Genomic DNA, 53,441 nt, shown 5'->3' on the forward strand with positions numbered 1-53,441 from the left:
ACGCTGCGGCGAGTTTTCCATGGCCGGGCTCTTGGATTTGGTCTTTTCGACCTCCCGGCCGTGGCGCACGAGTTGACTGATGGTTGGCATGAAAGAAACGTCCCTAAACGTTTGATGAGCGAAAAAGCAAAACCCTTCGGAAAATTCCGAAAAGCCCTCTACTGTATCACGGGCCCGGAGAAAGACCAAATCACGGGCTCATGCACAGCTACGCCACGCTGATCACTGGATCCAGAGGCGCAATGCGTCCCACGCGCGCCCAAAAACGCCGCTCTCTTCCACAGGTTCCAGAACCGTCAACGGAACTTCGGCGACCGTTTCGCCAGCCGCCGTGCGCACACGCAGCATCCCCACCTGCTGCCCTTTCAATAGCGGTGCCACCAGAGGGTCCGGACGGGCGACCTCGGTCTTGAGGCCGGCACCGGTACCTGCAGGAACGGAAACCACCACTCCTTCGGGACGCCCGAGTCTGGCCTGTTCCACGCGTCCCTTCCAAACACGCGGCGTGACCACCGCCCCGCCGGCAGAACTCAGCCGGACCGCCTCGTAGGCCGTGAACCCCCAGTTCAGCAGCTTCTGGCTCTCAGCGGCGCGCGAGTTCTCGCTTGCCGCCCCGAGCACAACGCTCAGCAGCCTGCGCTGTCCTTCGGCTCCGCTACCCAACAACGCACTGGGGCGGCGCGCCGTCGCGACCAGGCAATAACCGGCGGCGTCGGTGTGGCCCGTTTTCAGACCGTCCACGGTGGGGTCGCGGAACAGCAGAAGGTTCCGGTTGGTGTCGTTGGCGGCTGGAGTGCCTGGATAGCGGTACCGCTGAATGGCGTAGTACGGCACGTATTCGGGGAAATCGCGCATCAACCGGGTTGCCAGCGTGGCCAGGTCCCGCGCCGTGGTGGTGTGCCCGGGCACGGTGAGGCCTTCCGGATTGCGAAAGCTGCTGGCATTCATGCCAAGGACCTTCGCTTGGCGGTTCATCATCTCGACAAACTGCTCGGCGCTTCCACCCACCCCTTCGGCCAGGGCCATGGTGGCGTCGTTGCCCGACTGCACGATCATCCCTTTGATGAGATCTTCTACCGGCACCTTCATCTTGGGATCGATGAACATGCGGGAGCCCGGCATTTTCCAGGCTCGCTCACTCACCGACAGCGTTTGCTTCAGATCCAGCTTGCCGGACTTGAGCGCGTCGAACACGAGATAGGCGGTCATCAGCTTGGTCAGCGACGCAGGCTCGACCGGCTTGTCCGCATCCTTGGCAGCGAGAACCTGCCCTGACGACACATCCATAAGGAGATATGCCCGCGCAGCCACCTCCGGCGGTTGCGGGACGATCGCAGAGGCGGTCAGGTGCCAGCACAGAAAGAAGGCAGCCGCCAGGCTGCCATTACGCAGAATTCGTTCAAAAAGCATGAAATAAAAAAGAAAAAGTGAGGCCCGCAATGAGCGGCCCGAACTCACGCGGGAAGATGCCGCAGCACGAGGTCCCGCAACAAAGGCAACTGGCCATGGAAAAAATGACCGCCACCGGGCACCACCAGCACCGGCAAAGCCTGGGGGCGGGCCCACTCCATCACGGACTGCAACGGCACGGTGTCGTCGTGTTCGCCATGAATGACCAAGGTGCGCAGGCGAAGTTCATCCTGAATTTCGGCCACATCAAAACGGCTGGCCGCCGGACCGACCATCACCACCCGCTGGATATCCCTCCGCCCCTGCAAGGCAGCCACGGCGTGGCTGGCGACAAAGCCACCAAACGAGAATCCCGCGAGACACAGCGGACCATCGGGCGCCTGCGCCTGTACGACGGCCAGCATGTCCTGCAACTCGCCGCGCCCCTCATCGTAGACACCCGCACTCGCACCCACGCCCCGGAAATTGAAGCGCACAGCCGTCCAGCCACCGAGCACAAAGGCGCGCGCCAGCGTCTGCACCACCTTGTTGGTCAGTGTGCCACCGTGCAGGGGATGCGGATGGGCAATGACCGCCATCCCGCGCGGGGAACCCGCAGGACGGTCGATGGCCAGCTCCAGTTGCCCGGAGGGACCCGCCTGAAACAGATGCTCGGTGTGTGCGTTCACAGTTGTCGTGCGGCCAGCCCAGGAATCCGCGCGTGTCAGCGTCCCACCTCGGGGGGTGTCCGCAGCCGCTCGACCACCACACCGTCCCGAAGATGCGACTGCACGATCTCGTCGATGTCGTGCTCGTCCACATAGCTGTACCAGACGGCCTCCGGGTACACCACCGCAATGGGACCGCCGGCGCAGCGGTCCAGGCAACCGGCCTTGTTCACTCGCACCTTGCCAGGCCCCAGCAGCCCGAGCGCCTTCGACTGGCTCTTGCACCGATCAAAAGCGGCCTGCGCCTTGTGCTGGGCACAGCAGTTTTCGCCGTTGTCGCGCTGATTCAGGCAAAAAAAGATGTGGCGCTCGTAGTAGGAGGATCGGTTCTCGGACATGGCTGGATTCTAGTGGTCGACCTGGCGCCCCAAGGGGAGGCGGGTCACTGCCCGCACCGCGTACACCAGAGCGGCAAACGGCCACAACCAGCCCAGCCACTGCGACAGGCCATGGAAGCGAATGAAGCGCCCCTGCTCCCAGACATCCAGCGACTGATCGAAGTAGGCGCTCACCGGCGCTCGATTGAGCAAGCTCAGGGACACCGCCAGCGCCAGCAGCAACCCCACATGGCACACGCGGGATGGCAAGCTCACCGTGACGAGGGCCACCACCGCGGCACCGCCCATTCCCAGCAGCGCCGGCATGTCCACCCAGGCCCAGGCATGGTCCGGCCCGTACGTCATCGCAGCAGAGAGTCCGGCCGCACCGAGCGCCGACACGAGCAGCGCGATCATCAGCACCACTCTGCGCCCGGGCACCGGCACATCCGCATAGCCGAGCATCAGCGGCGCCAGCAAACCCAGCGCCACGCACAAGGCCTGAGCCAGCGGGCTCAGCGGCACGGCCGCTTCTGCTTGCATGGGCAGCCACACCAGGAAGGGCGTGTCCGCCAGCAGGCCGGACAACACCTGCTCAAGCTGCACCCAGACCTGCCCAAGACCGAACGGCACCGACACCGGATACAGCAAGGCAAACGGCCAGAGAGCCAGCAATACCAGTGATCCATGGGCATGGGGCGCGAACCAGTGCCGGCGGAAATGGGTCCACTGGCGCATCACACCCAGCCGCTCCAACAGCCAGGCGATGCACACGCCCAGCCCCCCGCCTGCGATGTTCAGCCCGAGGTCGAGGTTCGATGGCACCCGCATGGGCAGCAGGTTCTGCAAGGTCTCCAGCAGCAGCGACAGCAGAGCCGGCAACAGCAGCGCCAGGACCCAGGCCCAGCGTCCCCAGCCGGAGCGCAACAGCCCCAGTGCAACCAGAAACCCCAGCGGCATGTAGCCCACCAGGTTGGCCATGACATCGAACTTCGTCCAATACCGGGGGAGGGGCGCGTCCAGAAACGCCCACGCAGAGCCGGCCGGCCACCGCCACCCATCGAAGGGGTAGAGGCTGGCGTACACGACCAGCGCAGCAAACAGCAGCGACAGCGGGATGGCGGAGGATCGGCTCGCCACGGCGCCCGGGGTCATCAGAACGGCTTGACGACCACCAACACGACCACCAGCACCAGCATGATCACCGGCGCCTCGTTGAACCACCGGAACCACACATGATGGCGGCGGTTGGCATTGGTCCTGAAAGTCTTCAGAAGCCGCCCGCACGCGTGGTGATAGCCCAGGATCAGGACCACCAGGAGCAGCTTGGCGTGCATCCACCCGTTGCCGGCGCCAAGCCCGATCCCGTATCCCAGCCAGAGCCAAAGCCCCAGGACCAAGGCAGGAACGGCCAGCATGGTGGTGAAACGGAAGAGCTTTTCAGCCATCAGCATCAACCGTTCACGCTCGGCCACGCTTTCAGGCGGCACCATGGCCAGGTTCACGAAGATGCGGGGCAGATAGAACAGGCCCGCAAACCAGCTGGCGATGAAGACGATGTGGAAGGATTTGACCCAGAGCATGCGGGCAGTTTATCTGCGCTTCGCAACCAAGGATCCCCTGCCGAAGGGCAGAAAAAAAACCCGGCCCACAGGGCCGGGTTAGGAAGCCTTTTTGCTGTCACACACTAAGGCACCCGCTCAGGGAGGAAAAGCGGGGAGCGGCCCGAGAGCACGCTCATTGCTGATGTTACAACAAAACACATCGGCTGTGAAGCGCAACACTGTCAGATCTGACAGGGATTGCAGGCTAAGCCCGGACATGAACCCAAAAGGGTTACATCATCTTGGCCAATTCGAACATCACGGCCGTTCCCAGCGCTTCGCGGATGTTCCCGCGGCCCACCTTGGCCATCGAAAACTCGCCGAACCCAGACATGTCGAACGAACTGTCGTCGGGCGAAATCTCCACGAACGGAAACTCGAACACCTCGCGCAGCAACTCGTCGCGGAACCGGTCGAATTCGTCGTCCTTGAGCTCCGAGTCCACCACGATCAGGTTGGGCATTCGGGCCTTGACTGCGTCCCGGGCCTGCTGGAAGTCCACCACGCTGTCGGAGGTGATGCCGATTTCGCGCAGGGCGTCCCGCACATCGGCCCGGATCTGAAGGCTGGGAGAGATCGTGAGCACATAGGTGCCCGAGAGCGACTTAAACATCGACGAATGCTCGTCCGACAGGTCGACGGTCGAAATGCCGTCCACCGCCTGCACAACGGTGCGGCTGAACATGGCCGTGAAACTGACGCCTTCGGCGGTGACGTTGCGCTCGAGGTCGATGCCGCCCGACGCAGTGGCAATCTGGCGAATCAGCATCCAGCTCAGACTGTCGGACGATGTGCTGCTCGAAGGCGGCACCCCATCGTTGGCTACGCGAATCTGAAGGCGCGCATGCTGCGGCCAGGCGTTGAGGTCCACACGCACGTCCACCCGGTTGCCGAAGGGAAGCCCCCAGTCAAGCACCGCATTGACGAAGGAATGCGCCAAGGTCGGGTCAATCAGCACCTCGACCGGTTTGAGCTTGCGGCGCAGGGCAATGCCCAGGATGCCCAGTTCCTGTTTCCGCTCCTGCAGCACACCCTCCACCAGATCGGCCATGTTCACCTTCTCGTGCGACTGGCGGATGCGCCCCCCATACAGGCGATGGATCTGCTGGGCACTGAGCCCGGCCAGCTTGATGCGCTCGGCCGGGATGTTCAGCGCCCGGTGCTCCATCTTCGTGATGCGGCCTTTGGCCAGCAGCTGGTCGATCTGGTTCTGGAGGTTGCTCACCCCTTCGGTGAACTGGTCGGCCAGCGCCGAAACCAGCTCCTGCCAGTGATCCTCCAGCTTCCATGCATCGGCCTCGGCCGGGGCGCCCGGCTTGGGCTGGGAGGTCTGGGTCGGTGGGCTGGATCTGGTGGGCTGCATGACGGTGCTCTTGAGTGAAAGATTCCTGCGGCGCTCCGGATGGCGCAGGAAGATCGGTATTTTCGTATTACCAGGAGGTGAACATTTCTCCAAGGTGTTCTCAATCATCGGGCTTTTTTTACGGTTTGCAACAACCGTCCGGTCAGGATGCGCCGGTGCCATCGCAAATTACTGCACGGTTGATCGGTTTGCCACAATAGATCCATGCACACCCCCGCCCCCTACCCCCTGTCCCGCCCGCGCCGCCTGCGCCGCGATGCATTCACCCGCGACCTGGTGCAAGAGCACCGTCTGAGCCCGGCCGACTTCATTTATCCCGTGTTCGTGCTGGACGGCACCGACCGGCGCGAGGCGGTCAAGTCGATGCCAGGCGTGGAGCGCCTGAGCCTGGACCTGCTGCTGCCGGTGGCCGAGGACTGCGTGAAGCTGGGCATTCCCTACGTGGCGCTGTTTCCGGTGATCGACCAGTCGCTCAAGACGCCGGACGGCCAGGAGGCCATGAATCCCGACGGCCTGGTGCCGCGCGTGGTGCGGGCGCTCAAGAAGGAATTCCCCGGACTGGGAGTGATGACCGATGTCGCGCTGGACCCCTACACCAGCCACGGCCAGGACGGCGTGCTCGACGAGCACAACTACATCCTGAACGACCCGACGGTGAAGATCCTGGTGCAGCAGGCGCTGACCCAGGCGGCCGCAGGGGTGGACATGGTGGCCCCCAGCGACATGATGGACGGCCGCATCGGTGCCATCCGCCAGGGACTGGAAGCCGCCGGCCATGTGCATACACGCATCATGGCCTACAGCGCCAAGTACGCCAGCGCCTTCTACGGCCCGTTCCGCGACGCAGTGGGTTCGGCCGCCAACCTGGGCAAGGCCGACAAGAAGGTCTACCAGATGGACCCGGGCAACAGCGACGAGGCGCTGCGCGAGGTGGCCCTGGACATCGCCGAAGGCGCGGACCTGGTCATGGTCAAGCCGGGCATGCCCTACCTGGACATCGTGCGCCGCGTGAAGGACGAGTTCCACATGCCGACGTTTGCCTACCAGGTCAGCGGCGAATACGCGATGCTCAAGGCCGCCGCGCAGAACGGCTGGCTGGACCATGACGCCGTCATGATGGAAAGCCTGATGGCCTTCAAGCGCGCAGGCTGCGACGGCATCCTGACCTATTTCGCGCGCGACGCCGCGCGGCTGCTGCGCGGCTGAGGCGGGTCCGGGGCATGCGCGTCTTTCACATCCAGACGACCTCGGTCACCGAGTCCGACGCGCTGCCCGCGCATCCGCCGGCCAGCGGGTTCATCTGGATCGCCTGCGGCCGGCGGGAGTTCGAACTTGAACAAGGCCACGTGCAGTCCACGCTGCAGGCGCTGGGCAGCGTGCCGATGGTGGACCTGCACGTCTCCGATCTGCTGAACAACCAGCTGCCCTCGCACTTCGACTACACCTCGCAGTACGACCTGCTGGTGTTCAGGCGCCTGGCGGCCGGCCACAGCGAAACCGACCTTTCCCATCCCGGCCAGGTGCTCACGCAGCCCACCCGGCGCGGCGGCCCGCCGGTGCTGCGCCGCATCGACACCAGCCCGGTGGGCTTCGCCGTCTTCGACCACGTCCTGCTCACCGTGCACCCGGCCGGCTGCACGGTGCTCGATCACTACGCCACGCGCCTGCTGGCCGCAGGCACAAGCGCCGCGCGTGCGGCCGGCGTGAACCTGCCCGCCGGCCCCGCCGACCTGATGCTGCGCATCGTCAACCAGATGGTCGACGGCTATCTGGAGTTGCGGCGCGAGCTCACACGCCAGCTGGACCACTGGCAGGCCGAGCTGCTGCACCCGTCCACCCGATTCACCAACTGGGGCTCTCTGCTGGACGCCCGCATCTCGCTGCACCAGCTCGACGAGATCTGCGAAGACCAGCGCGCCGCCATCCAGGACTGGATCGAGGCGCTCGCGGGCTGGGAGGTGGTCGAGGGGAAAAGCGACCACTTCGGCGGCCACAAGGGCCTGGAGCTGCTCAAGGTGCGCAGCCGCGATGTGCTGGAGCACATCGAACGGGTGATTCACCATGTGCGGCGGCTGGAGCAGAACGCCGAAACCGCGGTGCAGATGCACTTCTCGGCGCAGAGCAACCGCACCAACGACATCATGCGCACGCTCACTGCGCTGACCGCCATCTTCCTGCCGCTGAACCTGATCGCGGGCATCTTCGGCATGAACTTCGAGTTCATCCCGCTGCTGCACGACAACGCCGGCTTCTGGTGGGCCATGGGGTCGATGGTCCTGATCGCCGCCGGCCTGAGCGTGGTGTTCTGGCGCAAGCGCTACCTGGCGCGCAGCGGGCGCTGACAGCGCCGGGAACCGGGTCAGGGCCGGCCGTTGCCGTGCGGCACGCCGAACAGCGTCGCCGCGTTGTCCCAGGCGATGCGGCGAGCCACGCCAGCGGGCAGACCGCCCAGCCAGAGCCGGTAGGACTGCATCAGCTCGTCGTAATAGAGCCAGCGCTGGTTGACCCAGGTGTCCGACCCGATCACGAAGCGTTCAGGGTACTTCAGCAGCAGGCTGCGCCACTCCGGGCACAGCTGCCCGTCGCCGCAGGTGAGCCCGGGGCGGTAGGACAGCTCGCCCATCAGCTGGGGGTAGCGCGCCATCAGGGCGTCGACGCGTTCGACGGGAGCGCCGCCAATGCCCGTGTGGGCCCAGATCAGCCGCATCTTCTGCCCCTGGCTCGGCGTTGCGGCCATCAGCAGGTCGATCGCCACATCGTCCACATGGGCCAGCACCGCCAGCTGCTTCTCCTCGGCCAGCGCCATCAGGCGCCGCGCCACCGGCCCGTGGGCATTGGCGCTGTCATAGAGATGGAATTCGCCCAGACCGCGGTAGGGACCGGCCGGTGTGCCGCGCGCCAGTTCGGAGTTCACGAGTTCCACGATGCTCTCGTCCCGGAACCAGCCGCTGTAGTCGGCCCGGTCGCGGTACAGGCGCACAAAGGGCACCACGGTCACGCCCGCCGCACGCGTGGCGTCGCGGGCGCTGGCCAGGGCGCGGGTGCCGGCGTTGGGGCGCGAATTGGCCAGCACGGCGCGCACGCCGTTGCGCTGCATGCGGGCCAGCACATCGGCCAGCGGGTGCGGGCAGGCCGGGTCGGGCACGTCGTGCACGCAGGCCTCGTCGTTGTAGTGCAGGTGCGCATCGAACAGCGGCCCCGCATACGGTGTCTGCGCCATGGCAGGGGCCGTGCCACAGGCCACCCACAGCAGGCCTCGTCGCAGCAGGCTGCGCATGCCGGCCTCAGCCCAGGTGCTGTGCAAAGAAGGCGAGCGTGCGCTCCCGTGCGAGCGCGGCCGATGGTGCGTCCCAGGCACCGCGCTGGTCACAGTTGAAACCGTGGTGCGCCGGGTAGAGGTGTACTGCCACACCGGGGTGCGCCCGGCGGAACGCCTCCACGCCCTCCAGCGGAATCCAGCGGTCCTGCTCGGCAAAGTGCGCCAGCGTCGGCACCTGCGCCTGGCGTGCCACCTCGTCCGGGGTGGTCATGCCGCCGCCGTAGTAGGGCACGGCCGCCGAGAGTCCGTGCAGCGTGCAGGCGGCCCGCCAGGTCAACAGGCCGCCCCAGCAGTAGCCCACGATGCCGACCTTGCCGCCCAGCGCCGCATGGTCGATGGCGGCCTGGATGTCGGCCATCACACCGGGCGCCGGCAGGGCCTCGACCGCGGTCTTCAGCGCCATGCCCTGGCCCATGTCGGCTTCGGTGTAGCCCAGCTCGACACCGGCCTGGACCCGGTGGAAGGTGGAGGGCGCAACCACGAGGTAGCCCTCGGCGGCGTAGCCGTCGGCCACCGCGCGGATGTGGCTGTTGACGCCGAAGATCTCCTGCAGAACGACCACACCGCCCCGGGGCTGGCCGGCAGGGTGTGCGACGTAGGCGGGACAATGGCCTCCGTCGGCCGAAGCGAGTTGAACAAAGCTGCCCATGAAGTCTCCGAACGATGAAGTGGGCAGGTCCGGTGCGCGACGGGTGCGCAACCCGGCCTGCGTTAAGTTTCGACAGGTGCGTGTTGTAACCGCAAAAGTGACAGAGCGTCAGGAGGGTGCAGGATGAACACAGGGTCCGATGGGGTGCTGCTGGTGACCGGTGGTGGCCGGGGCATCGGCGCGGCGACGGCGCGGCTGGCGGCCCGCCGGGGCTGGGCCGTGGCGGTGAACTACAGCGCCAATTCGCTCGCCGCCGACGAGGTGGTGCGCGCCATCCGCGCCGACGGCGGCAGCGCCATCACCGTGCAGGCCGACGTGGCCGACGAGGCACAGGTGCTGCGCATGTTCCAGAAGGTCGACGCCAAACTGGGCCGGCTCACCGGGCTGGTGAACAACGCCGGCGTGGTGGACGTCACCGCCCGCGTCGACGAGATGAGCGCGGCGCGCTGGAAGCGCATGTTCGACATCAACGTGTTCGGCAGCTTTGTGTGCGCGCGCGAGGCGGTGCGCCGCATGAGCACGCGCCACGGCGGCTCGGGCGGTGCCATCGTCAACCTCTCCAGTGCGGCCTCGCGCATCGGCTCGCCGGGACAGTATGTGGACTACGCGGCGGCCAAGGGCGCGATCGACACCTTCACCATCGGCCTGGCCAAGGAGGTGGCGGCCGAGGGCATCCGCGTCAATGCGGTGCGACCGGGGCTGATCGAGACCGAGATCCATGCCTCTGGCGGCATTCCCGACCGTGTGAACCAGCTCAAGCACCAGGTGCCCATGCAGCGCGGCGGCACGGCCGACGAGGTGGCGCAGGCCATCGTCTGGCTGCTGTCGCCTGAGGCGAGCTACACGACGATGACCCTGATGGACGTTTCCGGAGGACGATGAACATGACCGCGACCACACCCGAGAACAGCCCCCACATCAGGATCTGGTGGGAAGACCTGGAGGTCGGCCAGACGCGCGACCTGGGCAGCCTCTCGCCGACCCAGGAAGAAATCATCGCGTTTGCCAGACAGTTCGACCCGCAGCCCTTCCACCTCAGCGAGGAAGGCGGCCGCGCCTCGGTGTTCGGCGCGCTGAGCGCCAGCGGCTGGCACACCTGCGCCATGGCCATGCGGCTGATGGTGACCAACTTCCTGCACGAGACCTCCAGCCTCGGCTCGCCCGGGCTGGAGAGCCTGAAATGGACCAAGCCGGTCTACCCCGGCGACGTGCTGCGGCTGCAGCACACCATCACCGAGAAGCGGCCGATGAGCAAACGGCCCGACGTGGGACTGGTGCGCACGGTGTGGGAGATGTTCAACCAGCGCAATGAGAAAGTCCTCCACATGGAGGGCTACGGCATGTTTCGCCGGAAAGAACCCGCCCCACCCGCACAATAGCGGGATGGATTTCAAGCCCCTCATCACCCTGCTGGCCATCGTCAACCCGCTGGCCATCGTGCCTTTCTTCATCCACTACACGCAGGGCTTCAGTGCCGCGCAGCGCAAGCGCACCATCCTGATCTCGTCGTTCAGCGCCTTCGCGGTGATCGCCACCTGTGCGGTGATCGGCCTGCAGATCCTCGAGTTCTTCAGCATCTCGCTGGCGAGTTTCCAGGTGGGTGGCGGCATGCTGCTGCTGACCTCGGCGCTGTCCATGCTGAACGCCCAGCCGGCCGAGGCCAAGGCCACCAAGAGCGAGGTGGACGATGCCGGCACGAAGGCCTCCATCGCCGTGGTGCCGCTGACCATCCCGCTGCTCACCGGCCCGGCCACCATGTCCACCGTGGTGATCTACGCCGACCAGGCCAAGACCTTCTTCCAGCACGCCGCGCTGGTGGGCTATGGCGTGGTGATCGCCCTGGCCACGGCGGTGTGCTTCGCCGCGGCCAAGCCGATTGCGCGCTTCCTCGGCCAGACCGGCATCAACGTGATGACCCGGCTGATGGGCCTGATCCTGGCCGCGCTGGCGGTGGAGGTGATGGCCGCCGGTCTGAGCAAGCTGTTCCCGGCGCTGGGCGCCTGAGCCCGCTCAGGCCGCCCGCAGCGGCCGCCCCGCCTCGGTGGCATGCCGCGTCAGGATGTCGCAGGTCAGCCGGATGTGGGCCTCCAGGGCCAGCGCCGCGCGCGCCTCCTGCCGCGCCATCGCCGCGAGGAAGATGCCCTCGTGCTCGGCGTGCACGTCGCGGTCGAAGCCCGGGGTTGCGCCGATGCGGATCGCGATGTGGCGGTAGCGCTCGCCGTGGCGGTAGAGGATGTCCAGCAGGTGCCTCGTCCAGGGCGAGCTGTGGCCCGCGATCAGGGTCTCGTGGAAGTGGCGGTTGGCGCGCTCCCATTGGTCCGGGTCACGGCCGGCGCCGCCCTCCTCGGCCGCGCTGAGCTGCGCAAAGGCCCCGCGCACCGACGCCTCCCAGGCCGCGTCACCCAGGCGGATCGACTGGCGCAGCGCCTCGGTCTCCAGCCGCACGCGGGTGTCGGTCAGGTCGCGCAGGTCGTCCAGCGAGACCGCGCTGACGCGGTAGCCGCGCTGGCCCTCGACCGTGACCAGCGCGTCGGACACCAGCAGCGCCAGCGCCTCGCGCAGCGTGCCCGCGCCGACGCCGTAGTGGTCCTTGAGGTGCTCGACGCGCAGACGCTGGCCCGGCTGCAGATCGCCGCAGACGATGTGGTGGCGCAGCGCGCGGTAGGCGCGCTCGGTCAGGGTGCGCGGTTCGGGTTCGTCGCTGCGCGGCGCGGGGCCTGCGGCGTGCGGAGGTTGAAGCAGGTCTTGCAGCATGGTGATGACCTCAATCGGCTTCCTGTTGGTGCTGGCGTTTGAGACGGTAGGCCAGCTGCGCACGGCTGAGGCCCAGCAGGCGCGCGGCGCCGGCCAGGTTGCCGCGGCTGCGCTCGACCGCCAGCGCCAGCACCTGCGCCTCCAGGGTCTCGATCGGCACGCCGGCGTCGAGCACCTGCGCGCACAGGCGCAGTTCGTCCTCGGGCGCGCGGCGCGCCAGCCGGCCCTGGGGATCCAGCCCGTCCTGCGCCGGCTCGGACTGGTTGGGGAACAGGTGCTCGGCCTCGATGGTGCCGCCCTGCGCCGCCAGGATCACGCCGCGCTCGACCAGGTTCTCGAGCTCGCGCACGTTGCCCGGCCAGCCGTGGCGCGAGAGCGCCTGCAGCGCGCGGTCGCTGAAGCCGCCCAGCCGCTTCTGGTGCAGCGCGGTAAAGCGGGCCAGCAGGTGGCGCGCCAGCGGCTCGATGTCGCTCGCGCGTTCGCGCAGCGGCGGGATGCAGACCGGGTAGACGTTGAGGCGGTAGAACAGGTCGCGCCGGAACTGTCCCCGCTCCACCGCCGCTTCGAGATTGACATTGGTCGCAGCCACGAGACGCACATTGACCTTGCGCGCGCTCTCGCTGCCCAGGCGCTCGATCTCCCCTTCCTGCAGCACGCGCAGCAGCTTGGCCTGTGCCGGCAGGGGCAGGTCACCCACCTCGTCCAGGAACAGCGTGCCGCCCTCGGCGCGCTCGAAGCGCCCGGCGCGCGCCGCGTGCGCGCCGGTGAAGGCGCCCTTCTCGACGCCGAACAGCTCGGCCTCGATCAGCTCGGCCGGCAGGGCCGCGCAGTTGACCGCCACAAAGGGCCCGGCCGCGCGCTCGGAATGCTCGTGCAGCGCACGCGCGAAGCGTTCCTTGCCGACCCCGGTCTCCCCCGTCAGCAACACCGTCACCTGCGTCGCGGCGGCGCGGCGCATCAGGTCGTGCGCGCGCTGGAAACCCGGCGAGGTGCCCACCAGCATGCCGCCCGACTCGGCCGGCTCCAGCGTGTTCTTCAGCGCCTCCACCTGCTGGCTCAGCGCGGCCATCTTCTCCAGCAGCGAGTCGTCCTCGAAGTACTGGCGGTGCGCGTCGCCGTCGGGCCAGTCGTCGATCGGCCGGCCTTCGATCAGGCAGTGGTCGTCGCCGCAGGCCGAGCACTTGATCTCCTTGAACAGGATCAGCCGCCCCATGAAGGCGCTGGTGTAGCCGCTGGCGTAACCCAGCAGGGTCCAGCAGGCCGGCTCGTCGACCACACCGTATTGCAGGCGGTGTGCGTGCGCCTCCCAGGAATCGTCCCAGCGGAACACGCCCTCGAAGCGGCCGGCGGCGGCGTCCATCTCCAGCCGCACCGGCGTCACGCGCGCCGCGCCTTCGAGCATGTGCAGCTGCGGCCCGACCAGGAACATGTCCTCCAGCGTCTTCTTGCCGCGCGTCTTGGCCGCGAAACCGGCGTCGTGCAGGCCGCAGGCGTAGCCCATGCGCGTGAGCAGGCGCCGCGCGTGGTCCTTGCCGACCGAGGTGATGAGGTCGTGGCGCAGGGCCGTCAGCGCCGCGGTGTGCAGCAGCACCATGCGCCGCTCGCCCAGCCAGATGGCGCCGCTGTGCGGCTCGAAGCGCAGCAGGCGGCGCAGGTCGTTGTCGGGCGGGTAGGTCAGGTGGGGGTCCAAAGCTGTCTCCGGTGGGTCGCTCTGCGGCGACTGGAATCTCGATATTTTTGGCGATGAGGCCTCAGGACGGCAAGCCGCCCGGGCAGCGCTGGCAGTTGATCATTTGAGCAATTTCACCAGAAAGAGTCTCATCAAATCGTGAGATTTTGCGCTTGTTGCGCCGCAGCAGGCCAAGGACGAGGCTATCGAACAGGTCCCGTCGATCCGGATGCTGCGCTGCACACCGGTCTTTTTCTCAGGGATTTCCCTGAAATATCGAGATTTTCGGTCAGCACAGGGCCACCTGGCACGCGGCCTGCGAAAGGGGACGCGTCCGACCACACCCTGACCGCCATGAACCCGACCCCCGACACCGCCCTGCCCGTCTGCGACACCTCGCTGCGTTTCGTGCGGCTGATCGAGCGCCGTGCCGATGGCCTGGTCAGCTTCGAGTTCTCCATCGGCTGGCCCGAGCTGGCGGTGGAGCTGATGCTGCCCGAAGCGGCGTTCGAGGCCTTCTGCGCCAACAACCGGGTGCAGCGTCTGGACACCTGAGTGCCCGAGAGCTGTTCGAACCACACCACCACGGAGACAAGCACCGATGAACATCGACCTGCAGGCGCGGGAGATCACGCCGCTGCGCCAGACCTACGCCCACGTGGCGAAATACATCGGCGGCGACAAGGCCGCCAGCCGCTACCAGGAGGCCACCTTCGGCGCCCAGCCGATGACCAACTTCCATTACCGGCCGACCTGGGACCCGGGCCACGAACTGTTCGACGCGGCGCGCAGCCAGATCGTGCTGGCCGACTGGTACGTGCTCAAGGACCCGCGCCAGTTCTATTACGCGACCTGGACCATGACCCGCGCGCGCCAGCAGGACGCGATGGAGGCCAACTTCCAGTTCGTCGAGCAGCGCGCCATGGTCGGCAAGATGCCCGACGCCATCCGCGAGAAGGCGCTGGCCGTGCTGATGCCGCTGCGTCACGCGGCCTGGGGCGCGAACATGAACAACGCCTCCATCTGCGCCTACGGCTACGGCACGGCCTTCACCGCCCCGGCCATGTTCCACGCGATGGACAACCTGGGCGTGGCGCAGTACCTCACCCGCCTGGGCCTGGTGCTGGGCGAGCCGCAGTCGCTGGAGGACGGCAAACAGCGCTGGATCGACGCGCCCGAGTGGCAAGGCCTGCGCCGCCTGGTGGAAGACAGCTTCGTGGTCAGCGACCCGTTCGAACTGTTCGTGGCACAGAACTTCGCGCTCGACGGTCTGCTGTACCCGCTGATCTACGGCGGCTTCGTGGACGACCACGTTGCGCTGCAGGGTGGCACCGCCGTGGCCATGCTGACCAGCTTCATGCCCGAGTGGCACGACGAAACCGCGCGCTGGATCGACGCCGTCATCAAGGCCGCGGGCGCCGAGTCGGACGCCAACCGCGCCCTGCTGCGCGGCTGGGCCGGCCACTGGATGGACCGCGCCCAGGCCGCACTGTCTCCCATCGCCCGCCTGGCGCTGGGCGAGACCGGCGAAACCGTGCTGAGCGACGCCCGCGTGCAGCTGCAGGCCCGCCTCACCAAGACCGGCGTGAACGCCTGACCAGGCCCGAACAGGAGACCACAACATGTCCGACGTATTCATTGCTTTCCAGCACAACGAAGAGTCCCGCCCGGTGATCGACGCCATCGTGGCCGACAACCCGAACGCGGTGCTGACCCACCCCACCGGCCTGGTCAAGATCAACGCGCCCGGCAGCCTGACCATCCGCCGCGAAACCATCGAGGGCCTTACCGGCCGGCCCTACGACCTGCAGGCCATCCACGTCAACCTCGTCACCCTCTCGGGCCACATCGACGAGGACGACGACCAGCTGACCCTCAGCTGGAAGCACTGAACCCAACAGAGGAGACAAGACATGGACACCCGCGTTGCCAGCAAGAAGCTCGGCCTGAAGGAACGTTACGCCGCTATGACCCGCGGCCTGGGCTGGGAGACCAGCTACCAGCCCATGGACAAGGTATTCCCGTACGACAGGTACGAGGGCATCAAGATCCACGACTGGGACAAGTGGCAGGACCCGTTCCGCCTGACCATGGACGCCTACTGGAAGTACCAGGGCGAGAAGGAGAAGAAGCTCTACGCCGTCATCGAGGCCTTTGCGCAGAACAACGGCCAGCTCGGCGTGACCGACGCGCGCTACATCAACGCGCTCAAGCTCTTCATCCAGGGCGTGACCCCGCTGGAGTACTACGCGCACCGTGGCTTCGCCCACGTGGGCCGGCAGTTCACCGGTGAAGGCGCCCGCGTGGCCGCGCAGATGCAGTCCATCGACGAGCTGCGCCACTACCAGACCGAGACGCACGCGATCAGCCACTACAACAAGTACTTCAACGGCATGCACCACTCGAACCACTGGTTCGACCGCGTGTGGTACCTGTCGGTGCCCAAGAGCTTCTTCGAGGACGCCTGCACCGGTGGCCCGTTCGAGTTCCTCACGGCCGTCAGCTTCAGCTTCGAGTACGTGCTGACCAACCTGCTGTTCGTGCCCTTCATGAGCGGCGCGGCGCACAACGGCGACATGTCCACCGTGACCTTCGGCTTCTCGGCGCAGAGCGACGAGAGCCGCCACATGACGCTGGGCATCGAGTGCATCAAGTTCCTGCTGGAACAGGACCCGGACAACGTGCCCATCGTGCAGCGCTGGATCGACAAATGGTTCTGGCGCGGCTACCGCCTGCTGACCCTGGTGGCCATGATGCAGGACTACATGCTGCCCAAGCGCGTGATGAGCTGGAAGGAAGCCTGGGAGATGTACGCCGAAGAAAACGGCGGCGCCCTGTTCAAGGACCTGGCGCGCTACGGCATCCGCGAGCCCGCGGGCTGGAAGCAGGCCTGCGAAGGCAAGGACCACATCAGCCACCAGGCCTGGAACACCTTCTACAACTACAACGCCGCCGCGCCCTTCCACACCTGGATTCCCAGCGACGAAGAAATGGCCTGGCTGTCGGAGAAGTACCCCACGACCTTCGACCAGTACTACCGCCCGCGCTTCGAGTTCTTCCGCGAGCAGCAGCAGGCCGGCAACCGCTTCTACAACAAGACGCTGCCGATGCTGTGCACGACCTGCCAGATCCCGATGCTGTTCACCGAAGAGGGCGACGCCAGCAAGATCTGCTACCGCGAGAGCGACTACAAGGCCTACAAGTACCACTTCTGCAGCGACCACTGCAAGAGCATCTTCGACCACGAGCCCGAGAAGTACGTGCAGAGCTGGCTGCCGGTGCACCAGATCTACCAGGGCCACTGCTTCAAACCCGGCACCGACCCGACCGCCGAGGGCTTCGATCCGCTGATCGCCGTGCTCCAGTACTACGAGATGGAGATCGGCCGTGACAACTTCGACTTCGAAGGCTCGGAAGACCAGAAGAACTTTGCGATGTGGAAAGGAGACACGAAATGAGCGTCGTCGCCATCGCCCCGTACGAGTTCACGCCGCAGGACGTGCGCGAGAACTTCCCCGCGCCCCTGCTCTACATCGGCTGGGAAGACCACCTGATGTTCTGTGCGCCGTTCTGCCTGCCGCTGCCGCCGGACACCCCGTTCGGCGCGCTCTCGGCCGCGGTGCTGCCCGGCATCTACGGTTACCACCCGGACTTCGCCAGGATCGATTGGGCCCGGGCCGAGTGGAAGAAGAACGGCCAGCCCTGGACGCCCGACCCGGCCAAGTCGCTGGCCGAGAACGGCCTGGTGCACAAGGACGCGATCCGCTTCCGCACGCCTGGCCTGAACGGCATCAAGGGTTCGTTCAGCTGATCCGGCCATGAGCTACCAACTGACGATCGAGCCGCTGGGCGCGACCATCGAGGTCGAAGCAGGCCAGACGGTGCTGGACGCGGCGCTGCGGCAGGGCATCTACCTGCCGCATGCCTGCGGCCACGGCCTGTGCGGCACCTGCAAGGTGCAGGTCTGCGGCGGCGAGGTGGACCACGGCGCGGCCAACCCGTTCGCGCTGATGGACTTCGAGCGCGACGACGGCAAGACCCTGGCTTGCTGCGCCACGCTGCAGGCCGACACCACCATCGAGGCCGAGATCGACGAGGAGCCCGATGCGCGCGTGATCGCGGTGCGCGACTTCGCCGCCACGGTCAGCCGCATCGAGGACCTCACGCCCACCATCAAGGCGATCCATCTGCAGCTCGACAAGGCCATCGACTTCCAGGCGGGCCAGTATGTGCAGGTGGAGATCCCGGGCGTGGGCCCCCGCGCCTTCTCGATCGCCAACGATCCGGCCGACGTGGCCGCTACGAAGAGCATCGAGCTGAACGTGCGACGCCTGCCCGGCGGTGCCGGCACCACCTGGCTGCACGAACAGTTGAAGACCGGTGACCGCCTGCGCGTGTCCGGGCCCTACGGCCGCTTCTTCGTGCGCGAATCGGCCCGGCAACCGATGCTGTTCATGGCCGGCGGCTCGGGGCTCTCCAGCCCGCGCTCAATGATCGTGGACCTGCTCGCGCGCGGCTGCACGCTGCCCATCACCCTGGTCTACGGCCAACGTTCGCGCGAGGAGCTGTACTACGACGCACAGTTCCGCGCGCTCGCCGAGCAGCACCCGAACTTCAGCTACGTGCCGGCGCTGTCGCACGAGCCCGAGGGCTCGGATTGGGATGGCTTGCGCGGCTTCGTGCACGAGGCGGCCAAGGCGCATTTCGGCGGCAACTTCGCCGGCCGCAAGGCCTACCTCTGCGGACCGCCGCCCATGATCGAGGCCTGCATCACCACGCTGATGCAGGGCCGCCTGTTCGAGCGCGACATCTACACCGAGAAATTCCTCTCGGCGGCCGACGCCCAGGCCACGCGCAGCCCATTGTTCCAGAGGGTCTGACAGCCATGTCGATCTTCGATACCCGCCCCAAGTTCGCGGTGCACGTCGCGCAGACGGACGAGACCTTCCCCTGCGCCGCCAACGAAAGCCTGCTCACGGGCATGGTGCGGCTGGGCCGCAAGGGCATCCCGGTCGGCTGCGTCAACGGCGGCTGCGGCGTCTGCAAGGTCCGCATCCTGGCGGGCGACATCCAGGCCCTGGGTCCGATCAGCCGCGCCCACGTGAGCGTCGACGAAGAGTGCCAGGGCTACACGCTGGCCTGCCGCGTGGCGCCGCAGACCGCGGTTCAGCTCGAAGTGGCCGGCAAGCTGAACAAACCGTTTTCAAAAGGGCGCGCAGAGTCTGCGACTGCCAGCCCCATTCCTCAACAGCAGTAATCAACCACCAGGAGACACAACATGGGTGTGATGCGCATCGGGCACGCGAGCCTGAAAGTGATGGACATGGACGCCGCCGTCCGGCACTACGAGAACGTGCTGGGCATGAAGACGACCATGAAGGACAAGGCCGGCAACGTCTACCTCAAGTGCTGGGACGAGTGGGACAAATACTCGCTGGTGCTGACGCCGTCCGACCAGGCCGGACTGAACCACGTGGCCTACAAGGTCGAGAAGGACAGCGACCTCGACGAACTGCAGCAGAAGATCGAAGCCTGGGGCGTGAAGACCACCGTGCTGCCCGAGGGCACCCTGCCCTCCACCGGCCGCATGCTGCAGTTCAATCTGCCCAGCGGCCACGAGATGCGCCTGTACGCCATGAAGGAGTACGTGGGCACCGAGGTCGGCACCACCAACCCCGACCCGTGGCCGGACGGCCTCAAGGGCGCGGGGGTGCACTGGCTGGACCACACCCTGCTGATGTGCGAGATGAACCCGGCCGAGGGCATCAACACCGTGGCCGACAACACCCGCTTCATGACCGAGGCGCTGGACTTCTTCCTGACCGAGCAGGTCGTGGTTGGCCCGGGTGGTGCGATCCAGGCGGCCACCTGGATGGCCCGCACCACCACGCCGCACGACATCGCCTTCGTGGGCGGCGCCAAGAGCGGACTGCACCACATCGCCTTCTTCCTCGACTCGTGGAACGACGTGCTGAAGTCGGCCGACGTGATGGCCAAGAACAAGACCAAGATCGACGTCGCCCCGACGCGCCACGGCATCACGCGCGGCGAGACCATCTACTTCTTCGACCCCAGCGGCAACCGCAACGAGACCTTCGCCGGCCTGGGCTACCTGGCCCAGCGCGACCGCCCCGTGACCACCTGGACCGAGGACCAGCTGTGGAGCGGCATCTTCTATCACACCGGTGAAGCGGTGCCGTCCTTCACGGACGTGTACACCTGATCCGCCGGCCATGTCCCTGTCTGTCGACACCTCGCAGATCGGCACCACGGCGGCCCACGCCGCCGTGGCGGCCTCGGTCGGGCACGCGCGCACGCTGGGCATCGCCATCAACGTGGCGGTGGTCGACGGCAGCGGCACGCTGATGGCTTTCCTGCGCATGAACGGCGCCTTCCTGCATTCGATCGACATCGCCATCGACAAGGCCTACACCGCGGCCAGCTTCGGTTTCCCCACCTCGAAGTGGGGCGGTGTGATCGGCGACGACGAGCTGCTGCGCATCGGCCTGAACCAGCGCCAGCGGCTCGTGCTGTTCGGCGGCGGATTGCCGCTGGTCGAGAACGGCCGCGGCATCGGCGGCATCGGTGTCTCCGGCGGTTCGGCCGAGCAGGACGAAGCCTGCGCCGCCGCCGGTCTGACCGCCCTGGGTCTGGCCCACCCCTGATTTCCAACTCCCGCCCTGTGCTCCCATGAAACAGTTCCACAACTTCATCAACGGCGAATTCGTCGCCACCGACAAGACCTTCGAGAAGCGTGCGCCCGCCACCAACGCCGTGATCGGCCAGGTGCACGAGGCCGGCCAGCGCGAGGTCGACGCCGCCGTGGCCGCGGGCCGCGCCGCGCTCCAGGGCGAGTGGGGCCGGATGAGCGTGGTCCGGCGCGCCGAGCTGCTGCACGCGGTGGCCGACGAGATCAACCGCCGCTTCGACGACTTCCTCGCCGCCGAGCTCGCCGACACCGGCAAGCCGCGCTCGCTGGCCTCGCACATCGACATCCCGCGCGGCGCGGCCAACTTCAAGATCTTCGCGGACATCGTCAAGAACGTGCCAACCGAGAGCTTCCAGATGACCACGCCCGACGGTGGCACGGCCATCAGCTACGGCGTGCGCACCCCCCTGGGTGTCGTCGGCGTGATCTGCCCCTGGAACCTGCCGCTGCTGCTGATGACCTGGAAGGTCGGCCCGGCGCTGGCCTGTGGCAACACCGTGATCGTCAAGCCCTCCGAAGAAACGCCCGCCACCGCCACCCTGCTGGGCGAGGTGATGAACGCGGTTGGCGTTCCCAAGGGCGTGTACCAGGTGCTGCACGGCTTCGGCCCCGGCTCGGCCGGCGAGTTCATCACGAAGCATCCGGGCGTCAACGGCATCACCTTCACCGGCGAGACCCGCACCGGCGAGGCCATCATGGCCGCGGCCGCCAAGGGCGTGCGCCCGGTGTCCTTCGAACTCGGCGGCAAGAACGCCGGCATCGTGTTCGCCGACGCCGACTTCGACAAGGCGGTGGCCGGCATCACGCGCAGCGCGTTCGAGAACTGCGGCCAGGTGTGCCTGGGCACCGAACGCGTCTACGTGCAGCGCCCGATCTTCGACAGGTTCGTCGCGGCGCTCAAGGAAAAGGCCGAGGGCCTGAAGATCGGCGGCCCCGACACCCCCGGCGTGGGTCTGGGTCCGCTGATCTCGGCCGAGCACAAGGCCAAGGTGCTGTCGTACTACGCCAAGGCCAAGGCCGAGGGCGCGACCGTGGTCACCGGCGGCGGCACGCCCGTCATGGACGGCGAGTACGCCCACGGCCACTTCGTGCAGCCCACCATCTGGACCGGCCTGCCCGAGGGCGCCAGCGTGATCCGCGAAGAGATCTTCGGCCCCTGCTGCCACATCGCGCCCTTCGACACCGAAGAGGAAGCCGTCGCCCTGGCCAACGCCACCGACTACGGCCTGGCCACCACCGTCTGGACGCAGGACCTGGGCAAGGCCCACCGCATGGCCGCGGCCATCGAGGTCGGCCTGTGCTGGATCAACAGCTGGTTCCTGCGCGACCTGCGCACCGCCTTCGGCGGCAGCAAGGCCAGCGGCATCGGCCGCGAGGGCGGTGTGCATTCGCTCGAGTTCTATACCGAGCTGCGCAACGTGATGGTGAAGCTGTGAACGCACCGCACAACCCCGAAATCGCCCGCAGCGTCCGCACGGGCGCCTTCAACTCCAACGTGCACGACCTCGGCGCCTCGAAGCCGGGCCAGCCGCCGGTGCTGTTCATCCACGGCTCCGGCCCCGGCGTCAGCGCCTGGGCCAACTGGCGCCTGGCGATGCCCGTCATCGCACAGGACCGGCGGGTCATCGCGCCCGACATGGTGGGCTTCGGCCACACCGACCGGCCGTCGAACATCACCTACCACATGGACACCTGGGTGCAGCAGGCGCTGGACCTCCTGGACGCGCTGGGCATCGAACAGGCCGACGTGGTGGGCAACAGCTTTGGCGGCGCGCTCTCGCTGGCACTGGCCATCCGCGCACCGCAGCGTGTGCGCCGGCTGGTGCTCATGGGCTCGGTCGGTGTGCCCTTCCCCATCACGCCCGGCCTGGATGCCGTGTGGGGCTACGAGCCCTCGCTGGCGACCATGAAAAAGCTGCTGGACATCTTTGCGTTCAGCCGCGCGCTGGTGACCGACGAGCTGGCCGAACTGCGTTACCAGGCCAGCATCCACCCCGGTTTCCAGGAGTCGTTTTCGGCCATGTTCCCGGCCCCGCGCCAGCGCTGGGTCGACGCCATGGCCAGCCCCGAAGCGGCCATCCGCGCGCTGCCGCACGAGACCCTGATCGTGCACGGCCGCGAAGACCGGGTGATCCCGCTGCAGAACTCGCTCACGCTGAGCCAGTGGATCCCCCACAGCCAGCTGCACGTCTTCGGCCACTGCGGCCACTGGACGCAGATCGAACACGCGGCGCGCTTCGCGCAGCTGGTCGCGAACTTCCTCGAAGAAGCGGACGCCCAGGCCGACAAGACCTCTTAACAAGACACCCACACCATGATCTCCATCGAAACCCTGGGCGACGAGCTCTACACCGCGCTGCGCGACCGGCAGGTCGTCGATCCGCTGTCCAACCGCTTCCCCGACATCACCATCGAGCAGGCCTACCGCATCCAGGAGCGCATGCTGCAGCGCCGCCTGCAGGACGGCGAGCGCATCGTGGGCAAGAAGATCGGCGTGACCTCGGCGGCGGTGATGAACATGCTGGGCGTGCACCAGCCCGACTTCGGCTACCTGACCGACGCCATGGTGGTCAACCAGGGCGAGGCCATTGACATCTCGACCCTGATCCAGCCCAAGGCCGAGGGCGAGATCGCCTTCCTGCTCAAGCGCGACCTGATGGGCCCGGGCGTGGGCGTGTCGGACGTGCTGGCCGCGACCGAGTGCGTGATGCCCTGCTTCGAGATCGTCGACTCGCGCATCCGCGACTGGAAGATCAAGATCACCGACACCGTGGCCGACAACGCGTCCTGCGGCGTGTTCGTGCTGGGCGACCGCGCGGTCAGCCCGCTGGCGCTGGACCTGCAGACCTGCGGCATGGTGCTGGAGAAAAACGGCGAGGTCGTGGCCACCGGCGCCGGCGCCGCGGCCCTGGGCTCGCCGCTCAACGCCGTGGCCTGGCTGGCCAACACCATGGGCCGCCTGGGCATTCCGCTCAAGGCCGGCGAGGTCGTGCTCTCGGGCGCGCTGGCCGCCATGTTCCCGGCCGCCAAGGGCGACTTCTTCCGCGTCTCCATCGGCGGGCTGGGCGAGTGCTCGGTGCGCTTCCACTGAACCCGCGGAGCACACCACCATGACACTCGACAAAGCCACCGTCGACGCCCTGGCCGAACACCTGGAACGCTGCCAGCTGCAGGCCAAGGACACCCACAAGATCACCGACGACCACCCGGACATGGACTGGGCCGACGCCTACGCGATCCAGGCCGCCCTCCTCGCGCGCAAGCAGGCGCGCGGCCTCAAGCTCGCGGGCCTCAAGGCCGGGCTGACCTCGTTCGCCAAGATGAAGCAGATGGGCGTGAGCTCGCCCGTGTTCGGCTTCATGACCGAGGACTATGCCGTGCCGCACGGCGGCGAGGTGAAGACCAGCGAACTCATCCACCCCAAGGTCGAACCCGAGATCGCCTTCGTGCTCAAGCGCGCGCTCAAGGGCCCGGGCTGCCACATGGGCACCGTGCTGGCCGCGACCGACTTCGTGCTGCCCGGCATCGAGGTGATCGACAGCCGCTACCGCGACTTCAAGTTCGACCTCAAGAGCGTGATCGCCGACAACACCTCGGCCGCGCGCTTCGTGGTCGGCGGACAGCCGATGAAGGTGGACGACCAGGATCTGCGCACCGTCGGCATCGTGATGGAGAAGAACGGCCAGCCCGTGGCCTTCGGCGCCGGCGCCGCCGTGCTCGGCCACCCGGCCACCGCGATTGCGATGCTGGCCAACCACCTGGGCGCGCGCGGCGAAGAGATCCCCGCCGGCACGCTGATTTTGTCCGGCGGCATCACCGAGGCCGTGTCCGTCGCCGCGGGCGACTCTGTGACTCTAAAAGTCCAGGGCATGGGCAGCACCGGCTTGCGCTTCGTCTGAGATTCAGAAAAGGAAACCCATGAGCAAGAAGATCAAGTGCGCCCTCATCGGGCCCGGCAACATCGGCACCGACCTGCTGGCCAAGCTGCAGCGCAGCCCGGTGCTCGAACCCGTGTGGATGGTCGGCATCGACCCCCAATCCGACGGCCTCAAGCGCGCCAAGGAGATGGGCATCAAGACCACCGCCGACGGCGTGGACGGCCTGATCCCGCACATGAAGGCCGATGGTGTGCAGATCGTGTTCGACGCCACCAGCGCCTATGTGCACGCCGAGAACTCGCGCAAGGTCAATGAGCAGGGCGCGATGATGATCGACCTCACGCCCGCCGCCATCGGCCCCTACTGCGTGCCGCCGGTGAACCTGAAACAGCATGTCGGCCAGCGCGAGATGAACGTGAACATGGTCACCTGCGGCGGCCAGGCCACCATTCCGATGGTGTATGCCGTGTCTCGGGTTCAGCCCGTGGCCTACGGCGAGATCGTCGCCACCGTGTCCAGCAAATCGGTCGGCCCCGGCACGCGCAAGAACATCGACGAGTTCACCCGCACCACGGCCGGCGCGGTCGAGAAGGTGGGCGGCGCGAAAAAGGGCAAGGCCATCATCGTGATCAACCCGGCCGAGCCGCCGCTGATCATGCGCGACACGGTGCACTGCCTGGTCGAAGGCACGCCCGACGAGGCCGCCATCACGAAGTCGGTCCACGACATGATCCGTGAAGTGCAGAAGTACGTGCCGGGCTACAAGCTGGTCAACGGCCCGGTCTTCGACGGCAACCGCGTCTCGGTCTACATGGAGGTCGAGGGCCTGGGCGACTACCTGCCCAAGTACGCCGGCAACCTGGACATCATGACCGCCGCCGCCGCGCGCACCGCGGAAATGTTCGCGGAGGAGATTCTTAAAGGCGAACTGGTCCTCGAACCGGTCGCCGCCTGAAGTGGAGCACCCCGCCATGAGCCAGCAAAAAATCACCCTGCACGACATGACCCTGCGCGACGGGATGCACCCCAAGCGCCACCTGATGACGCTCGACCAGATGAGAGCAATAGCCTGCGGCCTGGACGCCGCCGGTGTGCCGCTGATCGAGGTGACCCACGGCGACGGCCTGGGCGGCTCCAGCGTCAACTACGGCTTCCCGGCCCACTCCGACGAGGAGTACCTGGGCACCGTGATCCCGCTGATGAAGCAGGCCAAGGTCTCGGCCCTGCTGCTGCCTGGCATCGGCACCGTCGACCACCTGAAGATGGCGCACGGCCTGGGCGTGCACACCATCCGCGTGGCCACGCACTGCACCGAAGCCGACGTGAGCGAACAGCACATCACCTACGCGCGAAAGCTCGACATGGACACCGTCGGCTTTTTGATGATGGCCCACATGAACAGCCCAGAAGGCCTGGTGAAACAGGCCAAGCTGATGGAAGGCTACGGCGCCAACTGCATCTACATCACCGACTCGGCCGGCTACATGCTGCCCGCTGACGTGAAGGCCCGCCTGCAGGCCGTGCGCGACGCGCTCAAGCCCGAGACCGAGCTGGGCTTCCACGGCCACCACAACCTGGCCATGGGCGTGGCCAACTCGGTCGCCGCCATCGAGTGCGGGGCCACCCGCATCGACGCCGCCGCCGCCGGCCTGGGCGCGGGCGCGGGCAACACGCCGATGGAAGTGCTGGTCGCCGTGCTCGACCGCATGGGCGTGCAGACCGGCGTGGACGTCTGGAAGATCCAGGACGTGGCCGAAGACCTCGTCACGCCCATCATGGACTTCCCGATCCGCATCGACCGCGACGCGCTCACGCTGGGCTACGCCGGCGTTTACGGCAGCTTCCTGCTGTTCGCCAAACGCGCCGCGGTCAAGTACGGCCTGTCGGCGCGCGACATCCTGGTCGAGCTCGGCCGCAAGAAGATGGTCGGCGGCCAGGAAGACATGATCGAAGACACCGCCATGACCATGGCGCGCGAGCGCGACGCCCGCGACCAGCGGCGCGCCGCCTGAGGAGGGACACACCATGCCATTCGCCCAGATCTACATGCTCGAAGGCCGCACGCCCGAGCAGAAGAAGGCCGTGATCGAGAAGGTCACCCAGGCGCTGCACGAGGCCACCGACGCGAAGAAGGAAGCCATCCGCGTCTGGATCCACGAGATGCCCAAGGAGAACTGGGGCATCGCCGGCGTGTCGGCGAAAGACCTGGGGCGCTAGGGTCCGCGCCATGCGCACGCCCGGCGCGGTGGCCGCCGCCGAACGCATCTGGGCCGCCCGCCAGGCCGGGCGCACCTTGGACGCCGAGGCCACCATCGGCACGCCCGACCTCGCCACCTCCTACGCCATCCAGCGCGCGCTGCTCGGCCTGCGCCTGGCCGCCGGCGAACGCGTGGTCGGGTGGAAGCTGGGCTACACGTCGGAAGTGATGCGCCGCCAGATGGGCATAGCCCGGCCCAACATCGGGCCGCTGACCGACTGGATGCTGCTCGGCTCGGGCGACGCGGTGCATCAGCGCCTGGTGCAGCCGCGGGTTGAACCCGAGATCGGGCTGCGCCTGAAGACCGCCCTCGACGCGCGGCAGGCGCCCGTCGACCGCCACACCGTGGCCGCCGCCGTGGAAGGCGCCTACGCCTGCCTCGAAGTCGTGCACTCCACCTGGACCGGCTACCGCTTCAACCTCGAACAGAACACCGCCGACAACTCCTCCGCCGGCCAGGTCGTCATCGGGCCGCGCCTGCCGTTGACCGACCTGATGGCGCTCGACACCGTGGCGGTGCGCCTGCACGACGGCAGCGGCCACACGCTGGGCCAGGGCGTGGGCGCCGACGCCGACGGCCACCCGCTGGACGCGGTGGCGCGGCTGGCGCGGGAGCTGGCTGCGTTCGGTCAGTGGCTGGAGGCGGGGGATTGGGTGATCACGGGTGGGTTGACGAAGGCTTGTGCGCTCGAGCTGGGTGGGCGATTGGTGGGGGTGTTTTCTGCGGGGGAGGCTTGGTCGGTTGAGGCGTCTGTTCAGCGGCTGTGAAACGACACCCGGAAGGCGCGGCTCGCCTGCGCATCAATTCAATCAACGAACGCCTCAACGAAAGGCGCCAATGCAGCGACGGCGGACGCCTGCAATCTTGCGTCCAGACGCGATGTCTCAGCCGCAAGCGGCTCTCATCGCCACCCGTAGTTTTTTAGGGACCTTGTTCACTTCAATCTCCACCTTGCTGTTAGGCGCTAGGTGGGCACAGTGCAGCCTTGTCAAACTCTAGAACGGAATGTCGTCGTCGGGCAGCAGTTCGATAGGTCCGGAGTACCTATAGATATCTCGGACGATGCGCCTGAGATGCTCCATGAAGTGGGTGCTTTCACGCAGTCGCTGGATTACCGGCTCATCTAGTGTCAACAGAATCGCAACGCCGGCCGGACTGTGTGCGACACGGAGCCAGTCGCTTCCTTCCGGTCGCTCAGAACTTCCCCAAACCGAAACATAAAGGGCCAAGCGGCGTGCCAGTTCAGGAACGAGGGCATCTCGTCGGTCCGGTGTTGACAGCACTGTCTCGAAAAAGGTCCGCACCTTTGCATCGAAGTGCACTCGATTGAAATCGTGAACTCCTCCCAGTTCTTGAAGAAGCTGTGCGAACGCGGGGCGCGTACAGAACTCTATGCGGGCCGAAAAATCTTTCCCGCCAAGCATGGTCCGCGCAAAGTGGCGATATCTCTCTACCTTGCGAACTAACGGGGGCGTATCTGCTTTGAAGGCAGCTTCATAGAGGTCGCCATCAAGCAGCTGTACGAGGTTGAACTGATATACCAGCCGCTCGGCACTTGACCCTTTCCGCTGTTGGACGGACTGGGTCTCATACACGAGTGCCTTGAGAAGCGACATGGCCCCTTCATACATGCTCGAATCTCCGTTTGCGCGGAAGCGCGGCGGCATGACTCCCTTGTCGCGCTCTCCCCCCTTCTGGACGGTATCGAACTCATGCAGCGCAAAGACTTCTTGGGGGCTATCTGATGCCCAATTTTTGAGTCCGGTCGCGTCCGCAAGAGTGAAGTATTCGAGTCCCCATGCGGGCTTCTCGACCTCGTGGCGAACAACGTCATAGTTGGACCAAACAGCCACGGGCGGGTAGGGGTACCAGTTTGAATTTCGGCCGGGCCACGGCCGGGTCAGAAGCACCCAAGGCTTCCCAGTCCGAGCTTTGCAACTGATGAGCACTGCAGTTACGGTGACTACCTCGCTACCCTTGCTATAGCGGTAGCACAAGAGGTCCATCTCCCGCGTCTTCTCTTCCTCGGGGTCGATATAGAGCCGATTGCTCCGCGTGTTCCAGCCCTGCGCCTGTGCGGTAGTGAAGGCGAAGTGCTCAAAAGGGAAGCCGGTTTGATTGAGCGCGTGAGACAGCGCCAGTTCTACCTCATCCATAAACTCATTCCTCCTGGTCGCATTGTTCATATGCAGGGCTCGACCGCCGCAGGCATTGGCATGCGCCCTTTCTGCCCATTGCCCGTGTAGGAGGACCATCGTTCCTCACTACTGTGTCATCCGCCATCAATCTTAGGAGGCACCGAACAGCGGACGCCAACGGCTGCATCAACCTTGTGCGCACTTCGGTCGCGGTCAGATGAAGCGCTGCTACTGATAGGAGCCGAGCGGACCACGCAAGCCCTTCCTCAAATAACTGTATACATGTACAGTTTTGCGGTGCGATCTTGCACGCCACACCCACTCAAGGACCCCACATGCTCGACCACATGACGTTCCGCGTGACGGACATTGCCAAGGCCAAGGCCTTCTACAGCGCGGCCCTCGCGCCGCTGGGCTATAGCGTCTGTTTTGAAGGGAACTACGGTTCCAACATGATCGGCTTTGCCTACCCGGACGCCGCCGAGCCCGACGGCAAGAAGGCCGACGTGTGGTTCATCGACGGGCCTTCGCCCTACGGCGGGCCGGCGGCAACATCGGGTTGCCATCTGGCATGGCGCGCCAGCAGCCGCGCACAGGTGGACGCCTTCTACAAGGCGGCCCTGGCCGCTGGCGGCAAAGACAACGGCGCGCCCGGCCTGCGTCCGGATTACCACCCCAACTACTACGGCGCCTTCGTGATCGACCCGGAGGGCAACAACATCGAAGCCGTCTGCCACCTGCCCGAGTGAGCGGCGCCGGGGGCGCTCAGTAGCCCCCGGATGAGGACGGTACTTTGGCCACCGCCCCGGCGCCAAAGCGGTGCACCAACCCAGTTGCCGCCTTCACCAGCAGCGTCGTGTCCACCCCCACCGCCACAAACAGCGCGCCCGCGTCGAGGTACTGCTGCGCCAACGCAGGGTCGGTGGCGAGGATGCCGGCGGCCTTGCCGGCGGCGCGCACGGTGGCGATGCCGTCGAGGATGACTTTCTGCACCTCGGGGTGGCCGGGCTGGCCGCGGTGGCCCATGCTGGCCGAGAGGTCGGCCGGGCCGAAGAACACGCCGTCCACGCCCTCGGTCTCGGCAATGGCCTTGAGGTTGTTCACCGCGGTCACGGTTTCGGCCTGCACCAGCAGGCACATCTGGCCGTTGGCCTGGTTGAGGTAGTCATCGACCTGGTTCCAGCGCGAGGCGCGAGCGAGCGCCGCGCCCATGCCGCGGATGCCTTCGGGTGGGTAGCGCATGGCCTGGACCATGAGTGCGGCCTGCTCGGCGGTGTCGACCATGGGGATCAGCAGGGTCTGCGCGCCGATGTCGAGGTACTGCTTGACCAGGGCAACGTCGGCCTGCACCGCGCGCACGACGGCGTGGGTCTTGCCGTAGGGGGCGATGGCGCGCAGCTGGTCGAGTGCGGTGCGAGGGTCGTTGGGCGCGTGTTCGCCGTCGATGAGCAGCCAGTCGAAGCCGCAGCCGGCCAGGGCCTCGGCCACGTCGGGCGAGGCGAAGCCGACCCAGCAGCCGATCTGGGGTTTGCCGGCCTTGAGGGCGTCGCGAAAGGTGTTCTGGGGGATCTTCATTGCGGTGTCTTGGCCGGTTCGGGGTAGAGCTGCTTCATCTGCCCCATGAGGCGCGTGAGGCCCATGAGCGCGTCCATGCTCGGCGTCGCTTCGCCCAGATGCTGCCCGATCTCGCGCACGGCGCCCACCAGCGCGTCGAGTTCGATGGGGCGGCCGGCTTCCACGTCCTGCAGCATCGAGGTCTTGAACGAGCCGAGCTTGCGCGTTACGGCGTGGCGGTCTTCGGGTTGCTGGTCGATGGGGATGCCGATGCGCGCGCCGATGGTCTGCGCTTCGCGCATCACGGCGCTGCAGAAGCCGCGCACGAGGTCGTCGTCCAGGATGCGGTCACAGGGCGCGCCGGTGAGGGCCGAGACCGGGTTCATGGTCATGTTGCCCCAGAGCTTGAACCAGATGTCGCGCTGGATACGCTCGCTGACGGTGACGCCGAAACCGGCCGCACCCAGCAGCTCGGCAACGGCCTGCACGCGCGGGGTCACGCCGCCGGCCGGCTCGCCGAGGATGAGCTGGTTGTTCTTGATGCGTTCGATGCGCGCGGGCTGGGGCGCGGCGGCGCTGGCGTGCACCACGCAGCCGATGACCTGGGATGTGGGGATGTTCGCAGCGGTGACGCCGCCGGGGTCCACCGCGTTGAGCTGCAGACCCGCGGCTTCGCCGGGCAGGCCGTCGAAGAACCACCAGGGCACGCCGTTCATCGCCACCAGCACGGTGGTTTGCGGCCCCATGAGCGCGCGCACGGCGGGCGCGACCTGCGGCATGGCCGGGCCCTTGACCGAGACGATGACCAGGTCCTGCACGCCCAGGCTCGCAGGGTCGTCGCTGGCGTTCACCGCGACGGTGTGTTCGGCGCCATCGGCATCCACCCACACCAGGCCGCGCTGATTCAGCGCCCGCAGCGTGTCGCCACGCGCCACAGCCGAGAGCTGGATCTGCCCGGCCGGCAGGCGCGAACCGAGCCAGCTGGCGAACAGGCCGCCGATGGCGCCAACGCCGACCACAGCCACTTTCTGAAGCTTCAAGTCGCTCATGCGCGGTACCCCGGGTCGATGCGGTCGATCAGACGCTGCATGGCGGCGAAAGAGTCTTCGCCGGCGCCGAACTTGGGGTTGAAGTTGAGCGAGTCTCGCACGCAGCCTTCGAGCACCGGCATCGGAATCGCGCGCTGTGGGCCGAGCGCGGCCGTGGCCACCTGGACCTCGCAGGCGCGCTGCAGCAGCCACAGGAGGTTGAAGGCTTGAGGCAGCGTGTGGCCGATGACGACGGGACCGTGGTTGCGCAGCAGCAGCACGCGCTTGCCTCCGGCCGACGCGAGGATGCGCGCGCCCTCTTCGCGGTGCACGGTGATGCCCTCGAAGTCGTGATAGGCCACCTGGCCGTGCAGCTGCGCGGCGTAGAAGTTGGTGTAACTCAGGCCTTCTTCGCTGCAGCACACGGCCATGGTCGGCGTGGTGTGCACGTGCATCACGCAGTGCGCGTCGGGCAGGGCGGCATGGATGGCGCCGTGGAAGGTGAAGCCGGCCGGGTTGATCGGCCAGTCGTCGTTGCCGATGATGTTGCCGTCCACGTCCACCTTGACCAGGTTGGACGCGGTGACTTCGGTGTAGTGCAGGCCGAAGGGGTTGATGAGGAAGTGGTCGTCCGGTCCGGGGACTCGGAGGGAGATGTGGTTGTAGATCAGCTCGGCCCAGCCCAGGTGGGCAAAGATGCGGTAGCAGGCGGCGAGCTGCACGCGCGCCTGCCATTCGGCGTCGCTGAAGCGGGCGGGTTTGAGGAAGGCGTCGGCCATGGGGTCTCTTTCGGTCGATCAGATGAACTTGAACTTCAGGCAGCCGAGCGGGCCGTAGTCCGCCTCGAACAGGTCGCCCGCTTTCGCCGCCACGGGCCGCGTGAAGCTGCCCGCGAGCACGATTTCGCCGGCCTGCAGCGTCTCTCCCCAGGGCGCGAGCTTGTTGGCCAGCCAGGCGATGCCGATGGCCGGGTCGCCCTGCACGCCCGCGGCCAGGCCGGTCTCTTCGACGGCGCCGTTCTGCCGCAGGATGGCGCCGCACCAGGGGCGGTTGGTGCTGCGCGGGTCGGCCTTGAACGCGGGGTCGCCCGCGCCGATGACGATGCCGGCGTTGGCTGCGTTGTCGCTGATGGTGTCGTAGACCTTGCGCATCACTTTGGTGTGGCGGTCGAACTGCTCGATGCGCGCGTCGATGATTTCGATGGCGGGGGTGATGTACTCGGTGGCGGCCAGCACGTCTTCCACGGTCACGTTGGGGCCGGCCAGCGGCGCCTTGAGCACGAAGGCCAGCTCGACCTCGACGCGCGGTGCGATGAAGTTCCGGGTCGGGATCTCCAGCACCTCGCCGGCCTGGGCGGTGTAGAGCATGTCGTCGAGCAGGGTTCCGTAGTCGGGCTCGTCGATCTGGCTGCTGATCTGCATGGCGCGGCTGGTCAGGCCGATCTTGTGGCCGATGACTTGTCTGCCGGCAGCCCTTTCCAGATCCACCCAGGCGCGGCCGATGCGGTAGCCGTCTTCAATCGTCATGCCGGGGTGGCGTTTGGAAAAGTGCTCGACCTGGGTGCGGGTCTGCTGGGAGCGCTGCAGCTCGGCGGCGAGCTGCTGAACGAGGGCGTCGTCGAACATGGCTTCTTTATGTCCTGTTGAAGAGCGGGTGCAGGGAACTGTTCTTGGCGTCGAAGACCTCGTGGCCTTCGTCCACCTGCACGGTGATGCCGATGGGGCGCCTGGCCAGCTGTTCGGCAAAGCGTTCTTTCACCACGGCGTTCAGGGCCTCGCCCACGCGCTGGTGCACCACGGCGCTGCGGCCCTTGGCCATGCGCACGTTCATGTAGACGAAGGCGTAGTCGCCACCCAGCCCGGCCGCGATGCCCGCCGCGCCACCGTCGGACACCGCGCAATGCGCGGCGGGGTAGGCCAGCACGCGCGTGCCGCCGGTGGGAAAGACCTGGCGGTCCTGCTCGTCGCGCACCGCGAGCATCGCGTCGGCCAGCGCGCGGCACAGGCCGCCCATGTCGACGCCGCCTTGTGAGGCGGGCTTGTCGAGGTTGGGGGTGTAGAGGATGACGAGGTGGGGCATGTTCAGAGCCTCGTGGCGATGGTGGAGAAGCCGTCGGCGCGCGAGGCCACGGGCTGCGGGATGGCCGATCCGCTGACCGGCAGCACCGGGAACAGCGCGTTGATCTGGCCGGTGCCGCTGGCGCCGAAGTACGGCGTGATCACTTCGGCCTGGCCGGTGTATTCGCTCCAGCCCAGCACGCCGAGCATCATGGCCGTGTCGTGCATGAAGCCCTCGCCGTGGCCCTTGGCGGCGTACTCGGGCAGCATCTCGCAGAAGTCCTTCCACTCGCCGGCCTGCCACATGCGCACGACCTCGTCGTCCAGGTGTTGCAGGAAGGGGCTCCAGACCTTGAAGGCGAATTCGGGCGCGAGGCCGTTCTGCGCGAAGCGGTGGCTGAGCGAGCCGCTGGCGAGGAAGGCGACGGTGCCGTCGTAGTGGTCTTCGACGGCCTTGCGCATGGCCCAGCCCAGGCGTGCGCTGTCGTTGAGGTAGTGCGAGGTGCACAGGGCCGAGACCGAGACCGCCTTGAAGTGCTGGTCGGCGTTCATGTAGCGCATGGGCACGAGGGTGCCGTATTCGGGCTGCAGCGTGGTGGCGTGGTGGGCCAGGGTTTCGACGCCGTGTTCGTTGGCGACTTTGGCGAGCAGTTGGCCGAGTTCGGGGTTGCCGGGGATGGCGTAGCCCATGTTGCTGATGAAGTGCGGCAGTTCGTTGCTGGTGTAGGTGCCTTGCCAGTGTTCGGCGCAGTTGAGGTGGTAGGTGGCGTTGACGAGCCAGTGGGTGTCGAAGACGACGATGGTGTCGACGCCGAGTTCCTTGCAGCGGCGTGCGATTTCGGTGTGGCCGTCGATGGCGTCCTGGCGGGTGCCTTTGCGGGGGCCGTCGAGTTCGCTGAGGTACATCGAGGGGACGTGGGTGATCTTGCCGACCAGTGCTACTTTGCCCATTTGGCTTGTCTCCTGTCTTGTGCGTTGTCTTGGCTGACGTTTGTGGTGGAAGGCGAGGTGGGTGGTGTACCTCCGCTCATGTCCCCCGGTCTGCGCTGCGCGCAGCCCTCCTCCTTTACTTCGCTGCGGCACACCACCCTCCTCGCCTTCTCGCTGCGCATCGGCGCTCCACTGGTTCGCGCCCACGTTGCTTCTGGCTTGGAGGACCGGGGTACCCGGTGCAGCGAAGTAAAGGAGGAGAAACGGGCAAAGCCCGTTTCGGGGGACATGAGCGGAACCGGGTACCCCGGTCCTCCGAGCCCGCCCAGGTAGAAGAGCGAAAAGGAGGAACGCAAATCACACCCCCCAATGAGGAATGTGGTGCGACCCGAGAGAAACAGCAACGTTCTTGGGCTCCAGGAACACCTCGTAACTCCAGGTCCCCCCTTCGCGGCCAGTTCCGGAAGCCTTGGTGCCACCAAACGGCTGCCGCAAGTCGCGCACGTTCTGCGAGTTGACGAAACACATGCCCGCTTCAATCGAGGCCGCGACCCGGTGCGCCTTGCCGATGTTCTCGGTCCACACATAACTCGACAGACCGTAGGCGATGTCGTTGGCGATGCGGATCGCGTCCGCCTCGTCCTTGAACGGAATCAGACAGGCCACGGGGCCGAAGATCTCGTCCTGCGCGATCTTCATGCGGTTGTCCACGTCGGCGAACACCGTGGGCCAGACGTAGTTGCCGCCCGCCACATGCGCCGGCAGCTCGGCCGCATACGACGGCCGGTCCAGCCCGCCACACAACATCGTCGCGCCTTCCTTCGGCCCCAGCTCGATGTAGCTGCGCACCTTGGCCAGATGGGCCTTGGAAATCATCGGGCCGATGGTGGTCTTCTCATCCAGCGGGTCGCCCACCACGATGCGTTTGGCGCGCTCCGCGAACTTTGCGGCGAAGTCGGCGTAGATGCTTTGCTGCACCAGGATGCGCGAGCCCGCCGTGCAGCGCTCGCCGTTGTTGCTGAAGATCATGAAGATCGCTGCGTCGAGCGCGCGGTCCAGGTCGGCGTCGTCGAAGATCACGAACGGGCTCTTGCCGCCCAGCTCCATGCTGAACTTCTTCAGGCCCGCGGCCCGGGCGATGCGGTTGCCGGTGGCGGTGGACCCGGTGAAGCTGATGGCGCGCACGTCGGGGTGGGCGCACAGCGGTTCGCCGGCTTCCTTGCCGAAGCCGTGCACCACGTTGAGCACACCGGCCGGGATGCCGGCCTCCAGGGCCAGCTCGCCCAGGCGCGCCGCGGTCAGGGGCGACAGTTCGCTCATCTTCAGCACCGCCGTGTTGCCGAAGGCCAGACAGGGCGCGACCTTCCAGGTGGCCGTCATGAAGGGCACGTTCCACGGCGAGATCAATGCGCACACGCCGACCGGGTGGAACAGGGTGTAGTTCAGGTGCGTGGGCGTGGGGTAGGTGTGGCCGTCCACGCGGGTGCACATCTCGGCGAAGTAATAGAAGTTGTCCGAGGCGCGCGGGATCAGCTGCTTGCCGGTCTGCGCGATCACCTGGCCGGTGTCTTCGGTTTCGGTGCGGGCGATCTCGGGCACGTGCTGGGCGATCAGGTCGCCCAGGGCGCGCACCTTCTTCGCGCGCTCGGTGGCGGGCAGTCCGGCCCAGGCCGGGAAGGCGTCTTTGGCGGCCTGCACCGCGGCGTTCACTTCTGCTTCGGTGCCCGAGGCCACTTCGGCCAGCACGCCCTGTGTGGCCGGGTTGATCGTTTCGAAGTAGTCGCTGCCGGCGACGGTCTTGCCGTTGATGAGGTGGTGAATGCGTTGCGTCATGCCTTGCTTTCGGAAGTGATCGTGTTGATGAGCGAGCCTATGCCGTCGATCTCGGTGACGACCACATCGCCGGGCTGGCAGTCGACGACGCCGTCGGGTGTGCCGGTCAGGATGAGGTCGCCGGGCATCAGGGTCATGAAGCCGCTGAAGTACTCGATCAGCGTGGCGACGTCGAAGATCATGTCTTTCGTGTTCCCCTGCTGCGTGACGTTGCCGTTGACCGTGGTGCGCAGCGCCAGCGCCTGGGGGTCGGGCACATCGGCCGCATCGACCAGCCAGGGGCCGATGGGCGTGCCGGTGTCGCGGTTCTTCACCTTGAGGTTGGGCCGGTACCAGTTCTCCAGGTAGTCGCGGATCGCGTAGTCGTTGGCGACGGTGTAGCCGGCCACGTATTGCAGCGCGTCGGCTTTCTTCACGCGTTTGGCGGGCTTGCCGATCACCACAGCCAGCTCGCACTCGTAGTGCATGAAGCTCACGCCGTCGGGCCGCACGGTGAAAGCCTTGTGGCCGATGAGCGAGGCCTCGCCCTTGACGAAGGCCAACGGTTCTTCGGGCGCCTTGAAGGCGAGTTCTTTCGCGTGGTCGGCGTAGTTCAGACCGAGCGCGAGCACGGTGCGCGGACGTGGCACCGGCGCGAGCGGCGGCAGCCAGACCACCTCGTCGAAGGACACGCGGCGGCCCTGGAAGGCGGGCGTGAGCAGCTCGAGTTGACCGTCGGCTTCAACGGCGTCGTGGACCGCGCCGGCCCAGGCGATGCGGGCGTGTTTCATACCGCCTCCTGCACGAAGTGGTTGACCAGCGGCGCGAAGCCGGTGGCGGTGATCTCGACCGAATCACCCGCTTTGGCGCGGGGGCGTGATCCGTCGTCCAGGCAGTCGGTGCCGACCATCAGCACATCGCCCGGCCGCATGGACTGGAAAGCGCTCACGTCGGCCCACAGCGTGGCGGCGTCGCGCACCAGATCGGCCAGGGCCGTGCGCTGGCGCATCACGCCATCCACGCGCAGTTCCAGCACCAGCGAGGTCAGCGAAGACAGGTCGTGGACCGGCCGCAGCGCATCGCCCACGCCCAGGAACCCGTCCACACAGCGGAACTTCACCGGTGGGCGGTAGTAGCTGTCGTGCGTAATCGCCACGTCGTTGAACAGCACGGCGCCGGCCACGCGGCCACCCTCGCCCGCCACCAGCCCCAGGCTGGCCGCGACCTCGATCTCGGCCAAGCCCTTGGGCAGGGCAATCGCCTGGCCGCTGCGGGTGAAGGTGTTGGCGGTCTTGATGTAGAGCACCGGCGCGTTCGGCGGCGCCTTGTAAGGCGCCTCGTGCATGCGCGGCGCCCAGAGCGCGTGTTCGCGCCGGAAGTTCAGCAGCGTGCCGTAGACGGTGCCGCCGGGAAGGTAAGGGTTCGGGCTCATGGGGGTCACTCCTCGAAGTCGTCGGCCTCGACGCCGTCCGGCGCCTCCAGCGCGATCACGTCGTCCAGCAGCGCATAGAGCTGGGCCAGGCGCTGCGGGCCGAGCTGCGCCTCCATCCACTGGTAGTGCGATTCGATGGTCTGCGACAGCTTGCGCACCAGCTTCAGACCCGCGGGCGTGGCGCGCACCACGGTGCGGCGCGCGTCCTGCGGGCAGCGGTTGCGGGTGATCAGCCCGTCGCGTTCCATGCGCGCAAGCACCCCCGTGAGGCTGGGCCCGAGCAGCAGCGCTTCGCGCGCCACGCGGCCGGTCTCGACGCCCGCCAGGTCGCGCGCGTGTTCGCCCAGCACACGCAGCACGCGCCACTGCTGGTCCGACAGGCCGTGCTCGCGCAGGCTGGGCCGGGTGTGCTGCATGACGGCCTCGCGCGCCTCCAGCAGCAGGCGCGGCAGGTTGCGGTGGGCAAAAGAAGGGGAGCTGTCGTCGATGGCCATGGGTCGGTCTGATTTATTTAATATGTTAAATGTTTTTTCGACCTTCTCCAAACAGGGGTTAACCCTTGTCCCCCGGGCGCGGCCGACAATGCGCGCATGAACACGCTCACCCCACGCCTGAATGTCGACCGCCTGCTGCTGCAGGCGCCCATGGCCGGCTCGCAGGGCTCGGCCCTCGCGCTGGCGGTCTGCCGGGCCGGCGGCATCGGCGCCCTGCCCGCGGCCATGCTCACGCCGGAGGCGCTGGTGCAGGAGCTGACCGCGCTCTCGCAAGGCACCGACCGGCCCTGGAACGTCAACTTCTTCTGTCACACCCCGCCCGCGCCCGACCCGGCGCGCGAGGCCCGCTGGCGCGAGGCGCTGGCACCGTTCTACGCCGAGGCCGGGCTGGACATCGCCGCCGTGCCGGCCGGCGCGGGGCGTGTGCCCTTCAGCCACGCGGTGGCCGACCTCGTGGAGCCGTTCCGGCCGCCCATCGTGAGCTTCCACTTCGGCCTGCCCGCGCCGGACCTGCTGGCGCGTGTGAAGGGCTGGGGCAGCGTGCTGCTGTCCTCGGCGACGACGGTGGAAGAAGCCATCTGGCTCGAAGCCCAGGGCGTGGACGCGGTGATCGCGCAGGGTTCGGAAGCAGGCGGCCACCGCGGCATGTTCCTGACCGACGATCTGACAACCCAGGTCGGCACCTTCGCCCTGCTGCCGCAGATCGCGGCCGCGGTGCAGGTGCCGGTGATTGCGGCCGGTGGCATCGCCGACGCGGCGGGCGTGCGGGCCGCCCTGGCGCTGGGTGCATCGGGCGTGCAGGTGGGCACGGCCTACCTGTGCAGCAACGAGGCCGCCACCTCGGCGCTGCACCGCGCCGCACTTCAGAGCGAGGCCGCGCGCCACACGCAGCTGACCACCCTGTTCACCGGCCGGCCGGCGCGGGGCATCCCGAACCGCGTGATGCGCGAGCTGGGGCCGCTGAGCCCGGCGGCGCCCGCCTTCCCCACCGCCACGGCCGCCATCGCGCCGCTGCGCGCACACTGGGAGAAGCAGGGACGCGGCGACTTCTCACCGCTGTGGAGCGGCCAGAACGCCAGCGGCTGCCGCAGTGCGCCCGCGGCCGACATCACCCGCGAACTCCTGAAAGGCTTCTGAACATGTTCGTCGTGATCTTCCGCGCCAAGGCCCGCGACCTGGATGCAGAGTACAGCGCCATGGCCGCGCAGATGCGCCAGCTCGCGCTCACGCAGTTCGGCTGCCTGGACTTCACCGCCGTGACCGAGGGCGAGCAGGAAATCGCGCTGTCCTACTGGCCCGATGAGGCCAGCATCCGCGCCTGGAAACAGCACACCGACCACCTGATGGCGCAGCGGCTGGGCCGCGAGCGCTGGTACGCCAGCTACTCGGTGGAGATCGCCAAGGTGACACGGCGCTACCGCCACCCGGCCGACGCTCAGACGTAGTCGTCGGGGTCGCGGTCCGCCCGCCCCGGACGCGGCGCCTCGCGTTGCCGGTTGAGCCAGCGCTTGAGCGTCGCCACGTCCTGCACCGCGGCCAGGTCCTGCCCCAACTGTGCCACCTGAGCTTCCAGCGCCGCCACCTCGGCCAGCAGGTGCTGCCTGAGTGTGTTCGGATTGGCCACCTGGCCGTGCGGCAACTCGAACTCGCCGGCGAGCTGCCCCTGTCGCGCGGCACGTTCGCGCTCCAGGCCCGCCACCTGCTGCTTGAGCAGCAGCGTCAGCGCGGCCAGCCGGTCGTCCGCCAGGCGCGACACCGCGGCCGGATCGGCCAGTTCGGCGCGCAGCTGGATCTGCATCAGCGTCACCAGGTCCTTGCGCGCGTAGGCGGTGTTGGCCTCGCTCATCAGTGCGGTCTTGCGCAGGCGCTCGGCCTCGTCGGGCTCGCGGTCGGGGTGCAGGGCACTGGCCAGCTGGCGGAACAGGGTGCGGAGCTGCGTTTCGGCGTCGGCCGCCTGGGTCAGCGCTTCGGCCTGCTGCGCGCTGGGCCGCTTGCGCGCCTTGCGCGCCTGGGCCTTGGCCTGGCGGCGCGCCTGCGCCTCTTCACGCGCCGCGCGCCAGCGCGCCAGGCCTTCGCGCACCAGCTCGTCCGCCGACAGCGCCTCGTCGCCGTCCGCCAACGGCTCGCCCAGCGCGGCCTCCAGGCGCGCGCGCAGCGCGTCGGCCGCGGCCTGCTTCTTCTGGGCCAACGTCTGGCGGCTGTGCCGGTCGTGCAGCGCCACCATGTCGGCCTCACCCTCGTCGGCCAGGGTCTGCGCCAGTGCGCACACAGCCTCGGCGGCCGTGTCCTGCTGCAGCCGGCTCAGGGCCTTGCCCTGCAGATGCCCGTCCAGCGCCAGGGCGAGGGCGCGCATCTGCTGGCGCCGCTGCTGCTGCAGGGGCGCGAGCCAGCGGTGCCGCTCGACCCGGTGCGACTGGCCCAGCGCGTCGAGCTCGTCCAGCTGCGCCCGGAGCTTGTCCACCCGGCCGAGCTGCAGGTTGAAGGCGCGGGCCGCGGCCGAGAGCGGCTGCTCGCCAGGGGCCAGGGCCTGCAGGGCGGTGGCGGGGACGACACGGTTCGATGACGCGGAACGGGCAGGAGACACGTTGGTGAGGTGCGGAGGGGCCGGGCACGACAGGCCCGACGGGGTGTCGACTATATTGCCGGCCACATGGCCAAAGAAAAGACGATCTACACCTGCAACGAATGCGGTGGCACCAGCCCGCGCTGGTTGGGCAAATGCCCGCACTGCAACGCCTGGAACACGCTGATCGAGTCGGTCGCCGAATCCGGCGCGCCCACCAAGAACCGCTTCGCCGCGCTGGCCAAGACGGCCGAAGTCACCACCCTGGCCGACATCGAGGCCACCGACGTGCAGCGCACGCCCACCGGCCACGACGAACTCGACCGCGTGCTCGGCGGTGGCGTGGTCGAGGGCGGTGTGGTGCTGATCGGCGGCGACCCGGGCATTGGCAAGTCGACGCTGCTGCTGCAGGCGCTGGATGCGCTGCAGCGCGCCGGCCAGAAGACGCTGTACGTCACCGGCGAAGAGTCGGGCGCCCAGGTCGCGTTGCGCTCGCGCCGGCTGGGCCTGGACGGCTCGCAGGTCCAGGTGCTGGCCGAGATCCAGCTGGAGAAGATCCTGGCCACGCTGTCGGCGCACAAGCCGGCCATCGCGGTGATCGACTCGATCCAGACGGTGTACTCCGAACAGCTCACCAGCGCACCCGGTTCGGTGGCGCAGGTGCGGGAGTGCGCCGCCCACCTCACGCGCGCGGCCAAGGCCAGCGGCACGGCCATCGTGCTGGTGGGCCACGTGACCAAGGAAGGCGCGCTGGCCGGCCCGCGCGTGCTGGAGCACATGGTGGACACGGTGCTGTACTTCGAGGGCGACACGCACAGCAGCTTCCGCCTGATCCGCGCGATCAAGAACCGCTTCGGCGCGGTCAACGAGATCGGCGTCTTCGCCATGACGGAAAAAGGCCTCAAGGGCGTGAGCAACCCGAGCGCAATCTTCCTGTCGCAGCACTCGGAGCCCGTTCCGGGCAGCTGCGTGATGGTGACGCTGGAGGGCACGCGGCCCATGCTGGTGGAGATCCAGGCGCTGGTGGACAGCGGCGGCCCCTCGCCCCGGCGCCTGTCGGTCGGCCTGGACCGCGACCGCCTGGCCATGCTGCTGGCCGTGCTACACCGCCACGCGGGCGTGGCCTGCATGGATCAGGACGTGTTTGTCAACGCCGTGGGCGGCGTGCGCATCAGCGAGCCCGCGGCGGACCTGGCCGTCATGCTGGCCATCACCAGCAGCCTGCGCGGCCGCGCCCTGCCCAAGGGCTTCATCGCCTTCGGCGAAGTCGGCCTGGCCGGCGAGGTGCGCCCGGCGCCACGCGGCCAGGAGCGGCTGAAGGAAGCCGCCAAGCTGGGCTTTTCCGTGGCGGTGGTGCCCAAGGCCAACGCCCCGAAGAAAAACGACAAGGCCTTCGAAGGCCTGACCATCCACGGCGTGGACCGCATCGAAGAGGCCATGGAACTGGCCCGCAGCCTCGCCTGACACCCGCTCCTCATGAACTTCCTGCCTGCTCTGCATGGACTGCGCGGCCTCGCCGCGGTCCTGGTGCTTCTGTTTCATTGGCGAACCAACTTTCCGGCCTTTGGCAACGCCTTCTCCAAGGTCGAGTTCCTGGGTGAACGCTGGAACCTGATGCTCCTGATCGACCACGGGTGGGTCGGCGTGCAATGGTTTTTTGTGCTGTCCGGCTACCTGCTGGGCGGCGTGCTCTGGAACAAGCCCCTGACCGCCACCACCGTCGCGCATTTCTGGCAGCGGCGCTTTGCGCGCATCTACCCGGGGCTGTGGTTCCAGGTGCTGCTGCTGGCCCTGCTGACTTCGTACACCTTGCTGCTCAAGGACCTCGACCCGGAGCGCATGCGGAACAACCTGCTGCTGTGGCTGAACCCGCTGCCGGGCGGCAGCATTCCGTACAACGGCGTCTGGTGGACCCTGCCCATCGAGCTCTGCTTCTACCTGGCGCTCCCACTGTGCCTGGTGTTCTATCGCCGCACCAACGTGTGGGCGATGCTGGCCGCCAGCTTTGTGATCAGCATCGGCTGGCGCTATGCCATTCTGGAGAGCCGCAGCGATCCCACCCAGCTGGTGGAACTGGGACTGATCCGGCACCTGCCCGGTTCTCTGTGCCTGTTCCTCACCGGTCTGGCCCTGAACCAATGGCGGCATGCCGGGTCGCTGACGCTCACCCGCAAGGCGCTGGCTGCAGCGGCCGTGCTCTACCTGCTCTGGCTGTACCTGCTGTCCCTTCACCCGCGGGCCCTGGTGGACGGCTCGTGGGCCACCTACATCTGGGAGCCCGTGGTCGGCCTGCTGATCGCGGGCATCGTGTACCTCGTGGTTCATCCATCCAACCCCGTCCGGTGGCTGGGCTCCAGACCACTGCTCCTGCTGGGCACCTGGAGCTATGGCATCTACCTGTGGCACTTCCCCGTCCTCAGGCTGCTCCCCCGCACCGTGCCCGGACCGTGGAAGACAATCGAAGGCAGCCTGCTCGCATTGTTGATCTGCGTTCTGGCCTCGTTGGTACTGGCAGCCCTCAGCTACTACGCCGTCGAACGCCCCGCGCTCAATGCCATTGCCCGCTGGCAATCCAGAAACAAGGCCACCCGATGACCCAACGACTTCTCTTCAAATGGGGGCTTCCCATCCTCATCATCGGTCTGCTCGTCTTCGCCGGGCGCCAGTACGGCTGGGCGGGCGTGGCGGCCGTGGGCGGCGGCCTGGTGATGTGGCTGCTGCTGCACTGGACGCGGATGATGACGGTGATGAAGCGCGCCGCGGACCGGCCCATGGGCTGGGTGGCCAGCGCGGTGATGCTCAATGCCAAACTCAAGCCCGGGGTGAACCTGATGCACGTCATCGCCATGACGCGTTCGCTGGGTGAGCGCCTGAGCGCCGAAGGCGAAGAACCCGAGCGCTACCGCTGGACCGACAACGGAGGCTCCACCGTCACCGTCACCCTGCAAGGGGGCCGCGTGACCACCTGGGAGCTGCAACGCCCTCCGGCCGAAGGCTGAAAACACCCGGCTCGGCTCCCCTGGGCGGGCACCTAAAATGCGTGTTTCTGCGGCGCAAGACGGCGCCTGAGACACCCCATTTCCAAAGGACCCCGCATGAGCCCCGTGATTCCCTCGATGTCCGACCGCGACGGCAAGATCTGGATGGACGGCCAGATGGTGGACTGGCGCGACGCCAAGATCCATGTGCTGACCCACACGCTGCACTACGGCTGCGGCGCCTTCGAGGGTGTGCGCGCCTACAAGACGGCCGACGGCAGCACCGCCATCTTCCGCCTGGAAGAGCACACCGACCGCCTGTTCAACAGCGCCAAGATCCTGCGCATGGCCATCCCGTTCACCAAGGAACAGGTCAACGAGGCCCAGAAGGCCGTGGTGCGCGAGAACAAGCTGGAGTCCTGCTACCTGCGCCCGCTGACCTGGATCGGCGACAAGAAGCTGGGTGTCAGCCCCAAGGGCAACACCATCCACCTGATGGTGGCGGCCTGGGCCTGGGGCGCCTACCTGGGTGAAGAGGGTCTCAAGCGCGGCATCCGCGTCAAGACCAGCAGCTACACCCGCCACCACGTCAACATCACCATGACGCAGGCCAAGGCGGTGAGCAACTACACCAACTCCATCCTGGCCAACATGGAAGTGACCGACGAGGGTTACGACGAAGCCCTGCTGCTGGACAGCTCGGGCTTCGTGTCCGAGGGCGCGGGCGAGAACATCTTCGTGATCAAGAACGGCGTGATCTACACGCCCGACCTGTCGGCCGGTGCCCTGAACGGCATCACCCGCAACACCATCTTCCACATCGCCAAGGACCTGGGCCTGGAGATCGTGCAGAAGCGCATCACGCGCGACGAGGTCTACATCGCCGACGAGGCCTTCTTCACAGGCACCGCCGCCGAAGTCACTCCGATCCGCGAACTCGACCGCATCGAGCTGGGTTCGGGCAGCCGTGGCCCCATCACCGAGAAGATCCAGAGCGCGTTCTTCGACATCGTGGGCGGCCGCAACCCCAAGTACGCCCACTGGCTGAGCAAGGTCTGAGGAACATTCCCATGAGCACTTCTTCCACGATCGAATTGGCCGCCAAGGACCTGAACCCTCAGGGCGGGGTGTTCTGCCCCAGCCCCAAGGCCGACATGAAGCTCTGGAACAGCCATCCCAGGGTGTTCCTGGACGTGGCCCGCACGGGCCAGGCCCGTTGCCCGTACTGCGGCACGGTGTACGCCCTCAAGGCCGGCGAAGTGGTGGCGCACGGGCACTGAACATGGGGACGGTGGGCAGCGTCGAGGTGGTGGTGTCGACCTACAACCACCCCCGTGCGCTGGACCTGGTGCTGCACGCATTGCTGCGACAGAGCGCGCCGGACTTCCGGATCTGCGTGGCGGACGACGGCTCCGGGCCGGAGACGGCCGCGCTGATGGCCGCTTGGCAGCAGCGCCTGGGTGCCCGCCTGCGCCATGTCTGGCAGGTGGACCGCGGCTTTCGCAAGAACCGCATCCTCAACAAGGCCATCGCCAGCTCGGGCGCCGACTACCTGATCTTTCTCGACGGCGACTGCCTGCCGTCGGAACACGTTGTGGCGCGCCACCTCGCGCTGGCGCGGCCCCGGCGCTTCTGCACCGGTGGGGTGATCCGGCTCACCCTGGCGGCCAGCGAGGCCGTGCTGGCGCCGGGTGTGGACTCGGGCGACGTCTTCACGCCGGACTGGCTCGCATCGCACGAGGCCTTGCGCAGCACCAGCGCCCGGCTCAAGGCCGGCCTCTATCCCTCCTGGGCCTCTCGCCTGGCCGAGCGCCTGACCACCGTGCGCCGGACCTGGAACGGCGGCAACAGTTCCACGGCGCGCCTCAACCTGATCCGGGTGAACGGGTTCGACGAGAACTTCGGCTACGGCGCAGAAGACATCGAACTGGGTTTTCGCCTCAACAACGCGGGCATCCGGGGAGTCCACCTGCGGTACACCGCGCCGGTGCTGCACCTGGAACACCGGCGCGACTACGCGCACCCGGACGAACGCATCCGCAACAAGCAGGCCGCCCGCCTGGCGCTGAGGCAGGGCAAAACCACCACCACCCACGGCATCGTCGAGCTCTGAAGGCCGGAGGCAGCAACAAAAAAAAGCCACCTTGCGGTGGCTTTGAAAGTCCTTGGAAGGACGTCGTTGGGAGACCGGTGCGGGCGACGATTTGGATTTGGAAGTGAGCCGTCGCTCGGTTTGTTGTGACAGCAACCTGCAAATTGTGCGTTGCCGCACACGTTCGGACCATCCCCCATTTGGGGGAGAACTGTGGCCCTTTGTTGCAATTCGCTCAAAATCCAGGCAACAAATCAGCACCAAATGCTGCCAGGGTCACATCATCGTGACAAATTGCACAGTTCGTCGGCCCACAACATTTACAACAGGTTACATCGGCAAGTCGACCACAAAGCGGGCTCCCCCCCCCGGGCGATCCTCGCAGCGCACGCTGCCCTGGTGCCGCAAGGCGATCGAGCGCACCAGCGACAAGCCCAGGCCCACCCCTCCCACGCTTTCGCTGGCCCCCGGCAGCCGGTAGAACGGCTCGAAGATGCGTTCCCTCAACTCGGGCGGCACGCCCGGACCGTGGTCCTCGACGCACACCCGCACCAGTTCCCGCCGGCCCGGCGCGGTGATCCGGTCAACGCTCAGTCGGGCGGGTCCGGCGTCGCCGCCCGCCTCCGCCCGGTGGCCGTAGCGCCGGGCGTTCTCCAGCAGGTTGCGCAGCAGGCGGCGCAGCAGCTTGGGATAGCCCTGCACAAGCACTGGGGAGATTCCCTCGGCCACGTCCAGGTCGGCGCCGGTGCGGGCGCACTCCTCGGCCGCCAGCCCCACCAGGTCGACCTCCTCGGTCGGTCCCAGCGCCGACACCTCGTTGGCATCGCGCAGGTCCAGCCGGCTGGCCATCAGGATCTCGTCGATCAGCTGGTCCAGCTCGTCGATGTTGCGCGCGATCTCGGCCCGTTGCGGGGCACGCGCCGGGTCGTTGCCCAGCAGCTCCAGCCCGATGCGGATGCGGGCCAGCGGTGAGCGCAGCTCGTGCGAGGCATTGGCCAGCAGGGTCTTGTGCGAGAGCATCAGGGTCTGCACACGCTCGGCCGCCGCGTTGAAACGCTCGGCCAGAAACGCCACCTCGTCCTGTCCGCTGACCGGCAGGCGGGCGCTGAGGTCGCCCTGCCCCCAGCGCTCGACGCCGCGCTGCAGCCGTTCCAGCCGCTGGGTCAGGCGCCGCACGATCGGGTAGGCGCCCAACGCCACCGCCAGCCCGACCAGACCCAGCAACCAGGCAAAGCCGATTGGCGACTGCAGGCCGAACAGGCTGCGCCGCCCTGGCACGGGGCTGCCGGGCTGCCGGTTTGGGCGCGGCAGCTGGATGTACAGCGTCTGGCCGTCCTTCATCTGCACCTGGAACTCCAGCCCCTGCCCGGGCACCCGCACCGCCTGCGCCGGCGCCTCGCCCAGGATCTCTCCAGCGCCGTTGCGCAGCACGATCTCGCGCGCGATGCGGGCGTCGCGCTCCTCGCGGTCCCGGTCCAGCGCCATCTGCCAGAGCCAGCCGACGACCAGGGTCAGCACCGCGACGGCGGCCACAATGGCCAGCCAGATGCGCAGGTACAGCTTCTGACCCAGCAGGCTTTTCATTCAGTCCTGCTGCTTCGCAAAAACATAGCCCACTCCGCGCACCGTCAGGATGCGCTTGGGCTCCTTGCTGTCGGCCTCGATGGCGTTGCGGATGCGGCCGATGTGCACGTCGATGCTGCGGTCGAACGCTTCGAGCTCACGCCCGCGCACCGCCTCCATGATCTGGTCGCGGGTGAGCACGCGGCCGGCGCGCTCGGCCAGCGCCACCAGCAGGTCGAACTGGTAGGAGGTCAGCTCACAGGCCTTGCCCGCCACCTGCACCGTGCGCGCGTCGCGGTCGATCTCCAGCGAGCCGAAGCGCAGCACCGGCGTGGCGCGGGCCGTGGCCGCGGCGGCGGTCGACTCGCCGCGGCGGCGCAGCACGGCCCGGATGCGCGCCAGCAGCTCGCGCGGCTCGAAGGGCTTGGGCAGGTAATCGTCGGCGCCGAGTTCGAGACCAATGATGCGGTCCATCGGGTCGCCCTTGGCCGTCAGCATCAGCACCGGCACCTTGGCGCCGCCGTTGGGCAGGGCGCGGATGCGCCGGCACACCTCCAGGCCGTCGATTCCCGGCATCATCAGGTCCAGGATCACCAACTCGGGCTGCAGCAGCGGCAGCTGCTCCAGGCCCCTTTCGCCGTCGGGAGCGTGGGTGACCTCGTAGCCGGACTGGGCCAGATACTCGGTGACCATCTGCGCCAGACGCGCATCGTCTTCGATCATCAGGAGGCGGGTGGTGGACGGGGCATTCATGGGACCAGTTTAAAGGTACCCCCACGCTCCTCCGCTTCGCGGGTCGCAGCTCCAGGACTGGGAAGGGACCCGGTCCTTGCCGGGCCTAGGGGCTGATCCGGCTTGGGGCGGCCCGGCGCCGGATCGGGGCGCCCGCATCGTCGCCCACGCGCGTGAACCGTTTGTCTCGCTCACGTAAAGTTGCCGCCATGTTCACGCCCGACGCCCCTGCCCTGCCCGCCCGTTCGCTGCCCGGCCTGCTGCACGGCCTGGCACGGGCCCGCCCCGACGCCCGGGCCCTGCGCTGGCTCGACATCAGCACCGGCGCACGCAGCGACTGGAGCTTCGCCCGGCTGAGCGCTGAAGCCGACGCGCTGGCACGCAGCTTCTTGGCGCTGGGCGTTCGACCGGGCGACCGGATCGCCTGGCTGGGCCAGAACCACCCGGCGCTGATCGCGGCGCTGTTCGCGCTCGGACGCCTGGAAGCGGTGCTGGTGCCCCTGAACACCCGGCTGGCGGCGGCCGAATGGGCCGCCGTGCTGGACGACTGCACGCCGAAGCTGCTGGTGCACGACACCTCGTTCAAGGAGGCGGCCGGCGTGCTCAGCAAGGGTCCTGGCCGGCCGGTCGATCTGACGCTCGACCACCTGCTCGCAGCCGAGCCCTCCACCCTGCTGCCGGAAGTCCCGGCCGACGCGCTGGACCGCCCGGCGCTGCTGGTCTACACCTCGGGCACCACCGGCACGCCCAAGGCCGCGGTGCACACCCAGGGCAACCTGCTGGCGAACGTGGCGATCGCCGCCCAGGTGCAGAGCCTGACGGCCGAGGACACGGTGCTGACGGTGCTGCCGCTGTTCCATGTGGGCGGCCTGTGCATCCAGACCCTGCCGGCGCTCTCCGTCGGCGCCACCGTGCTGCTGCACAGCCGCTTCGACCCGATGGCCACGCTGCGCGCCATCGCCGAAGAGCGCCCCTCGTTGACGCTGCAGGTGCCGGCCACTCTGCAGGCGCTGACAGGCCACCCGGACTGGGCCTCGACCGACCTCACCTGTCTGCGCGCGGTCTGGGCCGGGTCCTCGGTGCTGCCGCCCGAGCCGCTGAAGGCCTTCATGGCGCGGGGCATTCCGGTCAGCAACGTCTACGGCAGCACCGAAACCGGGCCCTTCTCCATTGCCCTGCCCCCGGAGCACGCCGCCACGCACATCGGCTCATGCGGCTGGCCGGCGCCGGGTGTGCAGATCCGGCTGCTCGGCCCCGACGGCCGCCCCGTGGCCGCCGGCGACGTCGGCGAAATCGCGGTGCGGGCGCCCAACGTGGTCGCGACCTACTGGCCCGACCGGCCGGCCCTCGACGCCGACGGCTTCTTTCGCAGCGGTGATCTGGCGCGCCAGGCCGACGACGGCAGCTTCACCGTGGTGGGCCGGGCCAAGGACATGATCATTTCGGGCGGCGAGAACATCTACCCGGCCGAGATCGAGAACCTGATCGCCCAGCACCCTGCGGTGGCCGAGTGCAGCGTGGTCGGCCAGGCCGATGCGCGCTGGGGCGAGGTGGCGGTGGCGGTGGTGGTGCTGCGCGATCCGCAGGCCGCGACAGAGGGCTGGGACGCGCCGCTGCGAGCCTTCCTGGACGGCCGGCTGGCGCGCTACAAGTGGCCGCGCCGCTGGGTGCGGCTGGAGGCCCTGCCGCGGACGGCGCTGGGCAAGGTGAAAAAAGCGGAGTTGGTGGCGGCGCTCAAGACTTTGCTGGAAACGCCGGCGCCGAACTGATCCGGGTGGCCAGCCAGATCAGCACCAGCACCGGCAAGCCCAGGAACGCGGTGGCGGTGAAGAAGGTCGGGTAGTCGTAGGCGTCGACAAACGCGCCGGAGTACCCCGCCAGCCACTTGGGCGCCAGCAACATCATCGAGCTGAACAGCGCGTACTGCGTGGCCGAGTAGCTGACGTTGGTCAGGCTCGAGAGGTAGGCGATGAAGGCCGCCGAAGCCACGCCCGCGCTCAGGTTGTCGGCCGAGACCACGGCGATCAGCGCCGTCACGTCGTGGCCGTGCCCGGCCAGCCAGGCGAACAGCAGGTTGCTCGCAGCCGACAGGATGGCACCGAGCATCAGCACCCGCATCACGCCCAGGCGCAGCGAGAGCGCGCCACCGACGAAGGCGCCCACGAGGGTCATGATCACGCCGTAGACCTTGGTGACCGCGGCCACCTCGTCCTTGGTATAGCCCATGTCCACGTAGAACGGGTTGGCCATGATGCCCATCACCACGTCGCTGATGCGGTAGACGCCGATCAGCGCCAGGATCAGCACGGCGTGTGTGCCGTAGCGCTTGAGGAAGTCCGCGAACGGCTCGACGAACGCCCCCTTGAACCACTCGCCGGCATTGCGAGAGGGCGGCAGTTCGACCTGCGCCGGCTCGCGCGAGAACAGCACGGTGACCACCCCCACCAGCATGCTCGCCGCCATGACCAGGTAGGCCGTGGTCCAGGCACCGTTCTGGTAGAGCGCGCCGGGGGCCGGCTTCACCGCCTCGGCCACGGCGGCGGCGGCCTGCGCCACGGGCGCCACCTCGGCCCGGGCCGCCAGCCAGAGCACGCCCGCGCCGGCCCAGATCATGGCCAGCCGGTAGCCGGTCTGGTAGGTCGCGGCCAGCGCACCCTGGTGCGCGGCGTCGGCCGATTCGATGCGGTAGGCGTCCAGCGCGATGTCCTGCGTGGCCGAGGCGAAGGCCACCGCCAGCGCACACCAGACCACCGTGTCCAGGTGGCTGCGCGGGTCGGCGAACGCCATGCCGGCCAGCGCCCCCATGATGGCCAGTTGCGAGAGCAGCAGCCAGCTGCGCCGGCGCCCCATCGCGCGCGTCAGCAGCGGGATCGGCAGGCGGTCGACCAGCGGCGACCAGACCCATTTGAAACCATAGGCAAGACCCACCCAGCTCAGGTAACCGATGGTGGTGCGGTCCAGCCCGGCCTCGCGCAGACGAAAGCTCAGCGTGCCCAGCACCAGCAGCAACGGCAGCCCGGCGGAAAAACCGAGGGCGAACATGCGCAGGCTGGCCGGCTCCAGGTAGGCGCGCAGCGTGTCGGCCCAGCTGGGACGGCGAACGGCTGCCGGGTGGGGCTCGGGCGACACCGGCGTGACGGATGAACGGTTCATGAACGGAACGGGCGCGTGGCCTTGGTTTGGGCCCGTGGCAGGCGACGGGTGCTTTGCCTATTATTGGGCCATGTGCTTCCTCTGCGATCTCAAACAGCGCCCTGTCGATGCCCCGCGCGCCAGCCCCTGGCAGGCGCGGCGCGCCTTCCTGCTCGCCGCATCCGCCGCTGCGGCGGCCCCGGCCATGGCCCAGGTCGACGTCGGCAAGGCCTCCAGCATGCGCAAGCTGGTGCCCGCCGAAGCGATTGAACAGGCCGGCGCCCAGCAGTTCGTGGCCACGGTCCAGGAGGCGAAGAAGCAGAACGCGCTGGTGCCCGCCGAGCATCCGCAGACCCGGCGCCTGCACGCCATTGCCAAGAAGATCATTCCCTTCGCCGCCGCCTGGAACCCGCGCGCGAAGGACTGGCAGTGGCAGGTGGCGCTGATCAGCAGCGACCAGATCAACGCCTTCTGCCTGCCCGGCGGCAAGATCGCCTTCTACACCGGCATCCTCGACAAGCTGCAGCTCACCGACGACGAGACCGCCATGATCATGGGCCACGAAATGGCCCACGCGCTGCGCGAACACGCGCGCGAGCGCCTGGCCAAGAGCAGCGCCACCAGCCTGGGCCTGCGCCTGGGCGCCGAGCTGCTGGGTCTGGGCAATCTCGGCGCGGCCGCCGCCGACATGGGCTCGCAGCTGCTGACGCTCAAGTTCAGCCGCGAAGACGAGAGCGAGGCCGACCTGGTGGGCCTGGAGCTGGCCGCCCGCGGCGCCTACCAGCCGGGCGCCAGCGTCAGCCTCTGGCAGAAGATGGCCAAGGCCGGCGGCGGCAACGGCATCGCTTTCCTGTCGACCCACCCGAGCGGGCCGGAACGCATCCGGCAGCTGCAGGCGAATGTGCCGAAGGTGCAGGGTCTGTACGAGCAGGCCCGGCGGGGCTAGCATCCGCCCGTCGGCGCCTGTCGACATCCACCCGAAGGAGACACCCCATGAAAGCCCTTGTGATCGCGTACAGCCTGCTGTTCTGCTCCGTGGCCTTTGCCCACAGCTGCCCCAACGAGATGAAGGCAATCGACGCCAAGCTTGGCGCCGGCCCTGGCCTGTCCATGGCCGACATGGACAAGGTGAAGTCCTTGCGGGCGCAGGGGGAGAAGATGCACAAGGAAGGCAAGCACGACGAGTCCATGAAGGCTCTCGGCGACGCCAAGAAGCTGCTCGGCCTTTGACCGCGCGGTGACCGGACGGGCGCTCAGCCCGCCTGGACGTATGGGTTGAAGCGCCGCTCCTCGCCGAGCGTGCTCTCCGGACCGTGGCCGGGGATGAACACCGTGTCGTCCCCCATGGGCCAGAGCCGCTCCTTGATGCTGGCGATCAGCTGGGCGTGGTTGCCCTGCGGAAAATCGGTGCGACCGATGCTGCCGGCGAACAGCACGTCCCCGACGAAGACCCGCTGCGCCTCGGGCGAGTGGAACACGACGTGGCCCGGCGTGTGTCCGGGGCAGTGGCGCACGTTCAGCGTGCAGTGGCCGATCTGAACCATGTCGCCGTCGGCCAGCCAGCGCGTCGGCGTGAAGTGGCCGGCGGGCGGAAAACCGAACATCCGGCTCTGCTGCGGCAGACCATCGATCCAGAACTGGTCGCCCGGGTGCGGGCCGATGATGGGCAGGCCCAGTCGTTCGGCCAGTTCGGCCGTGCCGCCCGCGTGGTCGATGTGGGCATGGGTCAGCCAGATGGCCTTGAGATTCACACCCAGCTGCTGCGCCGCGCCGACCAGCCGGTCCAGATCGCCGCCCGGGTCGATCACCGCGGCGTCGCGGGTTTCATCGCACCAGACGATGGAGCAGTTCTGGGCGAAGGCGGTGACGGGAATGGTCTGGTAGCGGAACATGGTGGGTCGGCATCACGAACAACAGGGGCGGCAGCCCCGCCCGGGATTGTCCCTCACCCGGTCAGTGATCGAGGCAGCGCGCCCCCACCCAGTGCCCCTCGCGGCTGAGCCGCTGCATCGTCGCCACCGCCAGCGCCGCCACCGCCTGACAGGCCTGGGAGCGGGGGATGTGCGCCGAACTGCACACCGCCAGCACCCGCTCCAGCGGCGGATGGCCCACCGGCGTGGCGCGCAGCAGGCCCGCGTCGATATCGGACTGCAGGGGCATGACCGGCAACAGCGTGCGGCCCAGGCCGGCGAGGAGGGTGGTGCGCAGGATGCTGATCGAACTGATGTCGGCCTCGACGCGCGGGGGCGGCAGGCCCGCCGCGGCGGCGGCCGCCTCGATGATCGGGCGCACCCCGTGG

61 protein-coding genes and 1 pseudogene (1 of these 62 cut by a window edge) are annotated in these 53,441 nt (G+C 67.6%); 34 read left to right on the forward strand and 28 right to left on the reverse strand.

Annotation, left to right across the window (positions count from 1 at the left end):
- The 7 genes and pseudogenes from rpsL to RCO38_RS16265 form a co-directional block, all read right to left on the reverse strand.
- Positions 1 to 90: pseudogene (gene rpsL, locus RCO38_RS16235) on the reverse strand (30S ribosomal protein S12); the annotation flags it as partial.
- Positions 91 to 222: 132 nt separating this feature from the next.
- Complete coding sequence (locus RCO38_RS16240; protein ID WP_308329837.1) at positions 223 to 1,410, reverse strand: D-alanyl-D-alanine carboxypeptidase family protein; 1,188 nt, start codon at positions 1,408 to 1,410, stop codon at positions 223 to 225.
- 44 nt (positions 1,411 to 1,454) lie between these two features.
- Complete coding sequence (locus RCO38_RS16245) at positions 1,455 to 2,078, reverse strand: alpha/beta hydrolase (RefSeq protein WP_308329391.1); 624 nt, start codon at positions 2,076 to 2,078, stop codon at positions 1,455 to 1,457.
- Positions 2,079 to 2,113: 35 nt separating this feature from the next.
- Positions 2,114 to 2,455, reverse strand: a complete 342-nt coding sequence (locus RCO38_RS16250) for a (2Fe-2S) ferredoxin domain-containing protein (RefSeq protein WP_308329392.1) — start codon at positions 2,453 to 2,455, stop codon at positions 2,114 to 2,116.
- A 9-nt stretch (positions 2,456 to 2,464) separates the two neighbouring features.
- A complete protein-coding gene (locus tag RCO38_RS16255) occupies positions 2,465 to 3,589 on the reverse strand; it encodes a VanZ family protein (protein ID WP_308329393.1) in 1,125 nt (374 codons plus the stop codon).
- On the reverse strand, positions 3,589 to 4,017 hold the full coding sequence (locus RCO38_RS16260; RefSeq protein WP_308329394.1) for a CopD family protein: 429 nt from the start codon (positions 4,015 to 4,017) through the stop codon (positions 3,589 to 3,591). Before RCO38_RS16260 ends, RCO38_RS16255 begins: the two co-directional genes overlap by 1 nt.
- Before the next feature lie 253 nt (positions 4,018 to 4,270).
- The gene (locus RCO38_RS16265) at positions 4,271 to 5,401 is read right to left on the reverse strand and encodes a hypothetical protein (RefSeq protein ID WP_308329395.1); all 1,131 of its coding nucleotides are present in this window, start codon (positions 5,399 to 5,401) and stop codon (positions 4,271 to 4,273) included.
- 204 nt (positions 5,402 to 5,605) lie between these two features.
- On the opposite strand from RCO38_RS16265, the gene hemB reads away from it, so the two are divergent.
- Together hemB and RCO38_RS16275 are read left to right on the forward strand one after the other, a co-directional pair.
- A complete protein-coding gene (gene hemB, locus RCO38_RS16270; RefSeq protein ID WP_308329396.1) occupies positions 5,606 to 6,607 on the forward strand; it encodes a porphobilinogen synthase in 1,002 nt (333 codons plus the stop codon).
- 14 nt (positions 6,608 to 6,621) lie between these two features.
- Entirely contained in the window at positions 6,622 to 7,743 is a 1,122-nt protein-coding gene (locus tag RCO38_RS16275) for a magnesium transporter CorA family protein (protein ID WP_308329397.1), read from the forward strand.
- Positions 7,744 to 7,760: 17 nt separating this feature from the next.
- On the opposite strand, the gene RCO38_RS16280 is transcribed toward RCO38_RS16275, so the two are convergent.
- Together RCO38_RS16280 and RCO38_RS16285 are read right to left on the reverse strand one after the other, a co-directional pair.
- Positions 7,761 to 8,678 (reverse strand): amidohydrolase family protein, encoded by a 918-nt coding sequence (locus RCO38_RS16280; protein WP_374694547.1) that lies wholly within the window; start codon positions 8,676 to 8,678, stop codon positions 7,761 to 7,763.
- Positions 8,679 to 8,685: 7 nt separating this feature from the next.
- Positions 8,686 to 9,369, reverse strand: coding sequence for a dienelactone hydrolase family protein (locus RCO38_RS16285; RefSeq protein ID WP_308329398.1), 684 nt, complete (start codon positions 9,367 to 9,369; stop codon positions 8,686 to 8,688).
- A gap of 123 nt (positions 9,370 to 9,492) precedes the next feature.
- Here RCO38_RS16285 and RCO38_RS16290 point away from each other — a divergent pair, with 123 nt between their 5' ends.
- From RCO38_RS16290 to RCO38_RS16300, 3 genes are read left to right on the forward strand one after another with little or no spacing between them, the layout of a single operon-like run.
- Complete coding sequence (locus RCO38_RS16290) at positions 9,493 to 10,251, forward strand: SDR family oxidoreductase (RefSeq protein WP_308329399.1); 759 nt, start codon at positions 9,493 to 9,495, stop codon at positions 10,249 to 10,251.
- The gene (locus RCO38_RS16295; protein WP_374694548.1) at positions 10,248 to 10,748 is read left to right on the forward strand and encodes a MaoC family dehydratase; all 501 of its coding nucleotides are present in this window, start codon (positions 10,248 to 10,250) and stop codon (positions 10,746 to 10,748) included. The genes RCO38_RS16290 and RCO38_RS16295 overlap by 4 nt, the downstream gene beginning before the upstream one ends.
- 4 nt (positions 10,749 to 10,752) lie before the next feature.
- Positions 10,753 to 11,373: a MarC family protein gene (locus RCO38_RS16300; protein ID WP_308329401.1), complete on the forward strand. Its 621-nt coding sequence runs from the start codon at positions 10,753 to 10,755 to the stop codon at positions 11,371 to 11,373.
- Positions 11,374 to 11,379: 6 nt separating this feature from the next.
- On the opposite strand, the gene RCO38_RS16305 is transcribed toward RCO38_RS16300, so the two are convergent.
- On the reverse strand, positions 11,380 to 12,123 hold the full coding sequence (locus RCO38_RS16305) for a GntR family transcriptional regulator (protein ID WP_308329402.1): 744 nt from the start codon (positions 12,121 to 12,123) through the stop codon (positions 11,380 to 11,382).
- A 10-nt stretch (positions 12,124 to 12,133) separates the two neighbouring features.
- Positions 12,134 to 13,813 carry a sigma 54-interacting transcriptional regulator gene (locus RCO38_RS16310; protein WP_308329403.1) on the reverse strand — a complete coding sequence of 560 codons (1,680 nt, stop codon included), beginning with the start codon at positions 13,811 to 13,813 and terminating at the stop codon, positions 12,134 to 12,136.
- A gap of 333 nt (positions 13,814 to 14,146) precedes the next feature.
- Here RCO38_RS16310 and RCO38_RS16315 point away from each other — a divergent pair, with 333 nt between their 5' ends.
- The 17 genes from RCO38_RS16315 to RCO38_RS16395 are packed head-to-tail and all read left to right on the forward strand — an operon-like array spanning position 14,147 to position 27,404.
- Positions 14,147 to 14,347 carry a phenol hydroxylase subunit gene (locus RCO38_RS16315; RefSeq protein WP_308329404.1) on the forward strand — a complete coding sequence of 67 codons (201 nt, stop codon included), beginning with the start codon at positions 14,147 to 14,149 and terminating at the stop codon, positions 14,345 to 14,347.
- Between the two features lie 46 nt (positions 14,348 to 14,393).
- Positions 14,394 to 15,389: an aromatic/alkene monooxygenase hydroxylase subunit beta gene (locus RCO38_RS16320; protein ID WP_308329405.1), complete on the forward strand. Its 996-nt coding sequence runs from the start codon at positions 14,394 to 14,396 to the stop codon at positions 15,387 to 15,389.
- 25 nt (positions 15,390 to 15,414) lie between these two features.
- A complete protein-coding gene (locus RCO38_RS16325; protein ID WP_066160095.1) occupies positions 15,415 to 15,684 on the forward strand; it encodes an MmoB/DmpM family protein in 270 nt (89 codons plus the stop codon).
- Positions 15,685 to 15,705: 21 nt separating this feature from the next.
- Positions 15,706 to 17,250: an aromatic/alkene/methane monooxygenase hydroxylase/oxygenase subunit alpha gene (locus tag RCO38_RS16330; protein WP_308329406.1), complete on the forward strand. Its 1,545-nt coding sequence runs from the start codon at positions 15,706 to 15,708 to the stop codon at positions 17,248 to 17,250.
- Positions 17,247 to 17,603 carry a phenol hydroxylase subunit P4 gene (locus RCO38_RS16335; RefSeq protein ID WP_308329407.1) on the forward strand — a complete coding sequence of 119 codons (357 nt, stop codon included), beginning with the start codon at positions 17,247 to 17,249 and terminating at the stop codon, positions 17,601 to 17,603. The genes RCO38_RS16330 and RCO38_RS16335 overlap by 4 nt, the downstream gene beginning before the upstream one ends.
- 7 nt (positions 17,604 to 17,610) lie before the next feature.
- Entirely contained in the window at positions 17,611 to 18,672 is a 1,062-nt protein-coding gene (locus RCO38_RS16340) for an NADH:ubiquinone reductase (Na(+)-transporting) subunit F (protein WP_308329408.1), read from the forward strand.
- Between the two features lie 5 nt (positions 18,673 to 18,677).
- Positions 18,678 to 19,049, forward strand: a complete 372-nt coding sequence (locus RCO38_RS16345; RefSeq protein ID WP_308329409.1) for a 2Fe-2S iron-sulfur cluster binding domain-containing protein — start codon at positions 18,678 to 18,680, stop codon at positions 19,047 to 19,049.
- Positions 19,050 to 19,070: 21 nt separating this feature from the next.
- Positions 19,071 to 20,015 (forward strand): catechol 2,3-dioxygenase, encoded by a 945-nt coding sequence (locus RCO38_RS16350; RefSeq protein ID WP_308329410.1) that lies wholly within the window; start codon positions 19,071 to 19,073, stop codon positions 20,013 to 20,015.
- A 10-nt stretch (positions 20,016 to 20,025) separates the two neighbouring features.
- On the forward strand, positions 20,026 to 20,457 hold the full coding sequence (locus RCO38_RS16355) for a GlcG/HbpS family heme-binding protein (protein WP_308329411.1): 432 nt from the start codon (positions 20,026 to 20,028) through the stop codon (positions 20,455 to 20,457).
- A 25-nt stretch (positions 20,458 to 20,482) separates the two neighbouring features.
- The gene (locus RCO38_RS16360; protein WP_308329412.1) at positions 20,483 to 21,937 is read left to right on the forward strand and encodes a 2-hydroxymuconic semialdehyde dehydrogenase; all 1,455 of its coding nucleotides are present in this window, start codon (positions 20,483 to 20,485) and stop codon (positions 21,935 to 21,937) included.
- Complete coding sequence (locus RCO38_RS16365; protein WP_308329413.1) at positions 21,934 to 22,800, forward strand: alpha/beta fold hydrolase; 867 nt, start codon at positions 21,934 to 21,936, stop codon at positions 22,798 to 22,800. Before RCO38_RS16360 ends, RCO38_RS16365 begins: the two co-directional genes overlap by 4 nt.
- Before the next feature lie 15 nt (positions 22,801 to 22,815).
- Entirely contained in the window at positions 22,816 to 23,592 is a 777-nt protein-coding gene (gene dmpE, locus RCO38_RS16370; protein WP_308329414.1) for a 2-oxopent-4-enoate hydratase, read from the forward strand.
- Between the two features lie 19 nt (positions 23,593 to 23,611).
- On the forward strand, positions 23,612 to 24,400 hold the full coding sequence (gene dmpH / locus RCO38_RS16375; protein ID WP_308329415.1) for a 2-oxo-3-hexenedioate decarboxylase: 789 nt from the start codon (positions 23,612 to 23,614) through the stop codon (positions 24,398 to 24,400).
- 19 nt (positions 24,401 to 24,419) lie between these two features.
- Positions 24,420 to 25,334, forward strand: coding sequence for an acetaldehyde dehydrogenase (acetylating) (locus tag RCO38_RS16380; protein WP_308329416.1), 915 nt, complete (start codon positions 24,420 to 24,422; stop codon positions 25,332 to 25,334).
- 16 nt (positions 25,335 to 25,350) lie between these two features.
- Positions 25,351 to 26,391: a 4-hydroxy-2-oxovalerate aldolase gene (dmpG, locus tag RCO38_RS16385; protein ID WP_308329417.1), complete on the forward strand. Its 1,041-nt coding sequence runs from the start codon at positions 25,351 to 25,353 to the stop codon at positions 26,389 to 26,391.
- A 13-nt stretch (positions 26,392 to 26,404) separates the two neighbouring features.
- Positions 26,405 to 26,596 (forward strand): 2-hydroxymuconate tautomerase, encoded by a 192-nt coding sequence (locus tag RCO38_RS16390; RefSeq protein WP_308329418.1) that lies wholly within the window; start codon positions 26,405 to 26,407, stop codon positions 26,594 to 26,596.
- Positions 26,597 to 26,606: 10 nt separating this feature from the next.
- Positions 26,607 to 27,404 (forward strand): 2-keto-4-pentenoate hydratase, encoded by a 798-nt coding sequence (locus RCO38_RS16395; protein ID WP_308329419.1) that lies wholly within the window; start codon positions 26,607 to 26,609, stop codon positions 27,402 to 27,404.
- Between the two features lie 228 nt (positions 27,405 to 27,632).
- Here the strand turns inward: RCO38_RS16395 and RCO38_RS16400 are convergent, their stop codons facing one another.
- Positions 27,633 to 28,793, reverse strand: coding sequence for a hypothetical protein (locus RCO38_RS16400; protein ID WP_308329420.1), 1,161 nt, complete (start codon positions 28,791 to 28,793; stop codon positions 27,633 to 27,635).
- Positions 28,794 to 29,110: 317 nt separating this feature from the next.
- Between RCO38_RS16400 and RCO38_RS16405 the strand changes: the two genes are divergently transcribed.
- Complete coding sequence (locus RCO38_RS16405; RefSeq protein ID WP_308329421.1) at positions 29,111 to 29,524, forward strand: VOC family protein; 414 nt, start codon at positions 29,111 to 29,113, stop codon at positions 29,522 to 29,524.
- Between the two features lie 16 nt (positions 29,525 to 29,540).
- Here RCO38_RS16405 and hpaI read toward each other — a convergent pair whose 3' ends face one another.
- The 10 genes from hpaI to hpaR form a co-directional block, all read right to left on the reverse strand.
- Complete coding sequence (hpaI, locus tag RCO38_RS16410) at positions 29,541 to 30,350, reverse strand: 4-hydroxy-2-oxoheptanedioate aldolase (RefSeq protein ID WP_308329422.1); 810 nt, start codon at positions 30,348 to 30,350, stop codon at positions 29,541 to 29,543.
- Positions 30,347 to 31,378: a 2-dehydropantoate 2-reductase gene (locus RCO38_RS16415; protein ID WP_308329423.1), complete on the reverse strand. Its 1,032-nt coding sequence runs from the start codon at positions 31,376 to 31,378 to the stop codon at positions 30,347 to 30,349. Before RCO38_RS16415 ends, hpaI begins: the two co-directional genes overlap by 4 nt.
- Positions 31,375 to 32,136, reverse strand: a complete 762-nt coding sequence (locus RCO38_RS16420; protein ID WP_308329424.1) for a class II aldolase/adducin family protein — start codon at positions 32,134 to 32,136, stop codon at positions 31,375 to 31,377. Before RCO38_RS16420 ends, RCO38_RS16415 begins: the two co-directional genes overlap by 4 nt.
- 18 nt (positions 32,137 to 32,154) lie before the next feature.
- Positions 32,155 to 32,982, reverse strand: a complete 828-nt coding sequence (gene hpaH / locus RCO38_RS16425) for a 2-oxo-hept-4-ene-1,7-dioate hydratase (protein ID WP_308329425.1) — start codon at positions 32,980 to 32,982, stop codon at positions 32,155 to 32,157.
- 7 nt (positions 32,983 to 32,989) lie between these two features.
- On the reverse strand, positions 32,990 to 33,436 hold the full coding sequence (locus RCO38_RS16430) for a 5-carboxymethyl-2-hydroxymuconate isomerase (protein ID WP_308329426.1): 447 nt from the start codon (positions 33,434 to 33,436) through the stop codon (positions 32,990 to 32,992).
- 2 nt (positions 33,437 to 33,438) lie between these two features.
- A complete protein-coding gene (gene hpaD, locus RCO38_RS16435; protein WP_308329427.1) occupies positions 33,439 to 34,365 on the reverse strand; it encodes a 3,4-dihydroxyphenylacetate 2,3-dioxygenase in 927 nt (308 codons plus the stop codon).
- A gap of 336 nt (positions 34,366 to 34,701) precedes the next feature.
- Positions 34,702 to 36,177, reverse strand: coding sequence for a 5-carboxymethyl-2-hydroxymuconate semialdehyde dehydrogenase (hpaE, locus tag RCO38_RS16440; protein ID WP_308329428.1), 1,476 nt, complete (start codon positions 36,175 to 36,177; stop codon positions 34,702 to 34,704).
- Positions 36,174 to 36,947, reverse strand: a complete 774-nt coding sequence (locus tag RCO38_RS16445; protein ID WP_308329429.1) for a fumarylacetoacetate hydrolase family protein — start codon at positions 36,945 to 36,947, stop codon at positions 36,174 to 36,176. The genes hpaE and RCO38_RS16445 overlap by 4 nt, the downstream gene beginning before the upstream one ends.
- Complete coding sequence (locus tag RCO38_RS16450) at positions 36,944 to 37,588, reverse strand: fumarylacetoacetate hydrolase family protein (protein ID WP_308329430.1); 645 nt, start codon at positions 37,586 to 37,588, stop codon at positions 36,944 to 36,946. The genes RCO38_RS16445 and RCO38_RS16450 overlap by 4 nt, the downstream gene beginning before the upstream one ends.
- A 5-nt stretch (positions 37,589 to 37,593) precedes the next feature.
- The gene (hpaR, locus tag RCO38_RS16455; protein WP_308329431.1) at positions 37,594 to 38,082 is read right to left on the reverse strand and encodes a homoprotocatechuate degradation operon regulator HpaR; all 489 of its coding nucleotides are present in this window, start codon (positions 38,080 to 38,082) and stop codon (positions 37,594 to 37,596) included.
- A gap of 96 nt (positions 38,083 to 38,178) precedes the next feature.
- Here hpaR and RCO38_RS16460 point away from each other — a divergent pair, with 96 nt between their 5' ends.
- Positions 38,179 to 39,219, forward strand: a complete 1,041-nt coding sequence (locus tag RCO38_RS16460; protein ID WP_308329432.1) for an NAD(P)H-dependent flavin oxidoreductase — start codon at positions 38,179 to 38,181, stop codon at positions 39,217 to 39,219.
- A gap of 2 nt (positions 39,220 to 39,221) precedes the next feature.
- Positions 39,222 to 39,527 (forward strand): antibiotic biosynthesis monooxygenase family protein, encoded by a 306-nt coding sequence (locus tag RCO38_RS16465; protein WP_308329433.1) that lies wholly within the window; start codon positions 39,222 to 39,224, stop codon positions 39,525 to 39,527.
- On the opposite strand, the gene RCO38_RS16470 is transcribed toward RCO38_RS16465, so the two are convergent.
- Entirely contained in the window at positions 39,518 to 40,666 is a 1,149-nt protein-coding gene (locus RCO38_RS16470) for a hypothetical protein (protein WP_308329434.1), read from the reverse strand. The genes RCO38_RS16465 and RCO38_RS16470 overlap by 10 nt on opposite strands.
- Positions 40,667 to 40,732: 66 nt before the next feature.
- On the opposite strand from RCO38_RS16470, the gene radA reads away from it, so the two are divergent.
- The 6 genes from radA to RCO38_RS16500 all read left to right on the forward strand — a co-directional run bounded on the left by radA (position 40,733) and on the right by RCO38_RS16500 (position 45,736).
- Positions 40,733 to 42,109: a DNA repair protein RadA gene (gene radA, locus RCO38_RS16475; protein ID WP_308329435.1), complete on the forward strand. Its 1,377-nt coding sequence runs from the start codon at positions 40,733 to 40,735 to the stop codon at positions 42,107 to 42,109.
- Positions 42,110 to 42,121: 12 nt separating this feature from the next.
- Positions 42,122 to 43,240, forward strand: coding sequence for an acyltransferase family protein (locus RCO38_RS16480; RefSeq protein WP_308329436.1), 1,119 nt, complete (start codon positions 42,122 to 42,124; stop codon positions 43,238 to 43,240).
- The gene (locus RCO38_RS16485; RefSeq protein WP_308329437.1) at positions 43,237 to 43,644 is read left to right on the forward strand and encodes a glycerate kinase; all 408 of its coding nucleotides are present in this window, start codon (positions 43,237 to 43,239) and stop codon (positions 43,642 to 43,644) included. Before RCO38_RS16480 ends, RCO38_RS16485 begins: the two co-directional genes overlap by 4 nt.
- Before the next feature lie 96 nt (positions 43,645 to 43,740).
- Positions 43,741 to 44,682: a branched-chain amino acid transaminase gene (locus RCO38_RS16490; RefSeq protein ID WP_308329438.1), complete on the forward strand. Its 942-nt coding sequence runs from the start codon at positions 43,741 to 43,743 to the stop codon at positions 44,680 to 44,682.
- A gap of 11 nt (positions 44,683 to 44,693) precedes the next feature.
- Positions 44,694 to 44,903, forward strand: coding sequence for a zinc-finger domain-containing protein (locus tag RCO38_RS16495; RefSeq protein WP_308329439.1), 210 nt, complete (start codon positions 44,694 to 44,696; stop codon positions 44,901 to 44,903).
- Between the two features lie 2 nt (positions 44,904 to 44,905).
- A complete protein-coding gene (locus RCO38_RS16500; RefSeq protein WP_308329440.1) occupies positions 44,906 to 45,736 on the forward strand; it encodes a glycosyltransferase in 831 nt (276 codons plus the stop codon).
- Between the two features lie 309 nt (positions 45,737 to 46,045).
- On the opposite strand, the gene RCO38_RS16505 is transcribed toward RCO38_RS16500, so the two are convergent.
- Together RCO38_RS16505 and RCO38_RS16510 are read right to left on the reverse strand one after the other, a co-directional pair.
- Positions 46,046 to 47,299: an ATP-binding protein gene (locus RCO38_RS16505; protein WP_308329441.1), complete on the reverse strand. Its 1,254-nt coding sequence runs from the start codon at positions 47,297 to 47,299 to the stop codon at positions 46,046 to 46,048.
- A complete protein-coding gene (locus tag RCO38_RS16510) occupies positions 47,300 to 48,031 on the reverse strand; it encodes a response regulator transcription factor (protein WP_308329442.1) in 732 nt (243 codons plus the stop codon).
- 188 nt (positions 48,032 to 48,219) lie between these two features.
- Here RCO38_RS16510 and RCO38_RS16515 point away from each other — a divergent pair, with 188 nt between their 5' ends.
- A complete protein-coding gene (locus tag RCO38_RS16515) occupies positions 48,220 to 49,779 on the forward strand; it encodes a class I adenylate-forming enzyme family protein (RefSeq protein WP_308329443.1) in 1,560 nt (519 codons plus the stop codon).
- Here RCO38_RS16515 and RCO38_RS16520 read toward each other — a convergent pair.
- Complete coding sequence (locus tag RCO38_RS16520; RefSeq protein WP_308329444.1) at positions 49,745 to 51,163, reverse strand: AmpG family muropeptide MFS transporter; 1,419 nt, start codon at positions 51,161 to 51,163, stop codon at positions 49,745 to 49,747. The genes RCO38_RS16515 and RCO38_RS16520 overlap by 35 nt on opposite strands.
- 70 nt (positions 51,164 to 51,233) lie before the next feature.
- Between RCO38_RS16520 and RCO38_RS16525 the strand changes: the two genes are divergently transcribed.
- Positions 51,234 to 52,088 carry a M48 family metallopeptidase gene (locus RCO38_RS16525; protein WP_308329445.1) on the forward strand — a complete coding sequence of 285 codons (855 nt, stop codon included), beginning with the start codon at positions 51,234 to 51,236 and terminating at the stop codon, positions 52,086 to 52,088.
- A 47-nt stretch (positions 52,089 to 52,135) separates the two neighbouring features.
- Positions 52,136 to 52,372: a hypothetical protein gene (locus RCO38_RS16530; protein ID WP_308329446.1), complete on the forward strand. Its 237-nt coding sequence runs from the start codon at positions 52,136 to 52,138 to the stop codon at positions 52,370 to 52,372.
- Between the two features lie 23 nt (positions 52,373 to 52,395).
- Here the strand turns inward: RCO38_RS16530 and RCO38_RS16535 are convergent, their stop codons facing one another.
- On the reverse strand, positions 52,396 to 53,034 hold the full coding sequence (locus RCO38_RS16535) for an MBL fold metallo-hydrolase (RefSeq protein WP_308329447.1): 639 nt from the start codon (positions 53,032 to 53,034) through the stop codon (positions 52,396 to 52,398).
- A 61-nt stretch (positions 53,035 to 53,095) separates the two neighbouring features.
- Positions 53,096 to 53,441, reverse strand: partial view of a LysR substrate-binding domain-containing protein gene (locus RCO38_RS16540; protein WP_308329448.1) — the final stretch only. The gene runs 596 nt beyond the window's last position; the window shows 346 of its 942 coding nt (coding positions 597-942); its start codon lies beyond the right edge, outside the window; it ends in the stop codon at positions 53,096 to 53,098.

Source organism: Hydrogenophaga pseudoflava (assembly GCF_031020795.1).
GTDB lineage: Bacteria > Pseudomonadota > Gammaproteobacteria > Burkholderiales > Burkholderiaceae_C > Hydrogenophaga > Hydrogenophaga pseudoflava_A.

What these genes read in the sequence shown, in the direction of transcription:
- RCO38_RS16505 (WP_308329441.1), bottom strand. Translation starts at nt 47,299, where the DNA reads ATGAAAAGCCTGCTGGGTCAGAAGCTGTACCTGCGCATCTGGCTGGCC.
- RCO38_RS16355 (WP_308329411.1), top strand. Translation starts at nt 20,026, where the DNA reads ATGTCCCTGTCTGTCGACACCTCGCAGATCGGCACCACGGCGGCCCAC.
- RCO38_RS16485 (WP_308329437.1), top strand. Translation starts at nt 43,237, where the DNA reads ATGACCCAACGACTTCTCTTCAAATGGGGGCTTCCCATCCTCATCATC.
- RCO38_RS16415 (WP_308329423.1), bottom strand. Translation starts at nt 31,378, where the DNA reads ATGAGCGACTTGAAGCTTCAGAAAGTGGCTGTGGTCGGCGTTGGCGCC.
- hpaI (WP_308329422.1), bottom strand. Translation starts at nt 30,350, where the DNA reads ATGAAGATCCCCCAGAACACCTTTCGCGACGCCCTCAAGGCCGGCAAA.
- RCO38_RS16340 (WP_308329408.1), top strand. Translation starts at nt 17,611, where the DNA reads ATGAGCTACCAACTGACGATCGAGCCGCTGGGCGCGACCATCGAGGTC.
- RCO38_RS16460 (WP_308329432.1), top strand. Translation starts at nt 38,179, where the DNA reads ATGAACACGCTCACCCCACGCCTGAATGTCGACCGCCTGCTGCTGCAG.
- RCO38_RS16260 (WP_308329394.1), bottom strand. Translation starts at nt 4,017, where the DNA reads ATGCTCTGGGTCAAATCCTTCCACATCGTCTTCATCGCCAGCTGGTTT.
- hpaH (WP_308329425.1), bottom strand. Translation starts at nt 32,982, where the DNA reads ATGTTCGACGACGCCCTCGTTCAGCAGCTCGCCGCCGAGCTGCAGCGC.
- RCO38_RS16515 (WP_308329443.1), top strand. Translation starts at nt 48,220, where the DNA reads ATGTTCACGCCCGACGCCCCTGCCCTGCCCGCCCGTTCGCTGCCCGGC.
- RCO38_RS16495 (WP_308329439.1), top strand. Translation starts at nt 44,694, where the DNA reads ATGAGCACTTCTTCCACGATCGAATTGGCCGCCAAGGACCTGAACCCT.
- RCO38_RS16265 (WP_308329395.1), bottom strand. Translation starts at nt 5,401, where the DNA reads ATGCAGCCCACCAGATCCAGCCCACCGACCCAGACCTCCCAGCCCAAG.
- RCO38_RS16240 (WP_308329837.1), bottom strand. Translation starts at nt 1,410, where the DNA reads ATGCTTTTTGAACGAATTCTGCGTAATGGCAGCCTGGCGGCTGCCTTC.
- hpaD (WP_308329427.1), bottom strand. Translation starts at nt 34,365, where the DNA reads ATGGGCAAAGTAGCACTGGTCGGCAAGATCACCCACGTCCCCTCGATG.
- RCO38_RS16325 (WP_066160095.1), top strand. Translation starts at nt 15,415, where the DNA reads ATGTCCGACGTATTCATTGCTTTCCAGCACAACGAAGAGTCCCGCCCG.
- RCO38_RS16360 (WP_308329412.1), top strand. Translation starts at nt 20,483, where the DNA reads ATGAAACAGTTCCACAACTTCATCAACGGCGAATTCGTCGCCACCGAC.
- RCO38_RS16250 (WP_308329392.1), bottom strand. Translation starts at nt 2,455, where the DNA reads ATGTCCGAGAACCGATCCTCCTACTACGAGCGCCACATCTTTTTTTGC.
- RCO38_RS16295 (WP_374694548.1), top strand. Translation starts at nt 10,248, where the DNA reads ATGAACATGACCGCGACCACACCCGAGAACAGCCCCCACATCAGGATC.
- RCO38_RS16335 (WP_308329407.1), top strand. Translation starts at nt 17,247, where the DNA reads ATGAGCGTCGTCGCCATCGCCCCGTACGAGTTCACGCCGCAGGACGTG.
- RCO38_RS16390 (WP_308329418.1), top strand. Translation starts at nt 26,405, where the DNA reads ATGCCATTCGCCCAGATCTACATGCTCGAAGGCCGCACGCCCGAGCAG.
- RCO38_RS16520 (WP_308329444.1), bottom strand. Translation starts at nt 51,163, where the DNA reads ATGAACCGTTCATCCGTCACGCCGGTGTCGCCCGAGCCCCACCCGGCA.
- RCO38_RS16285 (WP_308329398.1), bottom strand. Translation starts at nt 9,369, where the DNA reads ATGGGCAGCTTTGTTCAACTCGCTTCGGCCGACGGAGGCCATTGTCCC.
- RCO38_RS16430 (WP_308329426.1), bottom strand. Translation starts at nt 33,436, where the DNA reads ATGCCCCACCTCGTCATCCTCTACACCCCCAACCTCGACAAGCCCGCC.
- RCO38_RS16275 (WP_308329397.1), top strand. Translation starts at nt 6,622, where the DNA reads ATGCGCGTCTTTCACATCCAGACGACCTCGGTCACCGAGTCCGACGCG.
- RCO38_RS16500 (WP_308329440.1), top strand. Translation starts at nt 44,906, where the DNA reads ATGGGGACGGTGGGCAGCGTCGAGGTGGTGGTGTCGACCTACAACCAC.
- RCO38_RS16480 (WP_308329436.1), top strand. Translation starts at nt 42,122, where the DNA reads ATGAACTTCCTGCCTGCTCTGCATGGACTGCGCGGCCTCGCCGCGGTC.
- RCO38_RS16345 (WP_308329409.1), top strand. Translation starts at nt 18,678, where the DNA reads ATGTCGATCTTCGATACCCGCCCCAAGTTCGCGGTGCACGTCGCGCAG.
- RCO38_RS16525 (WP_308329445.1), top strand. Translation starts at nt 51,234, where the DNA reads ATGTGCTTCCTCTGCGATCTCAAACAGCGCCCTGTCGATGCCCCGCGC.
- RCO38_RS16445 (WP_308329429.1), bottom strand. Translation starts at nt 36,947, where the DNA reads ATGAAACACGCCCGCATCGCCTGGGCCGGCGCGGTCCACGACGCCGTT.
- RCO38_RS16330 (WP_308329406.1), top strand. Translation starts at nt 15,706, where the DNA reads ATGGACACCCGCGTTGCCAGCAAGAAGCTCGGCCTGAAGGAACGTTAC.
- dmpE (WP_308329414.1), top strand. Translation starts at nt 22,816, where the DNA reads ATGATCTCCATCGAAACCCTGGGCGACGAGCTCTACACCGCGCTGCGC.
- RCO38_RS16450 (WP_308329430.1), bottom strand. Translation starts at nt 37,588, where the DNA reads ATGAGCCCGAACCCTTACCTTCCCGGCGGCACCGTCTACGGCACGCTG.
- RCO38_RS16280 (WP_374694547.1), bottom strand. Translation starts at nt 8,678, where the DNA reads ATGCGCAGCCTGCTGCGACGAGGCCTGCTGTGGGTGGCCTGTGGCACG.
- RCO38_RS16320 (WP_308329405.1), top strand. Translation starts at nt 14,394, where the DNA reads ATGAACATCGACCTGCAGGCGCGGGAGATCACGCCGCTGCGCCAGACC.
- dmpG (WP_308329417.1), top strand. Translation starts at nt 25,351, where the DNA reads ATGAGCCAGCAAAAAATCACCCTGCACGACATGACCCTGCGCGACGGG.
- RCO38_RS16305 (WP_308329402.1), bottom strand. Translation starts at nt 12,123, where the DNA reads ATGCTGCAAGACCTGCTTCAACCTCCGCACGCCGCAGGCCCCGCGCCG.
- hpaR (WP_308329431.1), bottom strand. Translation starts at nt 38,082, where the DNA reads ATGGCCATCGACGACAGCTCCCCTTCTTTTGCCCACCGCAACCTGCCG.
- RCO38_RS16530 (WP_308329446.1), top strand. Translation starts at nt 52,136, where the DNA reads ATGAAAGCCCTTGTGATCGCGTACAGCCTGCTGTTCTGCTCCGTGGCC.
- RCO38_RS16510 (WP_308329442.1), bottom strand. Translation starts at nt 48,031, where the DNA reads ATGAATGCCCCGTCCACCACCCGCCTCCTGATGATCGAAGACGATGCG.
- RCO38_RS16400 (WP_308329420.1), bottom strand. Translation starts at nt 28,793, where the DNA reads ATGGATGAGGTAGAACTGGCGCTGTCTCACGCGCTCAATCAAACCGGC.
- RCO38_RS16350 (WP_308329410.1), top strand. Translation starts at nt 19,071, where the DNA reads ATGGGTGTGATGCGCATCGGGCACGCGAGCCTGAAAGTGATGGACATG.
- RCO38_RS16255 (WP_308329393.1), bottom strand. Translation starts at nt 3,589, where the DNA reads ATGACCCCGGGCGCCGTGGCGAGCCGATCCTCCGCCATCCCGCTGTCG.
- RCO38_RS16395 (WP_308329419.1), top strand. Translation starts at nt 26,607, where the DNA reads ATGCGCACGCCCGGCGCGGTGGCCGCCGCCGAACGCATCTGGGCCGCC.
- hpaE (WP_308329428.1), bottom strand. Translation starts at nt 36,177, where the DNA reads ATGACGCAACGCATTCACCACCTCATCAACGGCAAGACCGTCGCCGGC.
- hemB (WP_308329396.1), top strand. Translation starts at nt 5,606, where the DNA reads ATGCACACCCCCGCCCCCTACCCCCTGTCCCGCCCGCGCCGCCTGCGC.
- RCO38_RS16315 (WP_308329404.1), top strand. Translation starts at nt 14,147, where the DNA reads ATGAACCCGACCCCCGACACCGCCCTGCCCGTCTGCGACACCTCGCTG.
- RCO38_RS16300 (WP_308329401.1), top strand. Translation starts at nt 10,753, where the DNA reads ATGGATTTCAAGCCCCTCATCACCCTGCTGGCCATCGTCAACCCGCTG.
- RCO38_RS16465 (WP_308329433.1), top strand. Translation starts at nt 39,222, where the DNA reads ATGTTCGTCGTGATCTTCCGCGCCAAGGCCCGCGACCTGGATGCAGAG.
- RCO38_RS16380 (WP_308329416.1), top strand. Translation starts at nt 24,420, where the DNA reads ATGAGCAAGAAGATCAAGTGCGCCCTCATCGGGCCCGGCAACATCGGC.
- RCO38_RS16490 (WP_308329438.1), top strand. Translation starts at nt 43,741, where the DNA reads ATGAGCCCCGTGATTCCCTCGATGTCCGACCGCGACGGCAAGATCTGG.
- RCO38_RS16535 (WP_308329447.1), bottom strand. Translation starts at nt 53,034, where the DNA reads ATGTTCCGCTACCAGACCATTCCCGTCACCGCCTTCGCCCAGAACTGC.
- RCO38_RS16290 (WP_308329399.1), top strand. Translation starts at nt 9,493, where the DNA reads ATGAACACAGGGTCCGATGGGGTGCTGCTGGTGACCGGTGGTGGCCGG.
- RCO38_RS16420 (WP_308329424.1), bottom strand. Translation starts at nt 32,136, where the DNA reads ATGGCCGACGCCTTCCTCAAACCCGCCCGCTTCAGCGACGCCGAATGG.
- RCO38_RS16405 (WP_308329421.1), top strand. Translation starts at nt 29,111, where the DNA reads ATGCTCGACCACATGACGTTCCGCGTGACGGACATTGCCAAGGCCAAG.
- radA (WP_308329435.1), top strand. Translation starts at nt 40,733, where the DNA reads ATGGCCAAAGAAAAGACGATCTACACCTGCAACGAATGCGGTGGCACC.
- dmpH (WP_308329415.1), top strand. Translation starts at nt 23,612, where the DNA reads ATGACACTCGACAAAGCCACCGTCGACGCCCTGGCCGAACACCTGGAA.